A 57671-nucleotide genomic window follows, 5' to 3' on the forward strand; every position below is an offset into this window, starting at 1 on the left:
TGATGAGCGGTTCCCAGCGCGAACGGTTGGAGCGCATGAACGTGGCGTCCCGCGTGAGCCAGTAGTACTGGGCCAGTGCACGCAGCTTCCAGCCCGTAACCGCGTACTTGTGCTCCGGGATGGAATGGTCCAGCAGCGAGAGGAGCATGGGTTCCGACTCATTCGAAAAGCCGAACAGCATGAAGGCGCCAACCGTGCGGCTGCCCTCCGTGATGTATTCCGTGTGGTAAGCGTTACCGGCGCTGTAATTCACCGTATTGTCGGTGACAATCGCGAAATTCGCGGCCAGAACGGCGCGCCATGCGTTGTTAACGACAGTTTCAGGCACGTCGAGCGCCACGCCTTTGTTCAACAGGCGCTGCCATGCGGCCACGCATTGCCGCCGCTGGTTGCGGTATTCACGTCCGGAGAGAAACGATGTTGTGGAGGGCATTGGCGCCGCTGCGGTGAACACGGCCAGGACCGCCTCTTCGTTGGCCCTGATCGTGGCATCCAGCGCTTGTTTCGCGGGGTCCCACTGCCAGGTCGAGCCCGCCCATACGCTTACCTGCTGTTTGTCGTCACACAAGTGATGTCCGGCAAGCCGCAACGGCTCGGGCGGTTCCACCAGCGCCGAGACCTTTCCCTCTTCTCCGGCATCGAGCGTGAACCGCACAAACGCCACGGCATGAGCCGCCAGGGAAGGGTCGACGCTCACGAAGGTCTCTTGCCGGTATGTTGCATCCCCTTCGCGGTAGCTCATCTCGACGATGGGCAGGTAACCGCCGGCCAGCCGCGGCCCGTCAAGGTTGGCCAGGTTCCCGCCAAACGCAACCTCGCCCGAGCCCACGCGAAAACAGACCGGAACTCCCGCGTCGTTCCACGTTTGTGCGCCACCCTTCGCATTGATGGCGCTGCCATTACTCACCAGCCGGGCTTTGCATCCATTGCGGGGAGCCGCAAGAACGATGGGGTAGTGCCGGAACGCGGCGTTGACATAACGCAGCGGCGGCATTGCCTCAGCGAAGAACTCGTAGCTCGGCCCGCCGGCCTGGCGCATGGCGGCTTCGCCCAGGATGTCCGTTTTCGCCTCAATGATTTCATCGATGCCCGGTAAGTCACATCCTGTCCTGGTTTGAGCGGAGGCGGCCGGTTGGCATACAGCGGCGCAGGAGCCGAAAACCATCATCACTGCCAGAGGCGCCAAACCGAGTTTCAAAGCTCTACTCATCGCTCATGCCCTTCTCTTCTTCACGGGGCCGTTTGAACTCGACGGGTATCAGAATCCTGTCCCGCTCCAGAGGCTTGCCGTCAACCAGGTCTCTCAACATTGCGCCGATCATCGCGGCAACGTCTTCGACGGAGAGCCTGGGCTGAACGTGGGGGTAGGGCGAGTGTCTCACCCGGACGGTGGCATGGTCCCAGAAGGCGATCTCGACGTCCCGGGGAACAGTCAGGCCCATGCTGGAAACGGTCGCGGCGACAACATGAGCGAGCCGTTCAGAAACGAGGAGGAAGGCGGTGGGGCGTTCGGGCATCTGGAGCAATTCGCCGGCCAGCTCGGGGACCACGCCGATGTCAGGTGGCAGGGACCGGTGGATGAGCGCATTGTGCGGCAACTCCGCTGCCGTCAATGCTTCACTCACACCATCGAAAAAATCATTCGCGCCCGGCCCGCCCGTGGCCACCATGAACAACGCCATCCGCCGGTGCCCGCGGCTGACCAGGTACTCCGTCAGCAGTCTGCCCGCGCTGCGCCGATCCAGGTCCACCCAAGGATTCGAGCGGCCGCCGCCGTAAAATGAACCGAAGGCCACCAGAGGCAGGCCCGAACTGACCAGGCAACAGTTGACTTCACGAGGACAACCTATGGACACGATGCCGTCGACGCAGCCTGTTTCCTGAATGGCCGCTATCAACCGGCGGACGTAGTCAAGGCCGCCCTTGTCAGACACAAAGTTAAACTGGACATTCGCGCCCGGCACTTCTCGCCGAAGGCCCTCGAGCATCGGCTCGAAGGGAAAGTCGGACAGATTCCTCGCATTCTCAGACCGCAAGACACAGAATGTGCGGACCTTGACGGGATGCTCGACGGGGGCGCCAGGCCCGACGAAGGTGCCCGACCTGCGCCGCCGAACCAACACTTGACGGCCGGAGAGCAGCCGCAGCGCTCTATCCATGACCCCCTTGCCGACGCCGAACAGGTGTTGCGCTTCCTCGCATGTCAGATACCGGTCACCGGGCTCCATGCGGCGAAGACGAATGTCCTCGACAACTTTCTCAGCCAATTCACGGACGGCTGACGAGTAATTGCTCTCAGACCCCGGTACGTCCTCGCGCTCTTTCGAAACGGACCCATCCATTACCGCCCCTCTTGCCAAAGGCACACGCTGCGGCCATAGCGCGGAAATGGATGTGATTTTGTAGTTATTACTTGCATCCTACTCTTTCAAGGCCCTTAAGAGCTGCCGAACTGGTGCTTTTAGAAGATTATAACATGCTTGTGTTAAAGAACATCTATTGGTCTTGCGCGTTCTCTGTGTAATAGTGGAAATCATTATAGAGCGCTATTGTGCCGTCGTTACTCGAGGAAAATCAACTGTCTTGGAGATTCGTCATCGTTTGCGGTGGGATGATTCCGCGAAAGCAACCGGGAATCGGGGGCTTTCCCGAAGAGAATAGCGACCGGGATGTCCCCAATCGCGTGCACGCCATGGAATGACTGGGACGCCGCTTGTTTACCTTCACAGGCACGTGTTCTACTGGCTGCGGGGGCATTTCTGCGGCTCATGTTGTCGTGGCGGTTGACCTCTTTCCTTGAATCGTGCTCAAATGCCCGTCAACGACACACGACGCCTTGATCGGGTGCTCCGTCCGTCATTTCTGCATTCGCCAGACGCTGGCTCCGTGTGCAGCCAACGGGAGAACGCCGTGGAAAAGAAACTAGCCGCCACAGTCGGCACTGCTTTGTTCTTGGTTGTGCTGGCCGGTGTTGCCGCCGCATCGGAAGCATCGTTGGACGATATCCGTTCGGCCTTCGCGCAGCCGCCGGTGGACTGCAAACCCCACACGCGGTGGTGGTGGATGGGAAACGCCCTGCGCAAGGAAGACATCGCTTGGCAGCTCGACCAGATGCAGGCCCAGGGCATCGGCGGCGTTGAACAGATCACCATGGGAGCCGTCTATGAGAAGGGCAACCATGATTACCTTTCGCCGGAGTACTTTGAACTGCTCCGGTATGCCGTCGAACAGGCGCGCGACCGCGGCATGGAGTTCTCGGTCAACTTCGGCGGCCCGGGCTGGATTTGGGGCGGCGACTGGGTTCCGAAAGAGGACCAGAGCAAGGTCCTGCTGGCCAGCATGATTGCTCTTGACGGGCCCCGGACATACGCGGGACCGCTCCCGCTGGCGGCTGCGCCCAATCCAAACGACCTCCCGCGTTCTACGCCCGCCATCGCCCCCGAGGACCGGCTCCTCAAGGTAGTTGCCGCGCGTGTTGTGGACGGGCGCCTTGAAGCGGGTTCCGTGGTTGACATCTCTTCGCTGGCCCGAGGCAGAGACATAACCTGGGAGGTGCCGGACGGGCGGTGGCAGCTCATGGCGTTCTGGCTGACTCAGAGAGACAACGCCAACGCGGTCGACCATCTCAGCGAGGAGGCCATGGGCCGCTATTGCGAGGCGCTGGGCGCCCAGTACGCGGCGGCAATCGGTCGGCACTTCGGCAAGACCGTCGAGTCGTTCTTCGGCGACAGTTTCGAGGTGCCCATCTACCGCAACGGGATCTATTGGACCGATGGCCTATTCGACCGGTTCAAGGAAGAGAAGGGTTACGACCTCGTACCATGGCTTCCGGCCTTGTGGTGGGATGTGGACAACTTTTCTCCGAAGGTCCGTTACGACGTGAACGAGTTTCTTCACGAACAGGGCATGCGCGCCTTTTTTGGAACCTTTCTCGCATGGTGCGGGCGGCACAACGTGCGCGCCCGCATCCAGCCCTATGGGTTCGTCACGGACGTACTTGAAGGAGCCGGCGCCGCCGATATCCCGGAGGCCGAAATCACGGCCGGCGAGAAAGACGCGGTTCCCTGGTTTGATGCGCGGATTGGGCCCAGGGAGTACGTGGCTTCCGGCGCGCACCTCTATGGACGCCAGGTCGTCACGGCCGAAGCGTTCACGTATCTCCACTGGGAGCCCTATCGCGCCACCCTCGAGGAACTGAAGATTGCTTCCGACGGCTACTTCCGCGCGGGCGTCAATAAGCTGTATAATCACGGATATATCGCTTCGCCGGAGCGCGGCATCGTTCCCACGCGCGGCTTCTTCGCAGCCATCCGCATCAGCCACGAAAACATCTGGTGGCCCTACTATCACTGTCTGGCCGAGTACACCGCGCGGTGTTGCGTCCTGCTTCGCCAAGGCCAGTTCGCGGCCGATGTCGCGCTCTACTCTCCCCTGGCTAACCAGTGGACGAAAAGCGCGCTCAACGCGCGCAAGTGGACGCGCGAGTTCGACTGGGGCGGCATGGGCCAGTTGCTGATGGCCAACGGATACAGTTTCGATCTCGTCAATGACGACATGCTGCAACACGGGTATGCGGCGGAAGGCGCCCAACTCCGGCTGGGCCCGATGAGCTACGGCGTCCTCATCTTACCCGATGTCTCCGCGCTCCCGGTGGAGACGTACAGGAACATAGAGGCCTTCGTGCGGCAGGGCGGCAAGGTAATTGCTCTCGAGCAAGTCCCCGGCGCATCCACCGGTATGCGGGACTACGCGCAGAACGACGAGGAGGTGCGGCGAATCAGCGCGGACCTGTTTGAGAAATCCGCGGGCCGGAACGGCGTTGGCGCGAAGGACTGCGGGAAGGGACATACATGCTGCCTCCGGCTTGTGATGCATCGCGACGACCAACTCGATTGGCGCAGCGCTCCCCTCGACCCGTTCCTCAAGGTCTTGCGGCAGTATATCCTCCCCGGCCTGGACATTGATCTGGTGGCTGCGGGCCTGAGAAACAACGAAGGCCTGACCTTCACTCACCGCCGCGCTCAAGAAGCCGACATCTACTTTGTGGCAAACATACAGCCGGCGCCGATCAACCTGCGGACAGGTTTCCGCGTGACGGAGGGACAGCCCTGCTGGTGGAACGCTTACTCTGGCGAACGCCGGCCCATTCTCGAGTTCACACGCGATGGCGAGTACACGCGCATCCGCCTGGCAATGGACCCCTACGAGTCGCGCTTCATCGTGTTCGAGCGCGCGCCCGGCGCGTCTGAGCCCGCCCATGTAACTCAAAGCGATTTTGTGGAGATTCAGAGCGTTGAGGACGGAACGATTGTCGCCTTGGCCGCGCGCAATGGTTCCCACACCTATGAGATTGCCAAGGGTGACGCAGCCCGAAACGGCATCGAGGCGGTTGAGGGCCTGCCGGCCGTGTATGAGGTGAACGGTCCTTGGGAGGTCGCGTTCTCAGGCGAGGATGCGCCCTCCGAAGTCCAGATATGGCCGGCCCTCAAGTCGTGGACGGATGACGCCCGCCTGCGCCATTTCAGCGGCCGGGCACACTATACCGCCGCATTCGACCTGCCGTCCGGCTACGTCTCCGAAGATACGCGCCTCGAATTGTCGTTGGGTTGCGTAGGGGCCGTTGCCGAAATCAGCCTGAACGGCCAGAATCTGGGCGTCCACTGGATTCGCGGGCAGGATTTCGTCCTCGACGGCGCGGCCCAGCCCGGACGCAACATCCTTGAAGTTGACGTAACCAATACCCTTATCAACCGCGTATCAGGACTCAAATCGTTTCCCGAAGTCCCGATTGATCTGCAACCTACGTTTGGCAAGGCCATCCACGAGTCCACCCCGTCAGCGGACGCCCTGCTCGGGTTCGAACCGCTGCCGCCGTCGGGGTTGTTGGGACCGGTCCGCATCACACCGCTAAGGCGGGTAAGAATCAGTCTGGGTGAGGAAAAGTAACCGTCTCTAACGCCCCTTGTTTGAGCTGGGGCTCATAGCTTTCACCGGGAGTTCCGGCATGCGCCCGCTTGCCGTAACGCGAGGTCCGGAACACAAACCGGTCGGCGCCATGTGGACTTTCGGGAACAATAGCCACTATCATGTTGGGCATAATGAGCTTATACACGCTAGCCCTGATCTTGATGATGGCGCCGTTGGCCGCCGATGAGCCGGCGCCGCTCCGGCTCGGACAAGATGCCCAGGGGCCGTGGTGGATGCAGCAGACGGCCCTTACGCCCACCGGCGGGTTGCGCCTCGACGGCAAGCCGTGGTGGGAGAAGGCCGCCGCGATTGAGCCGGGGGATTCTTTTCTTATCGATGATGGCCGCGGCCTTGTGCGGCGCGAAACGTTCAAGGATCGCGGAGGACGTACCCAGGACGCCATTGTCTGGGTGATTGACGACGATGAAGACCAGAGTCTCGCGGCGGGCGGCGACCGGGATTCGGATTGTTACGTCGCGGATTACAACCGCGACGGGACGGTCGACCGCATCGTCGACTACATCGACAATGACGGCGATAACGACCCTGACGAGATGGACATCCGCTACTTCGTGGGCGGCGAACTTCGCTACTGCTGGTTCGGCATGGACCTCGATGACGACGACCTCATGTGGAGTCTGCGCGGCTACGAATACGGCGGCGAAAGCTTCTTCGAGAGTGACCCCCACGGCGACAACATGATCTTCATGAACAAACTGAACACGGTGTCTGGGGGCTGGTCGGCGATCTCCGAATGTCCTTTTGCGTTCTATGACACCGACGCCGACGGTTACAGCGAGATCGCGGTCCGGTGCAGCGCCGTCCCGCTCGATTACGACCCCAATGTGGACCCCGATTACGCGAACGATTACGGCCATTTTGGCGCTCCATGGGACGCTTCCCTCGCCCGCATCGGTATCGTGAACATCCGCTATAGTTTCGATGTTGACGGAGGGAGTTCGGCAGCCACGCCGCTCCACTATGATGTAGGCTTCAATCTTGTCGGCGCCGCGCCCTACGAGTATCCGGGAATGGAGCATTTCAACCCGAAGCGCCGCCCTCCTCAGGTCGCAATCGTCACGCCGTGGGAGGGTCTGCGTGCCATCTGCGATGCCTATGCCGCGCGCGAAACCGGCTTGAGCTGGCACGAACACAGCGACGACACCATCGCCATTGGCCATGGAGAAAACCGCGACGCGGATTTCCGGTGGGAAGGGGTGTTCTGGACCTGGGAACGGCGCTTCATGGAGAACACCGGCGGGCCGAATCAAAAGTGGAACGTGCGGCGCGAATTCAGCGCCACGCCCGCCGTGGAACGCGCACTCTACTACAGCGGCATCGACCGCCGCATCCATCTCAAGCACGCCAGAGAAGGGTGGTTGCAGGTGGGGCATTTCGCGGGCCTTGGAGCCATAGGCGAAATCCGTATGTTTGATACCGACGGCAACGGTTACTTTGACCGGTGGGAATACGACTTCGGCGACTGGCGCCGGGTGGCGAGCGTGTCCGACGAACGAGCCGAGAACTTGACTTGGAACTTCCAGGACCTGAGCAAGCGCTACATGGAAACTGTCCTGCCGGCGGCCACCGCCGCCAACCGGCTTCTCATGGATGCGATGTCCGCGGTACGGCCATTCGGGCCCGAGCCCAGACTCGCTGAGGCCGCAAGTGGAAATCCCGGCAACTTCCAGCGCTATTCCCAGGATGTGCTTCGGGAATTGCAGTACGCCGATTTCTACACCTACTGGTCAGGGATTGCTGCGCACGTTCTCACGAACCAGCCTGTGGATGACTTGCGTCAACTGGATGCTCAAACGCGCGCATCACAGCGCACCTCGCAGACGGCCTGGGAACTGCGCTGCCTGTTGTCGCGCATCGATGCGCTGTACTACCAGGGGGAATTGGAGGAGGCCGCCAAGCTCATCCAATCCTCCGAGGCGTCTTTCAGCATTTTCGCCGAGGAACGCGGGCAGGAACAGCAATCCAAGGCGTCTGATTAGATTCGATGGTGCGGGCTTGAGATGCCCGCCCAATGGTCATATCGTACGGCTCGTTGTCTGTGGCCATACCCAGTTGCAGCCAGGTTTGCCCCACTGAAGGAGTCTTTCCGATGAGAACGCTGACGGTGTTTGGCTCTTTCACAATGCTTTCGTTGACGCTGTGGACTGCGGCCCCGGTTGCCGAGCCAATGGCCGCGGCCGAACTGGAGAGCCTTGTCGGGCAGCCGGTCGATATCGCGCCGTGGACGTATGCGTGGCGCGCCAATCTGGCGGTCCAGGACAAGCCGGAAGCCTATTTCATCCCGCGGCGCTTAGAGCGCCTCGACAAAGTCTACCGAACGGCATTCACCGCGCTTCCGCGGGAAGAATTGAAGAGCATCTACTACGACATGCCGGATTTGTTGAGCCCGTTGCCCCCGCAGCCCAAGGGCCTGTTGCAGGCGGGGTTGCTTTGGACAGGAGGCGTGGTGGATTGCCGCGTGGAACTCCAATGGCCGGCCGGCGCAACGCGGATTCCGTCGCCCGAGGCCGTTGAGGTTCGCATTTATCCCACGTCGTACGGCTGGTTTGGATGGACCGTCGACAAGATTCTCAGCAATCCCGAAGTTTCCCAAGATGGGCGCACGTGGACCTACAAGGGTGATCCGGCGGCGAAGATGGACTGGGCCTACAGCACCCGGGTCGATGCCGCTACGGAAATGGTTGCCGTATTCTATGAAAAGGCCGAAACGGGGGACAGTGCTCCTTATCCCGTGCCCGATATCCGCGTAACCGGCCCGGGTATAGGGACCTGGAACCGGATGGATGTGGAAATCGAGTGGGGGTTCCAGCCGGGAGCCGAGAAGTGGGACTTTGACGGCTGGCTCGAGGCCTCGGTGGCAATAGTTGGTCCCGTCGCGCCCCTGCCGGAAGACAAAGGAGTGACCGTCACCGGCGGGTGCAGGTGGCAGTCGCGAGCGGGGGATGGCGCAGCACGGCGAGGCATTGTCGTGCCGGTGCTTTATGCCTCCGGCAACCGTCCGGGACTGGATAGCCGCGTCACGGTCTGGATGAGAACGACAGGCTTCACGTTTCGCGTGAGCGACCTGGAAAACGGCTCGATCCTGCTTCCCCGCCACGGCGTTTTTGTGACGCGAGCCGGCAGCGGGCAAACCGCCCGCCAGTTCTCCGCGGAGCTGGCCGCGAGAAACCTCAAGAGCGTCCGGCAGATGACCCGCGAACACCGCGAGGCCGCATCCTGGAACGAGCTGATGCAGGAGGTCAGATTGTGGACCTGCCCGGACGGCGCCGCCCTCATGCCGTTTCCTCCGGTCGAGGACCCGCCCATGCAGGTGCAATTGCCGGATCCCGGCTGGGCCGGCGCCTGGCGGGCCGCGGCCTTCCAGTTGAGAGGCGAGCACATGTGGGGCGGCCTGGCATTCGAGGTGGGCCGCGTCGCCCACGAGATGGACATGGTCGGTCTGCACGCCGAGGCCGACAAAGTCTATGAACACTTCTTGAAAGCCCCGGGTGCGAAGCCCGACGGCGATTATACGGATGGCGACGGCGCCCTGGAGTGGGCTACGTCCATGAGACATGACATGGGATACAGCCACGATGGCACGCATGCCTCGACAGGCAGACTTCTCTTCGCCATGGCGGAACGCTGTTTCCTCACAGGCGACAAGGAGTGGTTCCAGCGGAACCGTGCCCGGATGCAAGCAGCGGCGGATTGGATTATTCGCCAGCGGACCCTTTACATGGAGGATGTCCCCAACCGGGAGAAGTTGCAGGTTGCCGGGCTGATGCCGCCCTGCATGTTGGGCGATTATGCAATCCCCAGCTGCGACTGGCATTGGTACTACATCGACAACGTCTTGTCCCTGCAGGGGCTCCAGCGCTTTGCCGACGCCCTATCGGAGTTCGAGCCGGAAACCGGCCGCACCTACCGCGACCAGGCCGAGGCGTTTCGGGAAGACCTGCGCCGCGCGGTCGAGCGGGAAGCGGTCCTGGCGCCGGTGAGACTCGGGCGCGACGGCATGTTTCACAGTTACCTTCCGCGCATGGCGTACGCCCGAGGCCTCACGGGTCCGGAGTTGGGCGCTCCCCAGTTTCCGGAGTGCGACCGATTTATGGGGGCGCTGCCGCTGGCCGAACCGTTTGCCGCGCTGGATGCGACAGATCCCCGCATGGTTGATACCCTGGACCTGATGGAGGAGCTGGGGACATCGGCCAGCGCGGTGCAGGAAAAGGAAGAAGCGCGAAAGAGCAAGGGACTTCCAACTGAGGACGCCTGGTTCTGGAACTGTTTTGTCATTCTGCCCAAGGCCTCGTACAACGCCAACACCTACCTCCTGCAAGACGACGTGCCCAACTTCCTGCGGTTCTGGATGAACTCGTACGCGTCCGTGGTGGGCGCCGATGGAAAGCTCTGGGAACATTGGCATCTGGGCAACTACGACCCGTGCAGCGCCCCCGACAACGGCACTGCGGGCTGGTTCATGGAAAACTTCCGCAACCTGTTGGTGATGGAGGAAGGCCAGTCCCTGTGGGCGGCACGGGCAACGCCGCGGGTCTGGCTCGAGCAGGGCAAGAAGATTGCCGTTAAGAATGCCCCGACTTACTTCGGTCCGTTCGCTTACGAGATCGTCTCGGACGTCGACAACGGGAAGATTGCCGCCACAGTCGATATCCCCTCTCGCACCCCTCCGCAATCGGTGCTGCTGCGGCTTCGCCATCCGAAGACGACGCTTATCAAGAGCGTGACGGTCAACGGCCAACCTTGGACCGATTTTGACGCGGAAAAGGAATTGGTTTGCCTGCAAGGCCTCCAAGGCCCCGCCAAGGTGGAGACCTTCTACTGACATTCAGCCCCGGTGACGTTCCGCCAGCCGTGTGCGCCGGGCGGCCGCGTGTCCTCGGAGCTATAACCGCATAAGTTCATTCCTGTAAACTGTTCACGGGAGGAACAAAGAGTGGTGTCATGATTGCGATTGGAACGAGATTCTCGCGCGCCGCCTGGGTCGTGGTTGTCGTTCTCTGTCTCGGCAACGTCCATGCGGCGGAGACGGACCAGTACATGACCTGGGGGGTGATACTCAAAGACTCCTCAGAAGCCATCAACGCCCATGTGAACGCCGAGATCGAGAGCTTTCTCGCTGAGATGAACGCTGAGGAGAAGACGCCCTGCACGCCCGAAAACGTGACGCGGAAGATCTATCTGCACCTGTTCAAAGGGCTTCATGCGTCTCAATTCCGGAATTGGCTCCATCATTCCAGCGCGGTGGACCGCTACCCCGATTCCTCCGTTTCCCATTTTCGATATGAGCGAATGAGCATTTACCGGGCACGGTCGTTTCCCTACATGCTTCCCCTGTCGCGTACGGTTCGCCTCGGCGACGTATATTGCGGGACGGACAAATTCGGGCATTTCTTCGGGTTTGGGCGCCGCTACTACAACCAGTACCTGCGGCTGCGGACCTTCGGCAAGACCGAGAACGACGCCATGGAACAGATCATCCGCGACGGGCTGAGGCGCGAGCGCGTAACGGTCGGGGGACTTGTGGACGGCATCGTCTCCTATGCCGATATCGAAGCGGGTTTTCAGGGGTTCCTTATGGCGCGCGACTTGTGCGGCGGCGAAAAGCCGTTCCTGAAACTCGAGAATGGCAAGTGGACCATGGTTCGCCCGATTGACATGCGGCAATACGTGGTTCCGGATTTCGACGAATCGTTCAATCCGTCTCATTACCAAGCGCTTCGCAAACGGTTCGTGCTGCCTCTGTTAGAACGGGAATACCGCGACAAGATGGCGTTGCCGGAGGTGCAGGCACGTTTCGCCCAGTACAAACTCCGCGAACCCAGCTTCTGCCGCCAGACGATCCAGGCGTATCTCGGCGAAAGGAAAAAGAATCCTCAACGGGACCAGCACCTGCGAGCCTTCGGCGTCGAACCGGGATGCATGAGCTCCTGCGCCTCTCAGTAGGGGTCTTTTGGCGCCGGACTGATACCCGACGCCTGGCGCAAAGCCAGGTGCTGCGCTTCGCTGACATTGGCGGGGCATGTAAGCCCTCATGCGAAAGGGCGAGACTATTCCGGGGTGGCAATCGAAACTCACATGAGAAGACTCAGTGCCAGAAATGCTTTGCCCCATTCTTCTTGATCGAGGTCATAAAAGCGACCTGTTCGTCGCGGCTGAGGCGTTTCACGAGCTGGTTCGAGTAGTGATCCCAGGAAAACCGAAGGATGTCGGCTTCCCCGTCGGCCATCGCCGTGGCCGACCATTCTTTGCCTTTCTCCCCCTTGTTGGGGAAGATGCCGATGAGATCAGGTGCGCTGGTGGACTTTGCGCCGACGTCCTTGCGAATAAGCTTCAGCTTGCCCCGGACCAGCAAGTAGCCGAGGCTCTTGCAGGGCGCGCCCTGCGTGAACAGCGTATCAATCTCTTTCAGGCGAACACGCTCGGCGAAACAAGGGAAGGGAAGACATACGCGAAACCGCAACTCCTCAGGAAGATCCGCGAAAAGAGGCAGGTTCACAATCTCCTTGAACTCGAACCGTTCCCAGATCTGCCGCTCGACCGCATTGCGAAAGGCGCGGTGAGCGTCCTCCGGGAGCTCCTGCTCGGCCGCTCGATAGAGGTCCTCCCAGTAGAATTGCGCCGCTACCGCGCTACCCTGCGCACGCACCGTAGCTGACCGGATGTCAAACGTCTTGAACTGGGCCATTTCGCCGAGCAGGGCCGGCGCCGCAATGGTGATGGACTCCTTTTGGCCAGCCTCGACGACGACGCGGCCATCCACCAACACGTACCCCGTGTCAAAGGAAAGATAGCCTTGGTTGATGAGCGGTTCACCGTCGTCATATTGAAGGAGATCGGAAACATCAAGGAAGACCTCCGCTGCTTGATTTCGGGCCTCCTGTGGCAGTTTGCTGAGCAGTTCGAGTTCGGCTATGCGTTGTATAGCAACCGCTGTTTCCACGATGGCCTCCTCAGGCGGCGCAGCCATGCCGCTCATCCGGGTCCTGAAACGAAGCTCCGCCTTATCCCCGGATGCTATCTTGCCGATGCGTTTCCCGGTGTTATAATAATCCCGTCACCGCCACCGTTCAAAGGAGGTACGCTGATGGCCCCAGAACTCCTCTTCCAAGCGCGGCACGGTCGGAGTCCGCTTAATTTGCGGCGCATTTTGTCCTACGCCGTTAAACTGGGCGCGTCGGACGTCCATCTCAAGGTTTCACGGCCGCCCGTGTTGCGCGTCGATGGCGCCTGCCGGTTCGCCGGGGAAACGCCTATTACTCAAGAGAACATGCTCGGGTTCCTTGACGAACTCATGACCGAGACGGAGAAGCTGCGGTTTCTCGAAACGGGAGACGCCGACCTTGCCATGAATATGGACGACGTCGGACGGTTTCGGGTCAATGTACTCAAACAGCGCGGAACAATCGCCATTATCATGCGCCACGTAAAGGGGAAAATACCTAACTTCCGGGGGCTGAATCTGCCCGCGGACGCGGTCCAGAAGATTGCTGATTTCCGCCGGGGCCTCATTCTCGTGACGGGAACGACGGGCAGCGGCAAGTCCACCACGCTTGCGGCGATCATCGACATTATCAACCGGAGCCGCCCTGACCATATTGTGAGCCTTGAAGACCCCATCGAGTTCGTCCATGAGGACATAATGAGCACCATAACCCAGAGGGAAGTCGGCATCGACACCCGGGATTTCAAGACAGCCCTCCGGGCGCTTATGCGCGAGGACCCCGACGTGATCCTCATCGGCGAAATGCGTGATGTGGAGACCTTCGAGGCAGCCATACATGCCTCCGAGACGGGGCACCTTGTCTTCAGCACGGTTCACACCACGAATGTGATGCTGACCATCGACCGTATCATCGACCTGTTTCCGCCCGCGCAGCACCAGCAAGTCCGCGCCCAGTTGTCGCATCAATTGCGGGCGATCATGTGCCAGCGGCTTGTGCCGGCGGCGGACGGTTCGGGGCGCATCCCGGCCGTCGAGATCATGTTCAACAACCCCGGCATCAGCGCGCTTATCCGCGACAACAACATCAAGCAAATCCCGGGGGCGCTGGTCTCGGGAAGAGAAGACCATATGCAGACCTTCAACATGAGCCTTGTCGCGCTTACGAAACAGGGTCTTATCACCGAGCAGGACGCGAGCGCCGCATCCGACAACCAGGAAGAATTCAAGATGAACATGCAAGGCATCTATGCCAGCTCGGGAGGCGGCGGCATTCTGAAGAAGAAAGGGTGATAACCGCGGGCGCGCTCACCCGGTCTTCCGAGAGGCTTCTTTGTCGAGGGACAAGGACGCGCATCGCAGACGGCGTTTCTTGAGCCCGTGGCGCTTCGGCTTCGCTTATCCCCGGTTTCGGCAACGACCGCAAGAACAGGACCCTTAACCTGCCTTCCGGCCAAGGCAAGGGCAGAAATGCCCCGAAGCAATTCGTATCGCTGCGGCCTGTCCGTTTCGTGGACGACAATCAACACATGGCCGTCCATTACAATCAATGCGATCTTCTGACCGAACTGACTCCTCTCCCTGAAGGGGGCCACTGAGTCCAGAAGCGGGCAAGCATCCCCATTTGAAGTCCAGTGGGGTATTCTGGTCCACTCATGGAAAGGCCTCGTTCGATTGTCGACGCGGCGCCTTCTGCCCGCGGCCTTTGGAGAAAAACGAGAATGCGAATTATCTTGCGGTGTGTGCTTGTCAGCGCGGCGTTTGCGAGTCTGGCCTCCGCCTTCGCGGAACCGGCGGCCCTCGAGAACCGGCGCGGCAACATTGAGGGCCTGTGGCGGTTCCGTGCCGATCCTGAGAATACGGGAGAGCAGGAAGGATTTGCCCGCCTGGACTATGACGATTCCGCCTGGCGGTCCATGAATGTGCCGGGCGCATGGGAGACGCAAGCGGAAGCGGCAAACGAGCCTTCGATAGCGGCATACGACGGAGTCGCATGGTATCGCCTCCGGTTTGTCGTTCCGCTCGAATGGCGTGAAAAGGACCTCGAGCTCTTTCTGGGAACTGTAGACGACGAGGACCGCACATACCTGAACGGAACGGTTGTGGGCGAAACGGGACCAGGCGTCGAGCGGGCGGCGGTCAAGCTCCGGCGTTACACCATCCCCGCATCCTGTCCCCGGCCCGGCGAGCAAAATGTCCTGGCGATATGCGTACGAGATGTGGGCGGCCCGGGAGGGATCGTTGGTCCCGTCCTGTTCTTGCTGCCCAAGGACGAGGTGAATCAAATGATGCGACTGCCGCAATCCGACAGGCCCCTCGAGGAACGTTTCGAAAACCCGCCTGCCGACGCCCGGATTCTCAAGATCGTGCACGCTCTTCCGGATGCCCCTGATGACCAGGACCGTCTGTTCCTGTCGCTGATATCGCAAGGTTTTGGCGGGATTGTCACCAACGTAGCCTTCGACGAATATATGGCCAGCGATGCCAAATGGGAGGCATTCGTCCGGGGGGTCGACGCCGCGAAGAAGCTCGGAATGTCGTTGTGGCTTTATGACGAATGCGGGTATCCCTCTGGCGCAGCGGGCGGAATCACTCTGCGTGACCATCCCGAGTATGAAGCCAGCGGTCTCCACGTCGTTGATGCACCGGTCGACGGGGGAACATGTACCCTCGATGTGCCGAAGGGCGTCTTGTTCCGCGCGGTTGCTGTCCCGATGAAAGACGGCGTCGCATCCTCGCAAGGCGCTGTCGATATATCCTCGTTCGTGCACGACGGCAAGCTCGTCTGGGAAGCGCCCCCGGGCCCCTGGCATGCCTTTGTCTTCACGGAGGACGTGCTGTACGAAGGCACCCATGCAGCGGTGAGTCTGGCCTACAAGCTGCCGTATATCAACCTCGTTCCTCCGGAACCCACGGCTCGTTTCATCGAAGTCACGCACGCGGAATACGCGCGCAGGCTCGGAACAGACCTCGGACAGTACTTCGTGGCCACCTTCACGGACGAACCGTCGCTCATGAGCATGTTCATGACCAGGCAGGACCGCCGGGTGCTGCCTTGGGCCGATAACGCCGCCACCGAATTTCAGAGGCGGCGCGGCTATGCCCTCGAGCCCAATCTGCCGGCCCTTTTCGTCAATATGGGGCCGGAAGGAAGGCGCGTTCGCTACGACTACTGGAATACCATAGGCGAACTCGTGTCCGAGAGTTTTTTCGGACAGATACAGGCGTGGTGCCAGGGCCACAACATTCTGAGCGGCGGCCACCTGCTTTGCGAAGAGGCGTTCCTGGCCAGCATTCCCCTGTACGGGGATTCTTTCCGCTGCATGCGGCGTCTTGACGCGCCAAGCATCGACTGTCTGACAAGCATTCCCGACGATGTCCCGTGGTTCGTCGCCCGGCTCATCAGCAGTGCCGCCGAACTCGAGGGCCGCACCGTCACCATGTGCGAGACGTCCGACCACGCGCAGCGGTACCGGCCCAAGGGCGATACGCGTCCCGTGCGGGTAGTCACCGAGGAGGAGATACGCGGCACCTGCAACCGGCTCATCCTGAACGGCATTAACACCATCACCAGCTACTATTCCTTCAGCGGATTGACCGCCGGGCAGATGACACGGCTCAACGAGTGGGTGGGACGCTGCTGTACGATGGTGCGGGGCGGCCATCAAGTGACGGATATCGCGCTGCTGCATCCCATCGAGACCGCCTGGGTGCGGTTCACCCCCGCGCGCCACTGGGTCGCCGAATCGTCTGTTGAAGCCCACCGCGTCGAGAGGGTGTTTCACGATGCCGAAAACAATCTGTTCCGTTCCAGGCGCGATTTCACGCACGTGGATTCTCGTACTTTGACGGAGGCGAAAGCAGTCGATGGCGCGCTCGAATTCCGCGAACTTCGTTGGCGCATCGTCATTCTGCCGGACGCGGATACACTGCCGCTTGCGGCATGGGAGAACCTCGAACGATTCTACCAGTCCGGCGGCGTTGTTGTCGCATTGACGTCCATGCCAGCCAACAGCGAAACGGAATTCCCATCGCCTCGCGTTCTCCAGATTGCCGGGGCGATGTTCGGCGATAGCCCCAAACCCCACATCACCACGAACGGCGGTGGCGGAGCGGGAATCTTCCTCCCCCCCGGCGCGGAAGCGCTTCTGCCGCTGGTGCTCGATGCGCTGCTCGAACCCGATGTGCGAGTGTCCGCCGCGGACGCCCCTCTCCGTATAGCCCACCGGCGCATCGACGACAACGACGTCTATTTTGTCATCAACGACAGCGGCCAGCCGTGGGAAGGTGAACTCGATTTCTCCCCTACAGGCGGCGGCGCGCAGTGGGAGCCCGCTACGGGACGCATGACCGCAATAGAACCGGGCGCAGGAGTGCCCGTCCGCTTGGATTCCTACGGCGCAATGCTTTACACCTTCAAGAGCGCTGTCCCGCGGCCCCGCAAGGAGGTGCAAGCCGGGGACTTGCCCCAAGTGGCTGTAACTGCGCTGCCTGAAACGTCTCCTGTCCCATCACACGGCGAATTCGTGACGGCATCGATCGAGACTGCCCCGTCATTGGCCTCCGCAGACCAGACCGCGTGGCGTGTTTCGGGAACCATTACCAAAGGGAACGTGGACACCTTCGTTTTCGCCGCGTTCAACTATCCGGCGCCCGCCGGTCTGCACGAAGCTGCCTACATCGTTTTTGACGCGTGGCTCCCCGAAGCTCAGCAGGCTGCCGTGCCGCTTCTGGTCATCCTCCGTGACAATTCCGGAGTGGAATACATGGCGGACACGGGCATTCCCATGAATGCGCCGGGCCACCACGCGTGTTACGTGGCGTTGAACCGTTTCCGGCGGGCAGGATGGTGCCCCATAACGGACCGCCCGCTCGACCTGTCCAACATCTCGGCGATCAACATCGGTTGGGGGGGCTACTACGGTTCGGAGAACGAGAACGTGACATTCAGCCTGAGCCCGCCCCGGCTGGCTTCACACCCTTGACGCAGATGAGCAGGATCTTCAGGGCCGGCGCGTCAACCTTTCTGTTATCCAGCTGGAATTCCTCTAGCAGTTTCTTTTCCTCTTTTGGGAGCTATTCGCCCAAACTGAACAAAGCCGCCACGGCCGCGAAGGAGGGCGAGGCTGGAAATTCGTCCGGGTACCGGTTGAACTGCACATGACCGTCCATATAAAGCGTGTTTGCTCCGCCGGGGATATGGTTGAACTGGGCGCTCGCCGACGTGGTTGCAGACACGATATCCCACATGACCGGCATCATGCTTTGTGCCGTGGCCGACGAGGCAGGGTTGTTAATATCGGTGATCACGAACCGTTCAATCCCTTCCCTCAGCCTGTAGAGAGTTGTCCCGCCGCCATTTCCAAAAGGAACGCCCGGGGGCGTTGACATCGCTGAGAACATGCCATATACCGCTGCGTCGTCAAGATCCTTGTCCATCTGCGAATCGTTATCGGGATTCTTGTCGCCCAAGGCGCCACTGAATGTCGGCGGGTAATACGACAGGCACGCCATCAGGTACGCCATCTGTGTGGAAACCAGTGCAGAAGGCATGCCAAACGCACTCACATCAAAGCTGGGGTCCTTTTCCGAAACCTTGTCGAGCAGGAAACCGTAATAGAGATAGCTCGCATCGGACTTCGAAGGAAGACCCCTATACTCTGGGCATGTTTGACCCGGTGCGTCTTCAACGATACCCAAAGGGTCCGCGCTACTGGCCTGCGGGTCGGAAGGACACACCAGAACGTTGAGGTCAGACAAGTACTCCGGGAAAATGGCGCGCATCTGGGGAGCCAGGTTGGCGCGCGTGCTTCCGTTCTGGCAAGTTACAGGCAAGGCGCTGCCCCATGGCTGGTCACCGTGAACTCGCGGGAAGAGTTCCCTGGACTCGCCAGCGTACATTTTGAATACTAGCCCCATTTGCTTGAGGTTGTTCGCGCAACTGGCCCGTCTCGCTGCTTCACGGGCACGGGCCAGAGCGGGCAACAGGATGGCCGCCAGGATACCGATGATGGCAATTACGACCAGCAGTTCAATCAGCGTGAATCCATGTCTTTTCATGATTGCGTCTTTCATTTCGCGTTCCTTCTAATAGGCACACAACATGGGTGAATGATTTCTTGCCGGATTTCCTTGGATACGGGTTGCGGGCTGCGTTCGATGAAGGTCACCGTCTGTTCAAGGTTGCGCGAGTGAGCATCCAAGGTGTTCTTCCAACGTTGAAGGCAGTTCCAACCCTCTTCCGTCAACGCGTAAACGCGTTTAGCCGGGCTGCTGCCTTCCGTGTCCCAGTCCGACCTGAAATACCCCTCCTTCTCCATGGCCTTAAGAACCCGATCGAGGCCCATGGCATCAGGCGGGCTATCGCTAATAATGGCTGCGTCCCGAAGATGCTGGGAGATCACATACGCATGCAGCCCGGCAGGCGCGCGAGCCAAAACAGCCATAACCGCCGGCCGGAGAAAATGATCGAGCGTGGCGCCGGAACAGGGGCAGTGACTCTGTTTCATTCTATTGGACCCCATCGGCTATTCCACTTTGTTTAGTATATCCTGCCGGGCAGAGGGCTGCAAGGTTCTGACCCATGACGGCCATACTTGCCCCTCTGCATCTATGGTGACTGGGCTCATTTGCAGCGGCGTTGAACTCGACCCCATGGGGCTTCATGGGTGGTGAATCCCGGAAGACATGGGCTGGAGAGCAGCGATTGACCAGGGGCTCGCTATCAAGTGCAGTGAGGGACGGAACACGAGGTCCAAGAAGATGGCTGTAACGGCGCAGTTTCCGCGTCTCAAGGACGGCATTTCCCGCACTATAAACAGAGAAGTTGAATAGATTTCGCTTCCGCGCAGGCGCCATTTCCTCCGCGTCCTTTGTGTGGGTTTGTCCAATCGCCGTGTTACCCGGATTGGGGCCAAATCTCAATTGAACGGCACGAGAGTTTCGGATAAAGTTCAGTGTCGGCACAACGGAGGGGGTGATGCAGAACGAAAAGCGCAGGCCGCTGGGCAGGATGTTGGAAGTCCTCGGGCCCGGCCTGTTCCTGATCGGCTATAACATCGGCACCGGCAGCGTGACGACGATGGCTTCGGCGGGTTCGCGCTGGGGGATGTCGTTGACCTGGACGGTGGTACTATCCTGCGTGTTCACCTACGTTGGCATCCTCACGTTCGGCCGGTACACGCTCGTCACAGGAGACACGATCCTGTACGCCATCAAGCGAAGGCTTCCCTTTGGCAAGGGTATCAGCCTGTTTCTGCTTGCCGCCGTGACCATGGCCGAGTTCGCGGGCATCACAGGACTTATGGCCATCATCGTAGACCTTGTGCTTGAATGGATCCGGTTCGCGACCGGCTACTACAACGGCGCCATCAAATTTCTGGTTACTGGTATAGGCACCGGGCTGCTGTTCTGGGTGTTATGGCGAGGCGGCTACGCCTTTTTGGAAAAACTGCTGTCCATATTGGTCGCGGTGATGGGGGTGTCTTTCGTTCTCACGGCGCTTCTGCTTGTACCGTCCTGGCGAGACATTCTGGTGGGCCTCGTGCCGCGTGTTCCCCAAGAGCCCGGCGCGTCACTGCTTGTGGCCGGGATGGCGGGCACCACGTTCAGCTCGGCCATCCTCTACTGCAGAAGCATCACTTTGAAGCAGAAAGGATGGAAAGCGGATGACGAGAAACGCTCCCGGACGGACGCGATTGTGTCCGTAGGCACGATGTTTATCCTGAGTATTGCCGTCATGATATGTGCGGCCGGCACGCTATATATTGCCCGTCAACCCGTCGAAGCCGCTGTTGACATGGTCAGAACAATTGAACCGTTGGCGGGACGGTTCGCGATCACGCTCTTCGTGGTGGGAATTATCGGGGCGGGGGTCTCCAGTCTCATTCCGACCATTCTGATTGGCCCGTGGCTGATCTCCGACTACACCAATAAGCCCCTCAATCCCCGGTCGACTTCGAGCAGGGTTCTCGTGTCGATTGGCAGTTTGATCGCGTTAGGCGCTCCGTACTTTCCCCCGACCATCGCCAAACCGGTATTCCTCATGATACTTACGATGGCGCTTCTGGCGGTTATTCTGCCGTTTTCAACGATTGCCATAACCGTGCTTCTGAACCAGAAGAAGTATATGGGGGCGCGGGCCAACTCTGCCGTCATGAACGTAGCGTGCCTGGCCACCATCCTGTTTTCGATGGTGATGTCGTACTACGCCATCATCGGACTCTGGGAGTATGTCCAGACGAAGCTCCCCGCCTAGAGCGACGGCTGGAAAGAGACCAAACGTCTGGAAGCGCCGGGGCACGGTGATGTTGAAATCGCGTAGCCGTCAGGATTGGCATCAAAGCATTGCGTGTCCGTCGCTGGATACTTATCCGCTAGGGACTTACCAGCCGGGATCTTCAGTCAAGGGGCGCATAATCCGGATCCGTTATCCGCTGGTTATCTTGACCAAAAGCCATGGACTCTCTTCCGCCGAGCAACGCCTGGGACTTCAGGGACTAAACCCCGTCCGTGGTGTGTTCTTGGGGTAATACCTCGTTTCGTGTGTCGAGCAGGGCGAAACAGACCGTAAGGATAAGACTTCGGGCCCGGGCGGGTCGGGAATGTCCGAAGACGTTGGGAATCTGCAATGAACAGGGCGAAAGCCAGAGAACATCCCAAGATTGCTTTGACCATGATTGCCGCCGCCATCCTTGGCGTACAGTCTTTTGGCGCAGCGGACACATCAACGTCCTTGGCCGTGGATATTGGGCTTGGACCAAAGTCCGGCGGCGAAGATTGGCATCAAATGGCGATCTGGGTCCAGTGTCTGGCGCGATTACGCGGGCACCAAGACAGCCGTTCTACTTCTTACTGCAGCAACCAGCCTGTCATTGAGTCGTTTCCGGCATGTCAAGCTGTTGAAGCTGGCGCACAAATACGGTGGCTTCGTGCTTGTCGTGATAGCGTTGACGCGCGGAGTTCGCGCTTTGTTTTTCGCGGGAAATTGGGCCATGACACGCACGACAAGGAATGAAACGGAATTCCCCGATGTCCTCCCGACCCGGGGGCGTGTATTGGCGAAAGCCGCAGCCGTGTATGATTGGGTTCAACCATTCGTCACGCTGGGCCAGGAAACCAAGTTGAACCATTGGGTGGCGGACAGTCTCGCGCTCGATGGGGAAGAGTATGTACTGGATATAGGCTGCGGCACGGGTTTGTTGACGGTTGCGATTGCGGAACGGTATCCGCGCGCAACCGTGGTGGGCATTGATGCTTCAAAACCGATGATTCGCGTGGCCAACCGCAAGCGGAGGCGCGACAACTGCAACTACCGCCAGGCGCTGGCCGAGGAATTGCCCTATGATGCGGAGACCTTCGATGCGGTCACATCAGCCCTTTTCTTTCACCACGTGGACCGTGAACTCAAAGTGCGTTGTTTGTGTGAAGTGTTGCGCGTCTTGAAACCGGGCGGCAGGCTCATCGTGGCGGACATGGATCGGCCGTACACGGCGCTTGGGCGGGCGATGTCGGTGGTCGCGTGGCGCCTGTTTCGGCAACCAGAGATCAAAGAAAACATGGATGGAATAATGAGGTCGCTTATTCCCGAAGCAGGATTTGTGGACATGGTTGAATTGGCTCGGTTTTCGGGGTACATCAGCGTCCTGTCCGCAAGGAAACCTCAGGTATGAAAGACGCACTACGTACGCTTGCGGGTTGCCCTGTGTGGGCAGAGAGCCTTGAAATCCAGCAGGAGACCGTGCGGGCCTTTCATCGTCGATGTGCGAGTATCCTTGGCGGCTCATGTGGTTTGAGGCCGCTGGAAGAACGGCTGCTCCTTCCGGAGCGCAATCTTTTCTCAACGCTGTTTATAGCAGCGGCAAAGTCGTTGGGCTTGTCTGACGCCAAGGTCCGATTTTATGCGATGGTGAATCAGTGCATACGGGCGCTGGTAACCGGATGCGACAATCTGTTGGACGACGAATACAAGGAGGTCATTCCGTTCGATTTGCCAGGCGACGGAACCCGGTTTCGTTCCGTGCTTATGGTCATGACGGCTGACCGCGTGCTCTCGGAGCTGGCCGCCAAGATGATGCATGAAGGCCGGTTCTCGTTGGCTCAGGCGAATCGGCTCATGCGCACGGCAGTTCGGGTCTTAATGCCGAGCGGACTCGAGGAGCACGAGGAAGAATCAGGGGCGGCAAGGACCGTACCGACACCCGAAGCCATATGTGACGATGTGCATTATCGCAAGACCGGCCTGCTGTTTGAAGCGCCTTTGTCTCTCATTGAGGAAATGGGCGACGCATACGCAGGGCAGACACGATGCGCAAGAGAGGCATTGAGCGGTCTCGGGCTGGCCTGCCAGGCGCTGGACGACATCAAGGATATCGCGCGGGATCTGCAACGAGGGCAACATAACGCCGTGGTTTCGTATGCTTATTACGGCGGATCGGAGGCGGAACGGGGCCTTCTGCTATCGTTCCTGCGGCCGGGCGCAGGCGCCCTGCCGTCCCCCGAACACGTCGCGGCCGGGTTGATTACCGCGCGCTCCAGGACATTTGCGCATGCCGCGCAGCTCTTCGATGAGGTGGAAACGATGCTGTGCACCGCCATCCCAGGTTTCGAAAAGGAGCACGCTGTTGCGTTGACCGGCGCCATCAGGGGAACGTTGGGATTTGACCCCGATCCCGTATGGCGCCATGCCGCCAAACAGGAGATTCTCGTGTGATGTTCTGGTTGCGGTTCGCGTTTCGTTCGTGTGTGCGGCGGCGCAAGAGGACGGGTATCACCCTGCTTGGGGTTGCGTTCGCCGTAGGCACGCTGGTGGTGCTCGGAGCGATCATGGTGGGCGTGAACGACACGATGATCGAAAATGCCGTGGCCATGCACGCGGGGCATGTAGCGAGCGTTGCGGGGCCCATGCCGATGCACGACGCGCTGGACCGCGCCCGGACACCCGAAGACCCGGCAGGAGACTTGGAATTGGCCGGCACTCTGCGCCGTTGCCGGTTCAGCGCAATGCTCAAAAGCGACCATGGAACACTACCCGCGACGATTTGGGCGGTCGACCCGAAACGGGAAGCCCTGTTTACGCCCATTGAGCGCGCCATGGTGAACGGCCAGTATCTGGCAGCCCCCCTGGACCTTCTGATTGGAAAAGCGGCTGCAGAAGAGCTTTCCTTGAACGTAGGCGATTCGGTGCTCGTCACGACGCCGTCGGAGCAGTGGGAACGGCGTGTTGGCGGGATCTACAGTTCCGGCATTGGCGCCTTTGACCTCGGGGTCTCGTTCATGACGCTTGAGGCCGCATCCGAGTTGAATGAACCGCAGGTGTTCTTTGAAAAGGCGTACTTTCTGCTTCGGGGAGCCGACCCTGAAAATGTCCGCACCCGCCTGTCCGATGCTGCAGCAGCGGACGAGAAGTTGTCGACATGGCCGGAGCTCTTGCCGGAAGTGGCACAGTTAGTGGACCTGAACGCGTTTTCAATGAGCATCATGATTGCGCTTGTGGTGCTCATCTTGGGTTTTGGTGTTGCGAACGCGCTGCTGATCTCGGTAATGGATCGATACCGGCATTTCGCGGTCTTGAAGGCGATTGGAGTGCGTCCGAGCGAAGTGATTCGAATCGTCGTGTTCGAAGCGCTGCTGATGTGTCTGGCGGCCGGACTGCTCGGTACGGGGCTGGGCTGGGCGATTGGTACCGCATGGGGCCATGTGGGCCTCGATCTGTCGGCATACACTTCCTCCAATCCCCACTTCAGCGTGAATCCGATCGTCTACCCGCGTGTCACACCCTTCATGACCTTTGCTCCTCAGGCACTTGCGCTGTGCGCCGCGGCCGGCGCAGCTATCTGGCCTGCCATAGTGGCGGCGCGAAGGCCCGTGAGCCATGCGATGAGGGACATATGACGCCGAACGCAGCCATATCGCTCGAGAATGTGACACGCCGTTTCCTGACGGGGGGACAGCCTTTCGCCGCGATAGACAATGTCTGTCTGGACGTGCGGCCTGGGCAACGGCTTGCGTTGGTAGGCCCGAGCGGTTCCGGCAAGACGACGCTGTTGAACCTGATGGGAGCGTTGGATCGTCCGGATAGCGGCACGGTTCATTGCCTGGGCATCGAGTTGTCTGGCATCTCCGAAAGAAAAACAGCTGCATTTCGGCGCGCGCGCCTGGGATTCATTTTTCAGCAAGATGCGCTCATGCCGGAACTCACCGTCCGAGAGAACGTCGAGCTGCCCCTGGTGCTGTTAAGGAAAGAGCCGGCCGCCCGAAGATCCAAGGTCGGCCTCCTGCTTGAATCGCTTGGTCTTGCCGAAAAGGCGGCCGAGCTTCCCGCCGTGCTTTCGGCGGGTGAGAAACAGCGGGTGGCCGTTGCGCGAGCGGTAGTACATGACCCGGATGTCCTCCTGGCAGATGAACCGACGGCCAACCTCGACGGAGCGACGGCTGGACGGGTCCTCGACACCATCGAGGCATTGGCGGGCCAGAAGAGCTTGACCGTTGTCTTGGCAACGCACGACGCGCGGGTATTTGGCCGGTTCGAGGCGATTGCCCGGCTGGAAGACGGCCGGTTGGTGGAAGTGCGCACGGCGAAGGCAACAGAGGAGATCCGGGCCGTGGGCCATGCAGAGCTTTTTTGATGGGGGCATTATCCTGACACGCCGCCTCTGCTTCGCAGTCGGGGCGTGCGATGCTCTCCTCAACGTGTCGCCGGGAGCCCTGGGACTGAAGATCGCGGTCAGTCTGCAACAAGACTCCTCCGGCCGTGACCTGGACCTCGATGACAATGAAATACCCGTATCTGATGTATTCAGCATTGCACATGGTCATCAGGAGCTCATTGAAGCCGCCGGCGTTCACTTCGGAGCAGGCCGCGCCCAGCGTTGCGGCGGCAGGTGGCGGAAGTCAATATCGAGCGTGTCATTGCGTTGCGGCGCGCCCGGCGTGCTGCGCCCTTCGTCCACGTAAGACTCGAGCAGCACGGTCAGGCGCTGTACAATATCCGGGTGCTGGCTGCTCACGTCTTCTGTTTCGGCGATATCGTTCGCGAAATCATACAGCTCAAATTTGGGGTCGCCCTCCTTCTCGGAGAGAATGACCAGCTTCCAGGGACCTTGTCGAATCGCGAAGCCTCCTCGGACACTGTGGTGCACGAGGGCTTCACGCAACGGCCGCCTCGCTCGTCCGACAAACGCGGGCAACATGTTCACGCTGTCTTCGGCCGCGTTATCCGGCAGCTTTTCGCCGACAATCGCGGCGCACGTGGCCATCACGTCATTCAAGCTGATGAGCTGGCTGCACCGGGACCCGGCCTTCACCTTGCCCGGCCACCGGACGATGAAGGGCACTCGGTGGCCGCCTTCCCAGATTTCGCCTTTCCAACCGCGATAGGGGCCGCTGGGCCGATGACCGTGTTCTACCAGCAACTCCCAGCCGGTATAGTGCGAATGACCATTGTCCCCAGCGAATATCACGAGCGTGTTCTCCGCGACTCCGGCTTCACTCAACGCGTTTATGACTTGCCCCGCCGACCAGTCCGTCTCCATCAAGAAATCGGCGATTGGGGCGATGCCGCTCTTGCCCTTGAACTGCTCGGACGGCGAGATCGGTTCATGCGGCGACGTCATGGGGAAATAAAGAAAGAACGGCCTCTTGCTGGAGGCCTGCTCGTGAATGTAGCCCACCGCACGTTCGGTGAGGGCCGGTAAGATCCGATCGAAACGCCAGCCCGGGGCCATCGGCGCGTTGTCGAACCCGATATGAATCGCGGGGTCTGGCTTGTTCTTGCCAGTCGGCTGCACCGTTACCCGGTCGTTCTCGATGAAGGCGAACGGGGGAAAATTCGGTACGTCCGTGCCGAAGTAGTAATCGAAGCCTCGAGTGGTGGGCCCCGACCCGATCGGCACGGTGAAATCGGCTTTCTTTGCGCGACCTTCCCCGTCGCCGGCCCAGTCCCAGCCAAGGTGCCACTTGCCGATGCACGCCGTATGATAGCCGTGAGTCCGGAGAAGTTGCGGCAGGGTTAAGCGGTCGGGTGCGATGAGCGGCGGCTCGTAGGCGTCAAGCACCCATTCCTGCAGCCGCGTCCGCCAACAGTAACGCCCTGTCAGCAAACCGTAGCGGCTGGGCGAACATACCGCTGAAGCGCTGTGCGCGTCGGTGAAGACGACCCCCTCATGAACCAGACGATCAAGATTCGGCGTCGGGATTGGATTGCCGGGCGTAAGCGCCTGAATATCGCCCACCCCGAAGTCGTCCGCGATAATTACTACGATATTTGGAGGAGGGCGCCTTTCCGTAACTGTCGTGCGGGTTGTTGTGCACGCCGCCGCGAACAGTGCCGGCGCCGCCGCAACAAATTGCCGGCGATTGATGAGACCCGAATCGGGTTTTCCGTGATTGTTCATAGGCCACCCCCTCGGCACACCCATGCTGGCACGGGCTTGATTTCGATGTCAATGGCGATGGTTCGGAGTTATCCGTTTCCGTCACGACGGCCCGGAGCCCGGCCATGTCCTGGTTGTTTCGCGCGTCAGGCGGAATCGCATAATTAAATCGCCGGAACCGAGCCTCCGAATCCAGGAGCCGCTTGCACTGCTAACGAAAGGCTGTATCGTGCCTTACGAGGATGGATACACCCTTGCATACGGTCCAGACCGTGGCCCCTCGAATCCGGAAAATCCTGACAGGAGTCTTGACTTTTGGGCTCTTGACTTCGGGTCAATTCCCGCGAAACTGGTGGCCAAGTAGTCATAAACCCTTGTTGTTGAATCGTGATGTGTTCTCGAAGACCATACGCGATATGAGATTCGTGATTGACGTTTGGGCCTCCGATCGGCACCATAGTAAGCGTGTGGGTACAGATGAATGCTGGCCGGTTTATAGGGTAGACTTGCCGGAGTGATTTGAGGCGGTTCAGGGGAAGGGGTTTTATCCATGAGATCGCGATTGTTGTCCACAGCGTGTGTCGCCGTCTTGAGCGTTGTCTGCGCGGCGATTTTTGTGGGGTGTCCAGCCGGCCAGAATGCGTCCGTGGCCCTGATTGTCTCTCCAACGTCTCTGGATTTCGGCACTTCCGAAACGTCATTGACCTTCGAGGTGCGAAAGAATTACACCAGCGTTCCGCTGGGGCAGTTCCGGGTCTCGAGCGGCAATGCGTGGGTCGCCGTTTCTCCCGAGACCGGCACAAGTACCGGCCCCGACGATCCGGTCACCATCACGGTTACCCTTGACCGTAACCTCATGAATGTGGGCTCGAACACCGGCACAATCAATGTGACCGCCGAAGGGGTTTCCCGAGTGCAGGTGCTGGTCCAGGCCACGCGACAGCTAGGGGCATCCTTCTCCGTGAGCAGTAACACTGCTTTTACCGATGAGGAGCTGCAATTCACCGATCATTCGCAAGTTGTTGCTGACGCTCCGGCCATTGTCAGTTGGTTGTGGGAGTTCGGCGACGGCGCGTCCAGCACGGAGCAGAATCCCCGGCATGCATATGCATCCGAGGGCTCTTACGACGTCTCGCTTACCGTATCCAACGACAACGAGACTGCAATGCTGACAAGGCGCGGGTATGTCTTGGTGAGCGCCAAGCGCCCGCCGTCCGCCGAATTTGCTGCCGATCCGGTCAACACGTCTCCCGGCGTGAGCGTTCAGTTCACCAGTCTTTCGAGTCCGGGCACTAGTGCCATCACCTCTTACGCGTGGGATTTCGGCGACGGGGGGTCGAGCGCGGCCGAGAACCCCGTGCATGCTTACAGCAGTATCGGCACTTATAGTGTGTCTCTAACCGTTCAGACCGCACACGGCCAGGACACGGTGACCAAACAGAACTATATCACCGTTGAGCCGGTGGCCCCCGAAGCGGCGTTCTCCGCGGTGTCCCGCGAGCCGGTTCCGGGCCCTTCGGGTGCTGTTGTGGTTTTCCAAGACGAATCCATAGCGGGAACCTTCCCCATTGTCGAATGGTTCTGGGAGTTCGGCGACGGCTCGACGAGCACGGAAACCGACCCCCAGCACGCGTATCAGGAGCTGGGCGTCTTTACCGTATCCTTGACTGTCACGTCTGAAAACGGCCAGACGGACACGGAGACGAAAGAGAATTACATCACCGTTGTGCCGGTCCAGGTGCCTTCGGTGGAAGGTTTACCACAGGCGGCCGCGGAATCGGCGATCCGCGCGGCAGGCTTGGTGGTAGGCGCGGTGACACAGGCCCATAGCAGGACCGTGCCTCTGGGCAGTGTGATCAGTCAGGACCCGGCGGCGGGCACCCTGGTGCGTCCGGGCAGCGCTGTGGCCCTTGTGGTATCGGCCGGGGTTTCGCCCGCGGATTTCAGCGCGGTCCGAACGCTGGGCGAACCGCCTCTGACGGTTTCTTTCCAGACCCTTTCCGAAAACCCGGATACGCCCATAAGGTCGTGGTTGTGGAACTTCGGCGACGGCACGTCAGGCACAGACCAGTATCCTGTGCACGTGTACACCAGACCCGGTGGCTATACTGTGTCATTGACGGTCGCCACGGCGGCGGGCACATTCACGGCTGTGAGGGAGGGCTATGTTCAAGTGGCGAATGCCGACACCCCGGCTACGGGGGCGATAGACCTCACGAACGCCGTGTTGGCCTTGAACCCGGGACCGCTGCAGACAGCGGAAGACAAAGCCGCTGCAGCACTTGTGGAGGAGGTCCAGTCGCGGACGGGGCTGCTCTGGCCGGCTGTTGACACCTGGCCGGATTCGGGCACGGTCATTGCCCTGACGGCCCAACCGGAACACCCCGCGCTGTCTGCCGAGGGATATCACCTCTTTGTGGAGGCGCGCACAACGGGTCCTACGGTAGTCTGGGCCATTGGCGCGGACCCGCGCGGCGTGTTGTATGGCGTGGGTAAGCTGCTGCGCAGCCTGGATTGGACCACGGGCGCTGCCACGCTTCCGGCCGCGCCCAATATCACCACTGCGCCCGCATTCCCACTGCGGGGACATCAAATTGGGTACCGCAACACGGCCAACAGCTACGACGCATGGGATGTAGCGCGGTATGAGCAGTACATCCGCGAATTGGTGCTATTCGGGGCAAATGCCATCGAGAATATCCCGTTCGAGCCCGCGGACAACAGCGTCCATTTCTCCATTCCTCCCGCGGAGATGGCGGCTTCCCTGAGCCAGCTATGCCAGGACTACGACATCGAGTATTGGGTATGGACCCCGGCCGATTTTGACTTGCAGGACCCGGTGCAGCGCGCCGCGGGTTTGGCCGAGCAGGAGCAACTGTATAAGGACTGCGTGCGTATCGACGGCGTGTTTGTGCCGGGCGGCGATCCGGGCTCAAACTCCCCGGACTTGGTGATGGCCTTCTTGGAAGACCTGGCCGAACTGTTGCATGAAGGCCACCCGGATGCGGGCGTCTGGGTCTCGAACCAGGGGTTCGAGCATGCGCAGAATGACTGGTTCTTCAACTACCTCGATAGGGAGCGGCCCGATTGGCTTGCGGGAGTGGTGTTCGGCCCATGGACCAAACATTCGCTGGCTGAGCAGAGGATGCGCACGCCAGCCCAGTATCCCATCCGGCACTATCCCGACATCTGCCACAATGTCCGCTGTCAATACCCGGTGGACCAGTGGGACGAGGCGCTTGCACACACATTGAACCGCGAGGCGCCCAACCCGCGCCCGGCTGAATTTGCCCATGTCCACAACTGGACCGCACCCGATACGACGGGGTTCCTGAGCTATTCGGATGGGATAACCGACGATGTGAACAAGATTGTATGGACCATGCGAGGATGGGACCCGGCGATCTCCGTCGAGGAGATCCTGACCGATTATGCGCGGTTCTTCTTTGGTCCTGAGGCGGCGGATACCGCTGTTGACGGCATCTTGGGACTCGAGAACAACTGGGTCGGCACCCTGGCGGATAACACTGGGGTGGACGACACGTGGACACTTTGGAGCCAGCTCGAGTCCGCCCACCCGGAACTCGAGGAGAACTGGCGCTGGCAACTGCTGCTTCTCAGGGCATACTACGACCGGTATATCCGCGCACGGCTTACGAATGAAACCGCGCTTGAGGAGAACGCGTACGGGGCCTTGGCCACAGGCGGCAGCGTGGGCGCCAACGCGGCCATGGACAGCGCGGCAGCTTTCCTTGCCCAGCCGGACACCGCGCCGGTTCAGGCCGCTCTGCGCACCCGCATCGAAGACCTGTGTGAGGCTCTGTTCGAGTCGATCGGGCTACAGACAAGCGTTTCCTCCCCGTACGTTGCCGCGGGGCTGGAGCGGGGCGCCATACTGGACACCGTGGACTGGCCCGTGAACAACCGCTGGTGGCTTGAGAACCGTTTCGCCGCCATACGCGCCCTTGCTACGGAGCAAGAGAAACTGGCTGCAATAAACGTGATTCTGAACTGGGAGAATCCTGGAGCAGGCGGGTATTACGACGACTTGGGGAACGCGGCGAAGCAACCGCACCTGGTCCAGCAGCTTCCTTGGGCTGAGGACCCTGGCCGCGTCAGTTCCACCCAGAACGAGTTTGCGTGGCACGGCGGCGATTCGAGCGACCCGCAAAAGGGCGGCGGCAGGCTCTCCTGGCAATCCAGCGCAACCACGCTGTTTAACACGCCTCTCGAGGTGGAATACACAGGATTGGACACCAGCGCGGGATACATCCTGCGAGTGCTGTACGCGGGCCGGTTCCGGCCGTCAATGACGTTGACAGCCAACCAAGGCTATCTGGTTCACCCTGCCCTTGAGCAACCACCCCAGCCCACCGTGCTCGAATACGCGTTGCCCAAGGCGGTGACCGCAAGTGGCACACTGCGGCTCCGGTGGGACCTGGTGAGCGGGCGGGGCTGTCAGGTGGCGGAGCTCTGGCTTGTGAAGGAGTGACGATTCCGTGTGTCTTTGCAGGGAATTCCCACTTGGGGGCTGACAAGACGTAGGGAAGGTGGGATAGCGCGAAGACTTCGCCAATAACCGCGGCGAAAGCGGCTTTGGTCCGGCGCAGGGCCCCTTTCCCCTGGGATAGGCTTCCGGCGCAGCTGGGGGTATGCTCGGGCACAAGCTCATCGGCCGTGCTGGACACCTATTCTCTCCCCTCTCCTACCCGAAGAGAGCATCCATTAGCAGCTTTTTGACTGAAACTCCGTCTCGCGGACCTGGAGCGAAAAACGTTACTGCTTACCCGTTCGATAATTAAGTCACAAAAACTGAAGAAAATGATGGATATGAAAACGGTGAAATGTGTGATTAACAACGAAAACACCGATAAATGAGGATATTGACAATTTAGATGCCGTGTGATAGCTTGGCTTTCGGTATCGGGGGCTTTCAAAGAAACTCAAGCAAGTGTCGGGTTGGAGATACGGGAGGAAGGTTTTGTGTCGCCGGTCATGGAGACCGATTACCACAAGAGATGCGCACACACCGCGCTCCCTCCTGCACTCTCTTCGAAATCTCCATCCCGTCCCATCGAAAGGGGGTGATACGGAGGGCAAAGAACGGATTTCGCCTTGCGGCAGTTCCATGCGGGGTTCGAACAACAATTGCAGCTTAAAGACAAGGAATGTGGTTATGATGAACATTTCACGCGGTTCGAAGTGTTGGTCACGTTGCATTGTGTTCGTGGGAGTAATGCTGGCGGTTGCAGTGATGAGTCCGCCGGCCGGGGCGGTGAATTACAACTCAAGCACCGCGATCATGGTTTACATTCATGGCTTCGACAATGACGGTTGGACCTACACGACTGAATTTGGCAACGATTCGACCATTGACGACATCGCCGGGCCTGTCAGCCAGATCGCGGCGTTTACGGGCCGTCCCACCAACATCGCGAATCCAACCGCGCCCAATCAGGTGTGCGGCGCCACGTACTACGGAACGGTTCCTCCGCCCTGGTACACGGCCGATGACATCGCGGCGGATAACGCAGCCCCGCAGAGGGTGCCGAAGTACGCGTTGCGCATGGCCAAGTACATCAAGCACGTGATCACACGCTCGGGCGCTACGTCGGCAATCATCCTGTCGGGCAGTTTCGGCACGGAAATCACGCGCTACATGATCGAGCACAATCTGTGCAATCTGGCGAGCGATCAGCTTGTCTCCCGCTGGATGCCGATCGTGGGCGTATTGTGCGGCAACTGGGCGGCCAGCAGTCTCCCGTACAACGATTTGGCGTGGATCTTCGGTGAGAACCCCTCCCCCGACATCGACGATATGCAATATGACTGGGTGAGCGCCAACATCTCGGCCAACGAAACGATGAACTCGGCGTATTACGGGCCGATCATCATTAACCAGTTTGTGGCCACCGCGGACGGCGACGGCTATATCACGGCGCTGTGCAACCAACCCAACGACGGGACAAACAACGTCGATGACTGCAAGTTTCACGGGTACACAACGTCCGCGGCGCTGCATGCGGCCACCGACGGCACCCTGCAGATGCCGGGACTCGCGTACTACCCGACCGTTCACACGGGCATCGTTGATCATATGGGCATGTGGGCCGGCGTCGTGTCCGCCGCGGAAAACAACATCCGCGTCACGATTACGCTCACAAGCTTCTATGCTAAGGTGAATGGAGACCTGTTCGGCGACAGCGAATGGATTTTCTCGGCCCGCACGACTTCTCCCCGGGCAGCCACGTTGTGGGGGGTTACGGTTCCGATGTCCGATTTGAACGCGGATGACGGCGTGTCCATCAAGCTCGAGATGAAGAAGGGCAAGACGAAGTACCCGAATTGGACGGTGTTCGACATGATCATCCCGCCCGGCGAAACGCAGCTCAATTTCGCGTTCAATCCTTATGAAATCGACTTCTATAACAAGTTCTACGATGAGTACGAAATCGGCTCGACGAAGAACATGGGCCTTACCACGGCGACCCTTACTGGCAGCACTTCGACGTTTACGCTGAGCAACAGCAACTATACCGCTGTGTTCAGCGTGGCCATCAAGGCCGTCTACTGAGCCGCCGGAATCAGAAGACGCAAAGAGGCGAACCGTGCATTTCGGTGCATGGTTCGCTTCCTTTTTGTCACTGCTTGCCGCCGGCACATCGTTCAAACGGACGCGAGGACATGCGCATTTCACCTTCCGGGACATGGACGCCAAACACCCGTGTTTCCGGAAACCGCATCTGTGGTCTGGCATTCCCCGGCGCTCCCTGGCCCCAATGACGGGACGCACGACGGCAAGGCGGAGCCGTCGGGGGATGATCGTGTTTCGGGCGATTGGCAAAAGGCTTCTGTTGACAGCGCTTCGCGTGGTCAAGGGATGGATTCGACAGGCGTCAGGGTTGCCGCAAGTCCCTATGTCCCATCTTTGACAGCCACAGGTTCCAGAGCAAGCAAGACGGGCTCCATCGGCAATACAGTCAACGGGAACGTGACTTCCTCGCGGTTGATCAAATCGACTGCGCGTTGAATCGGCGTTTCCGCGACGAGCCGCACAGGCCTTGACTCCCGGGTCACGTTCAGCACGCTTACCAACAACCGGCCGCGATGCTCCGCCGCCCGCACATTCACTCCCCAGACCGGTTCGCCGTATGGACCCACGAGCCGAAGGGGCCGTGCCGCGCACGCGGCGTCGAGCAGGCGGTCAATAACGTCGCGGTACGCTTGCGGCGTCAAGGGATCGGGGTAGTCAACCAGCCTCCCGCTCCCGGACTGGACAAGTCCTTGGCTCCGGACCCGGCCGTACTCGTCGTGCGTGAAGCAGGGTCCGACGGTCATGACCACGCCGCCGGCTCCGATGTACTCCTGGAACGCACTCATGACTGCGTCGGGCGTATGCGCCGCCCGCGGCACGATCACGAGCTTGTACTGCGCCAGCGCACCGGCTTCGATTTGCCGTTCGGTGACGAAATCGCAAACCGCCCCAGTGAAATACGTCCCCTCGAAGGCGGCCCGGGCTTCTTCGACATAGTCCATGGACGGCAGGAGGGAAGAGTATGCGTACAGGACCGCGAGCGGCGCCTTGGCGCGGCTCAGCGCGTAGACCTCGGGTGCGAGCCGGTTCAGGTCGAGCGCCACCCGGCCGAGTGCGCGGACGCAGTTGGCCCGCGTGAGGATGTTTTCGGCGAAATCCCCGTCTTGCGCGCGTTCCCACACCCAGGTGGTGGTGGCGCCCTGCCCGTGGAGCGCCTCGTGCCAGTACACGGTGCGGATGTAGGATTCCGGCATGTAGCGCGCGTCCCCATCGGCGATCAGATGGTTCTCCGAGTTGAAGATGGGATTATCCGGCGCCGTACAGTGCTGGAGCGAGTAGTTCATGGCCATGTTGAGCCATTCGCATGCATATGGGCCCGGCTGCTCGCCGCGGAAGGCATACGTGCAATCGTTGCCGGCGATTCGGTCAATCTGGTTGAATCGTTCATAGTCGATGCCGACTTCGAACCGGCCAGGATCTTCGAAGGCATGCGACATGACCTTCGCATGCACCGGCAAGTCCGGAGCGTAGCGGTGAATGCGTTCGCGCAACATCTCATGAAACGCCAGGAACTGCTCCTGGTTGAAGCGGCAGGCGTCAAAGAACAGCCCGTACCCGCACGACGCGTCCTTGGGGAGCTCGACGTCTTCAAACTGGCGAAAACCGGTCCCATACGCATCGTTTGCCGCTTGGATGGGGCCCCATTTCTCCTTCAGCCAGGTCTGAAACAGGGCACGTTCATAGGCGCATTTGCCTTTGTATTGCGGCTCGTTGGAAAGGCAGATGCTGTGCAAAGCGGGATGTCCGGCTATCAGCGGCATCAACGCGTCCAGCCACTTTTCCATCACGGGGCGCGTATTCGGCGCCTCGATGCAGAACTTGAGGAACCCTTCGCCGCAGAGTCCGTGCGCCGGGTCCGCGTCTTTCGCCCATTGCGGGAAATAGTGCGGCGAGATCAGGAGGTTCACCGCCACGTTGTGTTCCGCCGCTCGGTCTAACCATCGCACGACGTTTTCCCGGATGGCGTTGACGTCGACCGTAGACGAGTCCGGGAGGCCATTACTCGGCCCCATCTCGATCTGGATGATATTGAGCCCGTACTCGTTGAGGATGGGGATGTCGTTGCGGACCTGTCCAAAGTGGCCGACGCCGGTGAAATAGACCGGCCGGCCGTGCTGCCAGAATGCCCCGTCCCTGATCGTGACCGGCGCGGTTTCGTACCGGGGCGCGGAAAGGCCCGGCGCGGCATCCGACACAAGCAGTTCCGCTTCCCGAATCGCGCCGGCGCACACGCGGTCAAGGTACGCGGCCGCCTTCAATCCACGGAGTTGGTGGGTGAAATTGCTCGCGGCCAGATCGTCACGCACGTATTGGAGAAAGCTCTCGACGACGCGCGCATCGGCGGCCGGATACGCCATGTCGCGGCCGGCCGCGCGGCCCTGGCTGAGCCGCTCTTTGAGCGCGGCAAGCTGCCGCGCCGTCTGACCAAGGCGCTCTTCGAGGCCGGCGCGATCGCTCAACAGGATGTCGCGGGCAGCGGCCACCGAAGCGAGAAACGCATCAGGATTGCATGCCTGGTAGGCGGTCATGTCAAGCGCATGTATCGCCTCCTGCACCAGGACGCGCCAATGCGCCGCTTCCGGCCCGGGCACGTAGGCAGCGTCCTGCACTGCCGCGTCAAGGTCTTTTACGAGCGCGCGCAGCGCGTCCACCATAGCCTCGCTGGCGCTGCAGACCAGATACGTCTCGTACAGCTTGCCGTAACCGGCCCGGTTAACCGCTTGCAGCGCGACCGTAATGGTCTCGCCGGGTTGCGCGTTCTCCGTCAGAACAAAATCGCCGTTCGCCCATTCGAACTCCTGCCGGAACACGCCGTTTACATAGGCCTTGGCGCCGTTGTCGACGCCCGCCTTCATTCGTATGACAGCGCCTTTGGCGGGAATCCCGTTGACCTGCTCCGGCACGGTCACACGCACACGAAACCATCCCGTGGAATCGTGCGGCCGCCATTCGAACCCCAAGCCGGCGGCCTGCCACTGCGAATCGTCAAAACCAGCTTGTTCCGCTCCCGGCGCATCGCCCAAATGCCAGCGCCAGCCGAGAATGCGCGAGTCCAGCAATTGATCCAACTGCTCGCGCGTCACTTCCGCCAGGCTCGTTGGAGCGATGCCCAAGAGCAGGACCGCCGCGCACAGACACATTCGCTTTCCCATTTCGAATCCCCTTACTTTCCGCCGGATTCTAATCCCATGGTCTTGAAAGCCGCAATCCGTCGCACTATGCACAGAGCGGGTGCAGCCGTGCCGCGGCGCGCCGCGATTCCGGCATACGGGCACATCTCGATATGGCCGAATCCTTGATCAAGCCAGCGAGTATACGACAAAATGGTGCCGTTTCTCCGTCTATTGGCGCAAGGCTGGCACCTGCCGGGGGAATCCTCGGGCAAAATTTCCGGAAAGGATTGGCAATGAGACACGGAATGAGCGTCTTGAATGGGCTTGTCATTCTCACAATCTGTTTGGTTTGTCCGGTCACATACGGTGCGCCGGCCCCCCCGAACCCGGTGATATCCCTCGACGGGGAATGGCTGTTGGCAACCGATCCCGGAAACGTCGGGCAGGCGGAGAAGTGGTGGTCGTCGCCCCGGGCCGACGCCAAACCAACCAAGGTGCCATGGATTATCCAGGACGCCTTTCCCGGCTACCACGGGGTGGCCTGGTACTGGAGGAGCTTCGAGGCGCCCGTCAACCCGCATCCCAACGGCCGGACCCTGCTCCGCTTCTGGCAGGTGGACTACAAGGCCGACGTGTGGCTGAACGACACTCCCGCTGGCTCGCACGAAGGCGGGGAATCGGTGTTCATATTCGATGTGACAGACATCGTCAAGCCGGGCGAAACAAACCGCCTGGCCGTGCGGGTGCTTAACCCCACGCACGAGCCGATCGATGGAATCGTGCTAAAAGAGACGGCGCACCGGAACAAGGCCCTCCCCTATTCGTCCGGCAGCGCCTGGGACCAGGGCGGCATCTGGGACTCGGTCGAACTGTTGCTCGTGCCCCAGGTCTGGATTGAGGACCTCTTCGTCCGGCCCGACTGGAAGACTGGCCAGATTCGGGTCCAGACCAATATACGTAACGCCGGGTCCGATACAGTCACGCCGCATCTTCAATTTGCGGTGGCGCCAGCCGCCAGCGGCGAAACGCTGGCCGTTGCCGGCCTCTCGCCCGAGGCGGCCGCCGGTGACACGCTCGTCGAGACCACCCTGCACGTGGACCATCCGCATCTTTGGAACCTGAACGACCCGTTTCTCTACCGCGTGACCGCCCGGGTGTCCACGGCCCAGCCGCCGGAAAAGAATCCGCAACTGGGCGTCCACGAGCACTCGGTCCGCTGCGGCTTTCGCGACTTCCGTCTTGAGGACGGCTACTTCCGGCTGAACGGCAAACGGCTCTACCTGCGATGCTCACACACGGGCAATTGTTGCCCCATTGGCCTCGAGATGCCGCACGACCCCGACTTTCTGCGGCGCGACCTGATCAATCAGAAGATGTTGGGGTACAACGCCATCCGGTTCATCTCGGGCGTGCCCAAACGATACCAGCTCGACATGGCCGACGAGATCGGCTTGATGGTTTATCCCGAGGCCTATGCGGCCTGGTGCCTGGCCGACTCGCCGAAGATGAAGGAGCGCTATAACGAATCGGTTTTCGGCATGGTCCGCCGGGACCGCAACCATCCCTGCATCACGATGTGGGGGCTGCTGAATGAGACGCCTGACGGGCCGGTCCTTCGCCACGCCGTCAGTGTCCTGCCGGAACTGCGAAAGCTGGACGACTCGCGCGTCGTGCTGCTTAACAGCGGCAGTTGGCATTCTCACGGGGGTACCACGGCAGGCATCAGGGTATGGTCCCCGAACGACCGGGACAACCCGTGCGTTACGCTCAACGGGACGGACCACGTCATCAAAGCGCTTGGCATCACGTGGCAGCCCGGACAAATGGCCTTCCATCCGGGCCGTGACGGAGAATATGCCGTGGTCCGCTGGACCGCCCCGGCCGATGATACGGTCGATTTCTCGGCCGTATACAAGACCATCGCAGAAAAGGCCACCACCAGCGTGCATGTCCTGCACAACGGCAAGCCCCTATTCGAAAGCCTGATCAACCTCGAAGACAAGGGGCCCGAGTGCAGCTACTCCGCCTCTCTCGAAGTCCGGGCGGGCGATACGATCGACTCTGCCTGCGGCTGGGGAAACGGGGACTACGGCGCGGACACCACGGCGTTAACGGTCACGATCACGTCCGCCTCGGGCAAAGCCTGGAACGCCGAGAAAGATTTCTCGATCGAGCACAATCCCAACGGCGCGTGGAGCTACGGCGTCCTCCAGCCGGCTGACAAGCCCGCCGCCGGGAGTTTCGCCCTGTTTCCGTTCGGCAAGACGGAGGAAAGCATTGGATCCATCAGCAACCCGAATTCGAATGTCTGGGAAGACATCCTGAGCGACCAACACCCCTATCAGCGGGTGCCGCATACGGCCTCCGTCATCCAGACCCTTCGCACGGTCAGCGGCAACGGCAAACCCGTGTTCATTTCGGAATGCGGCATCGGCAGCGCGATGGACCTGCTCAGAATCGTCCGAAAGTACGAGCAGGCGGGCAAGACCGAGGTCGAGGACGCGCAGCTCTACCGAAGCTGGCGCGACCAGTACATGGCCGATTGGGAGCGGTATCGCCTCGCCGAGGTCTTCGACCGGCCCGAGGACTTTTTCCAGCAGAGCCTCGCGCGGATGGCCGGACAACGGCTGCTCAGCGTCAACGCGGTGCGCGCGAACCCGAACTGCATCGGCCATAGCCTGACCGGCACGGTCGACCAGGGCATGACCGGCGAGGGCGTGTGGACGACGTTCCGCGAGCTCAAACCGGGCGCCACGGATGCCCTGTTCGACGCGTGGGCGCCGTTGCGGTGGTGCTTGTTCGTCGAGCCCGTGAACGTCTATCGCAACACGCCCGTCAAGTTGGAAGCTGTCTTGGCTAATGAAGACGCCCTGGCGCCGGGCGACTATCCCGTCCGTCTGCAGGTGGCCGGCCCGGACCTTGCCCGGGTCTTCGATAAGACGATCACCGTCACCATTGCCGATCCGGCCAGCAAGCCGGAGCCGCCGATGGTCATGCCGGTGTTCTCCGAGGATGTGGTCATCGACGGTCCTCCGGGGACCTATCGTTTCCTGGCCACGTTCGAGAAGGGCGCGGCCGCTTGCGGCGAGGAAGTCAAGTTCTTCGTCGACGTGGCGCCGGAGGATATGCCCAAGGTCGATACCGAAATCGTGCTGATGAGCCACGACAGCGAGCTGTCCGAGTGGCTCACACAGCGCGGCATCAAGAACCGTCCATACGCGCCGGGACAGCAGACCGCCCGCGAGGTGATCCTGGCATCGGGCGCGCCCACTGCCGAGCCCGGCGTCGTTTTCAAGGACCTCGCACAGCGGATCGCGCGCGGTTCGACCGTCATCTTCCTGACGACGGACACGTACGCCAAGGAAAACGAATCAACGGGCTGGCTGCCGCTCAGAACCAAGGGTAACGTGTCCGGCATCGCCCGGTGGCTCTATCACTCCGACGAGTGGTGCAAAAGCCACCCGATCTTCGAAGGCATGCAGGCGGGCGGTTTGATGGACTACAGCTATTACCGCGAACTGATCCCCGACGTGGTTTTCATGGGCATCGAGCCAGCCGCCGACCCGGTCGCTGGCGGGATCAATGCCTCGTGGGGCTACCAATCCGGCCTTATGGTTGCGGTATACAAGCTGGGCGCGGGCGAGTTCATCCTGAACTCGCTGCTCATTCGCGACAACTTGGGCCGGGTTCCGCAGGCTGAACGATTGCTCCGCAACATGCTCCGGTTCGCCGGTCGCGACGTGGCCCAGCCGCTGGCAGACCTGCCGGCTGGGTTCGACGAAGAGCTCAAAGCGATGGGCTACTGACGAAGAAAGCAGGCGATGGAGAATCCGAGCCACCCCGCGGCGGCGCGGCACTCGTGCCCCTCCGGGGCTGAGGAGGCGGTCATGGGCTACGGCCTGCCGCCCCTACGGGGCTCCGGAAGCCGCTTTCTTCACGCGCTGTTGTGGCGTGGTGTTCCTGGGAGCGCCGAGCGCCAGCTCTGCTCATTCCTACGACCAAAGCGTCCAAGAAACAATGATTCGCGGGCGAGTGCGCGCAACTTGTTCAATGGGCGGGCGGGAAAACCCGCCCTCCGTTGCGCCAGTCTTGTTGTGGCAGGGGCAGTCATCCCCTGGCCTCTCCCCGCGGCTGACCTGTGGGTCGTACCCAGATGACTCGAAAGTCCAGCGAGTTCAGTCTCTGCTGGATTACTCCCTCTGCGGTTACGCCGATGTCGCGTTCCGATATGACGTCCCATGCGGACAGCTCTCCCGATAGTTGGAGGTTCTCCAGATTCAAGCGCACCTGGACAACCCGGGGTTCTCGCGCAAGGTTCGCGATTACGGCGACCACGCCTTGGCTGCCGCGGCTGTACAGACTCACTTTGGTGCCGCCGGAATCGGTCGTCACGGCGTTCTCATTGTTCCAATAGGGCAGCCACGCGGCCTGATGCCGTCCAAATTCGTCCATGGCGTGCCAGAGTTTCGACTCAAGCTCGAGGCCTCCGTTCAGACTGCCTCGCACTAAGACGTCGTGGAGGAGCGAGAAGGACATGGCTTCCGAGTAGGTATAGGGCTGGCCGTAACACAGCAACTCCGCGGGAATGCCCCATTGATGCCCCATGAACTCGCATCGGAACGTTTCCAGCGGCAGCACATCGAGGGGCCACGGGCCTTGCTGGACGCCGCCAAGCTGTTCCCCGTCCCAGTAGCTGGTGGCAAACGCGAGAGTGGGTGTCGTCATGCAGGTAGACGAGTGCACGTTGACGATTCCGTCGGGCTTCCGGCTCTTTACGATGGTCCAGATGCGTTTCATGAGGTCGCGCGTCGAGAAGAAGGTGTATGTTGGGCCGACAGTCCCGTCCGGCCGCGCATAACCGCAACCGTGCTTTACGTTGCTGCACGGCCAGGGGTATTCGGTACCATCGAGGTACACGCCGTCGATGCCGTATTCGTCCATGGCCCGCGCGATGCCGTCCGCCAGGAAGTTCTGCCAAACGCTTCTATAACAGACGCTGTAGGCGTGTTGTTCCGGCATGCGGTGGTATTCGCCCGTTCTCGGGTAGACGAGGCATTCATCGCTGTAATCCGGCCACTCGGGCGCAATGTCGGACATCTGATAGCCGAAGTAGAGAACCATCCGGATACCTTTCTCATGACATGCCTGGACGAGGTTATGTAGTTCGGCTTCGTGCGTCGTGCTCGTGTAGTTCTGTATGTCCGTCCAGTGTTCGTGGAAGCAGACTGTCCGGACACCGAGTTCGGCCAACCGGTCCAGCACGGTTTTCGGACGGTCTTCGCCGCTTGCGCCGAACGATTCGCCGAACTTGCCGGGCTTGGCGACGGCGTCCGTGAGCCTGCCGGGAATGCCTTTTGCAGGGAGCGTGTTCTCGAGCGAAGCGGTCAATCCGTCGAGATGGTCCAGCAACAGAGTGTGTTCATCGGCTTCCGGCGGTTTCGTCAGATCGAAGGTTTGACGGGGGATATCGGAGATTCGCAGCTCATCCATGTCGAAATGCCCGATCAGGCTTTTAAGAATCATCTGAGCGTTATCGAGGGAGGCCGCGAGCGTACCCTTCCAGGGGCTCTCGGCAACCTTCTTGCCGTCATTCCACACGGCCATCGAGTCGCCCCATGTAAGCGCAACGTGATGCCATTCGCCTTTCTGCCAGTCGCATTTCGAGCACACAAGGAGCGGGAAGGTGTCCTTCTGTTTCAGGTAGGCCCGCATCCCGCGGTCGTCGATGTTCCAATAGAACCCGATGGTGCTGTCCGAGTCGGGAAGCGTCAGAGTAAAGAATTCGCGGTTGTATACCCCCCGGGTTGCCTGGTCCTTGATTTCGACGCCGGGGTCAAAGTTGACCTTCAGCCATGCTTCGAGCGTCCCCTGGTCCAGATTGAAGTTGCCCTGGGCGGGGTAGGCGATGCTCGCCGCCGGATTGTACGGGGCGTCCTGGATGCCGTAGCCGCCGTGGTGGCAGATGCGGAAGTCCCACACGTCCTGGGGATTGTCGCGGACGGGCGTTGCCTGAAATCCGAACGTGTAGTCGAGGGGTTTGTCGAACTCGATGGGCTGGGTCACGAGGTTGACGCGCAGCAACGTCTCGCCGTCGCCGGGGACAATTTGCGTCGCCTTGTTCGCGTCCGCGAGGAAGAAATTGCGGTCAGACTCGGAGTACCAGCCGAGACCCCTGGACTCGTCACCGAGCCAGACGTAGGGCAGGAAAGGCACATCGAGCGGTTCTGTCGGCGCGGGGCCGGCATTATTCACTTTCCCCCAGCCGCCGGGGAACGTGTAGAGATAGCGGGCATGCTCGCGCTTGACCGGCACCTCCAGGGCGAGTCTCTGAAGCGTGGTCTTCCCGTTCGGGACGAGTTGCCAGTCCGAACGGATCATGCCATCGAACTCCACGGCCACCGTGCCGTTCAGTTGCGTCTTGTCGGAGCCCGCCTCCGTGAACACCCGTACAACGCCGTCGTTGATCTTCCGGACCTCGGTCTTGCGGGGAGTCCAGGAGACCTCTTGCCCGCCGATGACTGCGACAAACCGGATGGGACCGGTCAAGAGGGAGGCTTCCGCGCTTGTCACTTCTACGGGAGCGGGCAGCCCATCGAAACGGTATCGCCGGCCCCAGGGCCGCACGACGGTGTCTTGGATTCCAACAGGTTCCCATCCCGGCAACAGGCCCTCGTTCACGCCCGCCTTTGAATCAAGCCAAACCGGCGGGGACGGCGTGCCTTGGGCGTCTGCGGCCGCCGCGAGCAGCTCATCCTCTGCCGCGCCCGCCTGATTTGCCGCGCATAGAATGCAGAGTGCCAAGACCACCCGACACAGCATCCGTTTCATGATCTCCTCCTGAAAGTCAGCGTTGAAACCAGGTTTGGCGCCTATTCGAGCCGCTGAAAGCGGCTGTTTGACAACCAACGGCGCCGACCTCGAGTACGGGATCAGCCCGACACGCCGGGGATACGCCGTGTTCTTGCTCGAGGTCACGCCGGCTCGCTGTAGTTGACCCATTCCATGCCGCCCAGCTTCTTGAGTGCGTAACCGGCCTCTCGCAGGTAGTCTCCATAGACCACCTGTGCATGAAATCCCTCGATGCGCTCGGTAATGCGCTTGACATCGCCGTCTATGGCAATATCCATCTGCGAGCGGCACATCGGCAGCGCGGGGGAATCAACAATCGTGCCGCGGAATCCGTGCCAGCGTGTGCAGTGCAGGTCCGGCTGGATCAACGTGACGGTCTGGCCCTTGGCATACTCGACCTTGCTGGCCACGCCATAGTCGGATTCGAAGTGCGTCATAAGGGTGACGGGTTCCAGGTTATGGCCGTCCATCTTCATGGGCGCGGCGCAATGGGCCACCGTGTAGATGCCGTGGTGTGGAAAGTGCGTGTTGCACACGAACGACGGCCTGGATGCAATCCAGCGGAGCAATACGCCGGGCATGGTGTGGCTGAGGTCGGTGTGGCAATAGGCCGTGTAGCCCGCATCGTTCGCCAGCGCCAGAATCAGGCATGGCGGCGTATCGAGCATGGCGATCACGTCATGGTTCATGCAGCGGTCGAACCCGAAATTGAATGCCTTCTTCTCCTCGAGTAACGATTGGCAGACTTTCCAGGCTGCGAAAGAATTGACCACGAATCTCCGCTCGGTTTGAAGCGAGATTTGTGGATTGGAGAGAAAGCGGTCTGTCTGTTCTTCGACCGATTTCATGAACTCAACGTCATCCCGTGCTCTTTGAAGCCTCTGCGCGAAATCCTCGCGGGGAACCACTTCAATTTCGTAACCCCAGAGGTCTTTGGCAACGCGCGGGCCGTTTTCCTGAGCGGGACCGCTGTATGCGGTCAAGCTGCCGATGGCAAGGACCTTCGTGCCTCGAGCATTCTTCAGCCCGTACAGAGCACGCAGCCGCCATTGGAGCTCGGCATAGTCGTCCACGACCACATCCCAAACATCGAAATTGGGCTCGGCCATGGCGTCCTCGTGATGTCGAAGCACCCGCCAATGGACAATCTCGTGGTAGAGATAGTAGGGTCCCGACTTGTGGCGCAGGAACATGATGTTCGGCTTCCCGCAATTGGCCAGTTTCCAGAACCACTCGACCGCGCCGCCCGCGGCATACGGCATCAGCACGTCCGCGTCGGATTCGGCGATGACCTTGTCTATGGCAGCCTCATTTTCGGCCAGAACCACCGGCCGGGGGGTAAGGGGGAACTCGGACGTCTCAGCCAACGCTTTCAACTCGGCTTCGATGCGCCGCGCTTCAGCGGCAGCCAGCTCCGCGGAGTGGATCGCGCCATAGGGGCGCCAGCTCGTCTTTTCCCCGCGTTGGGGCGTGTCGTAGCTCAGAATGGGCTGGACAACGATGGGTTTGCCCGGGGGCCAGTCCTCAGGCTGGACTTGTGAAGCCGGTTGAGAACCGGCGCCGGAAGCCAGCAACAGTCCGCCAACCGTTGCCGAGCCGCCCAGGAAACCCCGCCGTGTCATTGCGAAACTGGACCCAGGCTGTTGGTCTTGGTGCTTCATCGTGAACCCCTCTCGTATGTTTGCCCGCTCCCGTGATACGTAGTGAAATCCTACGTTCTCGCGCCGAAAGCTTCAATTTTCCCTGGCTGCGCGGGCTGTTCTCACTCTTCGAAGGTTCCATGTATGATGAGGACCGTGGGCGGTAGGATGCTGGCTGGCCGGTGTAGAATCGCCCGGAAAGGGTATTGGACATGCTCTGTGGAACACGTGTGCTGACACGCGGCAGGTTCGGCTTGCTCTTTGGCGCAATGGGTTTTGTTGCACTCGTGCGCGCCGCAGCGGCGGCTGAAACCCTCCCCTTTTACTACGCCCACGCGATTGTGGAAGACGGTTTGGGCGTGGCCGCACCTTGGTACAGTGGCCAGAATGGGCAGATAGATTATCGAATCCAGCGCGCGGCTGAGGTGCTGTTGAACTCCGGGTGGTCCGTCAGGAAGGTGGGCAATGGAACGTCCGTGACGACCCCCACGTGTTTCTGGGGCGAAGGCGACCTCGACCCGGGATGCGTCCAGCGCGCGGCGCGCGCCCTGTTCGCACTCGTTGAATACTATCACTATTCTGGCGACCCGGCCGCCCTCGGCCACGCGGAGAGCATCGCGAACACGGTTCTGGACCTCTGCCAGACGGCACCGGACCACCCGTGGCCCCAATTCCTCATGAGCGTCCCCTACGGCGGCATAGGGAAGGACGGGAAGGTTACTTCCGCGGCATACATCCAACTGGACATCGCGGCGGAGTTTGGGGTAGCGCTGCTTCGCGCTTACCAATTGCTTGGAAACGAGCGATGGCTCACGGCGGCCCAACATTGGGCCGAGGTGCTTGCCGAGAAGCGCGACCACGACCCGGGCGCCCGCCCGTGGCCCCGTTACGCCAATCCGGAGGTGGTGCCGTGGGCGAAAGACAATCCCGCCGGCAACCTCCAGACGGGAGGCGTCGTCTACCTGCTGGCGTTGTTCGATGAACTAATCAAGCTGGGGCATACAGGACGGGAGAATGGTCTCGTTTCCGCACGGGAGGCGGGCATGGCGTACCTCCGGGATGTTCTGCTTCCAGCCTGGGCCGTCAACGATACGTGGGGCCGCAACTACTGGGACTGGGAGAATCCGGTCCAAGCCCAGGTGACGACGGATTGGGCCGCCCGCTACCTCATGAACCACAAGGAGGAATTCCCGAATTGGAGGAATGACGTCCGCAACATCCTGTCGCTCTTCCTCAACCATTCCAGCGCCTCGCCTGAATCGCGGGGGAATGTCTATCACGGGGCTTGGCAGTTTCCCGAAGGGTGTGGATGCTGCGGGCGCTCGCTGGCGTGGGGTCCAATGGAGCTCGCCCTCGATTTCGCTCAGTATGGTGTGGAGGCGGATAGTGAATGGGCCCGGGAACTTGGACGGCGCATGGTGTTACTCGCGACCTATGACGTGGACGCATCAGGCGCCTACCAAGACAACATTGATGGCGGCGTCACGGTCGGGGATTTCCCGATCGTCCAGTACACGACCCTCAAGTGGGTGCACAGGACCATGTCGTGGTTGCCGGAGCTCCTTGGGCCGAGTCGCGAGAATCACATCATGCGCAGCACCGAAGTAGTCAATACCGTGCAATATGGGGCGGGCCGGGTTGCGTATAGCGTGTTCGCCGCGCCGGCAAACACCACGGACGTCTTGCGCCTGGCATTTGAGCCCGAACGTGTGACGGCGGACGGCGAACAGCTGCCGTCCCGCTCCGACCTGGCCGAGAACGGCTATGTCGCGAAGGCGCTTGCAGGCGGGGATTACCTGGTGACGATACGGCACGACGGCCGGCTGCGCGTCGAGGTGACCGGAAATGATCCACAGGCCGCGGTCGACGATGCCCAGCTGGCATATGAAGGCGAGTGGACGGCGCGCCCACAGGAACAAACCTTCGAAGAGGGAATCCACACCACCGCATCCCGAGGGGCAAGGGCAAGTTGTACGTTCGTTGGCAATCAGGTGCGGATTGTAGGCTCCGTGGGCCCCGAAGGCGGATTGGCTGATGTTTATATCGATGGGGAGAAACAGGCGTACGCGATCGATTTCTGGAACCCGCGCACGTTGCACCAGCAGCTCGTGTACCGGAAAAACGGCTTGACGAACACGCAACACACGGTCCAGCTCGTAGCGCGCGGAGAGAAGAACCCTTTGTCGGCTGGCGCCGTGGTTGCCGTAGACAGCGTCCAGTACTCTGCCGCCGGGCACGAGAACGATTTCGGCGAAGGGGGCGGCCCGACCACTGTGCAGCGAATGATCTTCGGCTACACGGGCCGTACGGATTACCGGGATACCCAAGGCAACTTGTGGCGTCCGGGCACCGAGTTTGCAGCGCTGACCGGGCATTTGACCGATACTGTCGCAAAGACATGGTGGACCACGAAGCAGGCCGTTGCCGTTGCAGGAACACCGGACGGCGAACTTTACAGCTACGGCGTTCACTGGCCTGAATTCGTCGTGAATGTCACGGTTGGCCCCGGGACCTACTATGTTCGCCTGAAGTTCGCGGAAACGCAGTATGCGCAAGCGGGACAACGCGGAATCACTGTCGAGATCAACAAACAGCCCGTAGTTGAGGATTTCGACGTGTTCGCCACGGCAGGCGGCGCCAACAAGGCTGTAGACCTTGTGTTCAACGGTATCGAACCCAGGAACGGCGTCATTGACATTCGGTTTAGAGGCAATGTGATTGAGAGTTGTCCGCGTGAAGCGATGGTTCAAGCAATAGAAGTTGGCCCCGGAGACGGCGGCCGGGGCGCTGTCCCGCAATGTTTGCCGGGAGGTTGACACGGAATCAGCGTCTGGCAGCGAAGTGGGCCAACGGGTTTCCGGGGCCAGTGGCGGAATCTTGTATTGGCGAGGAGGGCTGCGTATGTCCGGTTTTCTGTTCTCCGTAGCGATAGCTGCGCAGATGGTCACGGGTGCGGGAGAACCCCTCGCGGTGCTCGCCCTCTACAACCCCACGCAATGGGAGGGTCCCTGCCCCGTCGAAATCGCCACGGGCCGCATCGCGACGCCCGGTCTTATCGACTGGGGAAGCGTCGCGCTCCGATTGAACGGCGCAGACCTGCCCTTCGCTCTCCGGGAAGGGCGTGCCCATTGGAAGGCGGGGCTGGCCGCCCCCATTGAATCGCCAAAGGCAGAGGACTTGCTGGTGTTCTCGTGCAGCGTGCCGCCAGAGACGTGGGCGCGGGTCGAGATCGTGCCGGGGATGGCGGACGGCACGCCGGCCGTGTCGCGCGCAGACGGCCTCGTGACGGTTCGTTACGAGAGGCTCGAGGCCGTAATCGGGGAAGACACGAGCATCCTGGCGAAGCTCTCGCTGTTTGGCACGCCCGTGCTGGCCGGGCCGCTGGCCATCGCGCCGCGGGCGCTGCCGGACAACGCCTATACGTTCACGGGTCCCATCGGTCCGGGCCACGCCCGCGCGGAGATCAGCATCGCGGACGGGAAGCCCTTGCCGTACACGGCACGGCTCGTCTCGGTCTCCTCCTCGCCAGTCTTCACGGAACTGAATTTCGTACTGACCTGTGCCGACAGATTTTCCCTGGGCCTGACTTACCGGTTTCGGTCGTGCGGGGTCGCGGAGATATGGGCCGATGAACGGCCCGTCGAAGGACCAAGCCCCTGGCGCCATCATGCCGTAACGTACGCCCTCCTCTTGACGGGCGACTGGGAACCCCTCCCCTATCTCGAAGACCGGCTGGTTTTCTACGGCTTCAAAGACTTCGCGGCTGCAATCCAGCAGACCGCGCGTCATTACGGCCATTGTTTCGAGCTGGGCGAGGAATACGTCAACGGCCGCCGGTGGGTCCGGCGCCTGATTGGCATCCCGCCTGACAAACGCGACAAGGCGGATGCACTGCTCGAACTCATCGACAAGGGTTTCATTGTCGACGTGTCGCCGGTCACGGCCCCCGTGGCCGGCGGTCACGTGACGGGGCCTGAGGGTACCGCGACGATCGTGCGCGATCTCCAGGAAGTCCTCGGCGCATCTCCCGGTGACGCGACTCCTGTAAAGCTTGAGCTTAGCGAAGATGCCCGGCTCGAGGGCGACGGCTTCGCGATCAGCTCCAACGGTGCCGGGGGCATTCTGGTCCGGGCGCGTACCCGCCTCGGGCTCGGTTCGGCCGTCAGCGCGATTGCAGATTGCCGCGGACGCCATCCCGAGTGTGGTGTCCCGCTGATTGCGCGCAATCCCGTGGTCTCCCTGCGCGGGGGCGGGTTTGGCGGAGGCACGTTCGAGGTCGATTTCCCCTATGGGACGGATGAAGAGTGGGAGCAAACGTTCGACAAGCTTCTCGATTCGGGCATGAACATGTTCTGGTGCCTTGGCATGTGGGGCAACTGGAAACTGCCCGTCAGTTACAAATACATGCCTGAACTGCGCTCTGACGACCCCGAGGCCTATGACGAATCCTCGGGGACGCTGTTCCGCGAGTTCGCGCAACACCGCGACCACGGCCTGAAACTCATTCACTACCTGCGCGAGCGGGGCGCGGCGGTGGGTCTGTGGCTGCCCATCGGCTGTGTGCCCACGACTTTCGCCCAAAAATACCCCGAAGCGATGATGCCGGAGAGCTTCGAGCAGTTCTGGGGCCGGGCCAAGGGCATCCCCTGCTTTACCCATCCCAAGTACATTGAATACCTCGATGCATTCCTGCGCGAAGTGACCGAGACCTACCCACTCGACGCGATCATCATGGTCCGCGACGATAACGGCGGCTTGTGCACCTGCGACCGGTGCAAGCAGTTCGTAGCCCAGTCGCGCACCCAAAGCGGCGCATGGGAACAGTACCTGATCATCTATCAACGCCTGAAAGAGGCCGGTTTCGCCGGTAAAGTGGGCGTCTACCCGTATTTCGACGGGCTGACCCCTGAGATCGACGCGCTGCTGCCGGAGGATTTGTTCCTCGCCGGTCATGGCGCTTCGACGGCCGCCCTGACACGCAACCAGGAGCGGATCGGGCATATGGCCGACACCTGGCTCGACAATCTATACACGAACTTCCGCCTGCCGCCGTCGCCCCGCATGCGCCGGTTTCTCTCGGACCGATGCACATTCTGGATAGGCGGAGCGTACCGCGGCACCGAGTTGCCGTGGGAGTCCATAGGCTACTTTGGCTGGGAACCGACGGCTACGCCCAACAGCCTGCGTTACGAGTGGGGCGTGCGCACCTTTGGCCGGGAGAACGCCCTGACCTTCGCAGGCATGTCCGATGCTTACGAACATCTGTGGGAGATTAACGCGCGGCACATGCTGCCCAAAGTCTGGTTGGAGCTGCGCCCCGGCGAACGCCAAGCGGTCACCGCCGAAGCAGAGGCCGCACTTGCCCGCTACGAGGAACAACTTGCGCAGCTTGAGCAGCAGGCGGGCGGCGAGAGGCACAGCGCGTGGTTCAAAACGGTCCGGGTCTTCCCTGCGTTCATGCGCTATCACCTGCGCCGGCTGGATGCGTTCGCCAAGGTCTACAACACGGTCCGCGAGCATAGCGCGGCCATCGACGGCGGCGGCAATCTGCCTGAAGAAGTACGGCTGCAACTCCTGGCGGAGTACCAGTCGATGTATGCTTACGCCCGCAAATACGCGAACGCCCTCGAGCAGGCGCCGGGGGGGATGTTCGAGGCGACACGCAACATGACCATGCCGTACAAGGAATGGATGGCCGGATATGACGGCTGGCTGGACCCCTTGCTTGACAGGCCCCAGTTCGCGGGGACGCTTGATGCCGAGCCCGTGACCCTGACGCCCGGCCAGCCGTTCACGTTGCGGCTCGTTCTGCGCAACACGGGCATCTGCCCATGGATTGCGGAGGCCGGACAGCGCTTGACCATCGAAGGCGCCAGCCAGGCCGGACTGCCCGAGGCATGGGTATACGATGGGGAGCCGGCGGCGCCGGGCGACACGCGAACAATCGAGTTCGAGGGTCGCGCCCCCGATACGCCCGGCAAAAGCGAACTGACCATCGTCTTCTACAACCCGTATCGTGTGGCCGGGAAGATCGCCGAGAAGAAAGTGGTGCTGTCACAATGATTCACAGGACCCGCAATAGAGGTGCTGCGCGTTCCGGGCGGGTGCTGCCCACATGACCCGGTTCTCTTTTCTCTCGTGAACCTGTTAGAGTACGGCTGGTGCCGATACGCCTGCACAACGGTCTGGATAACAGGGATTTCGGGCAGGGCGCCGGTAGACATTTCAACACATGACAGGGGCTCGATTCCCGGGAGGTAACAGGCTCATGCGCAATACGCTGCAACTCATGTGGACAATGCCCATGGCGCTTGTGGTTAGTGCCGCCGCAATAGCCAGCGAAGCCGGTGGAGAGGCCAGCGGGACCGTGCAGGCCCAAGTCATCCTGACCGTTTCCGAAGGCAAACGGCTCATCGCCAAGGCCGTGGCACAGATGCCCGAGGTGAAGAAGGCGTTGCAGGACGGTATCGTCATTATCGGGAGGGGCACGACAAACACCTATGTGGCCGAGGAACTCACCGGCCAGAAGATTGCCCATGGTGCGTACGTCATCGGCTGGACCGGTCCGGCCCAAGGAACCAAAACCATGGATTCAGCAGAACGGATAGACGATATCGTGCTGGTGAAAGGCAAGGTGCAGCCGGGCTTGAGCATGGATGACGCTCTCAAGGAACTTAAAGCGGGCGATGTTGTGATCAAGGGAGCGAACGCGTTGAACCGTCAACGCAAGACGGCTGGAGTACTCATTGGCGGGGGGCCCAACAGCTCGTCCGGCACCACCGGCAAGTTCATGTCTGTCGTTGTGGGCCGGAAGGCGCACCTTATTATCCCCGTTGGTTTGGAGAAGCAAGTAGACGGCGACGTGGTCGATATTGCCAACAAGATGCGCGAACCGCTCGAAAGCCTGAACGACATTCCGTCGATGTTCCTGTTGAACGGCCAGATCCTGACTGAGATCGAAGCCCTGGAACTCCTGGCTGGCGTATCGGTCTTCCAGGCGGCCGCGGGCGGAGTCGGCGGCGCCGAGGGCGGGACTAGACTCATTTGCCGCGGAACGCGCGAGCAGGTGCAGCAGGCGCTTGCCATCGTCGAGTCTATCCAAGGCGAACCTATGTTCCTGGAATAATCGCCACAAGAAAAACCGGCCGAGACATACATGTCAATCCGGGACGGTCTGCGCGTGTTATCCTGAGACCTTTGACGGGCAGCGCGTAACCGGTCCGTGTCCCGCGCCGCCGCCCCCTGCTGCACTATCCCTTCGTGGACTAAGGAACCTTTGGGTATCTTCCCCATCATCCGTTGAAACCACCCGCAGAGCCCCTTTTCCGGCATCTAACCTTTCCGCGGCTCCCGGCATCAATTACAATGGAAATAGTGGGAGAAATGGACATGACAGAACGCGATGCTGATCAGGTGCGGCGGGCGCGGGCGGGGGACCGTGCCGCATACGGGGCATTGGTGGACGCCTACCAGGGCATGGTGTTCGCCACGGCCCTGAATATCACCGGCAACTACAGCGACGCCGAGGACGTGGTGCAGGACGCGTTCCTGCGCGCGTTCGAACGGTTGGGCACGCTGGTAGAGCCGATGAAGTTCCCCGCATGGCTTCGCACACTGGCGAGCCGGTCGGCGCTGCAACTTCTCCGGAAGAAACGCCACGTGGCGGCGTTCGACTTGGACGAATCGGCCGGCGAACAGACGGCATCCGGGGCCGAATCGCCCGCCGAGGCCTATGCGCGAGCGGAGTTCGCGCGGCTCTTGTGGCAAGAGGTGGGCGAACTCCCGCCCAAGACGCGGGAAGCGGTCCTTCTCTTCTACATGGAAGGCTATTCGGTCAGCCGCGCCGCAGCGTATTTGGACTGTTCCGAAGGGGCTTTGAAAACACGGCTGCACTTTGGACGCGAGAAGCTCCGGCAAGCTTTGCTGGAGAAGGTGGAGGCTGAGTTGCGCGATCACCGGCCCACGGAGAAGACGCGAAACGCCGTACTGGCGGCCCTGCCGCTATCCGTTGGCGGCTCAACCGCGTTGATGGCGCCGGGCAAGGGTGCGGCCTCCGCAATGCTCACTCTGACCCCTTTCACGGTGGGGGTCACGGCCTGCATTGTTCTGGTGATGGCTGGTCTGGCGGCATTGGCGCTCTGGCCGAAGATTCCGGCGCCCGATAGTGCGCCTGTGGAACCGCTGTCTGTCGCGGACAGGGCGGATGACGAGCACTTGGCCGCATCCGAGCCGCCCGAATCGGAGAAACCGTTCGAGGACACGCCGCAGGCGGCGGCCCACGAGAATGCTCCCGCGGAAGAAGCGCCCGAAGGGGCTTGCAGCATCGCAGGGCGCGTTTTCAACGCGCAAACCGGCGAGGGGTTGCCGGGAGTCGAGTTGAGCGCGCGAGGCGGCGATACGCGCGTCTCCGCGACGACAGACGCGGCGGGCGCGTTCCGGTTCGAAAGATTGCCCGCCCAGCGGTATCGGGTGTTCTGCGGGAAGGCCAAAGGCTACTACGAACTCGAGCACGGCGAACTCCAGGAAGTCGATCTCGGGGAGAACGAGCAATTCGAGGGCCTGGACTTTGCGCTGCAGCCCGGCGTATTCGCCTCCGTGTCGGGACACGTGCTACTACCGGGCGGTTCACCGGCTTCGGGGGCCAAAGTCGTGGCATTCACGGATTTTTCGGCTCCCGGACGGCCGCAATCGGTCGAGTGTACGGCCAAAGAGGACGGCACCTTCCTTGCCGAGGAACTGCAAGTGGGGGCGGTATTGCATGCCAAGGCCAGCGCGGAGGGCTTTCGCAGCAGACGGCAGGGTCCGTTTCATCTGCCCGAGGACGGAATCGAGGACGTCACGATTTGCCTGTATCCTGCCGGGAGCATCTCGGGAGTGGTTGTGGACAAATCGGGGCGGCCCATTTCCGATACGGACATCGGGGTAAAGGCGCAGTGGTGGGAGAAATACGAGGGATCGACCGCCATCCAGGAAGCACAGGCTAAGACAAACGCGGACGGCACGTTTGTGTTTGAGGAACTTGAAGCGGGCGGCTACCTGTTATGGGCCACGTCAGAATCGGAAATGTCAATGTCGTATGACGGGCTTTGGCTGGAACCCGCCCCGGAGGACCTGGTGCAGGTGGACGAAGGCCAGCACGTGACCGGCGTTACCGTGGTGTTCGACTACGCCAAATACAAGCAGAGCCGCGAAGCCGAAGCGCGGACTGCGCCGCCCGAACCCTCGGTGGACGTTACGCCGTCCGATAGACCGGTCTGGGGGCGCATCGAAGGCCAGGTCGTGCGGGCCGGCTCCGGCGAGCCGGTGACGTCGTTTCGGCTCTCCGCGCGCGGAGACGGACGATATGCCGAGGCGGTCAATGATCCGGAGGGGCGGTTTGAGGTCGAGGGCGGAGAAGAGGCGCGGACCACCTTGCACGTGAGCGCAGCAGGCTTCGCTTCCGCTCAGACGCTGGTCGAGAGGCCCGAGGGTTCGGCGGCCGCCGTCCAGGTGACCATACGCATGGAAGCCGCCTGCATTGTTGACGGAAAAGTCGTCGATTGGAACGGGAACCCGGTTGCAGGGGCCGTCATCTACCTCGACGGGCTCGGAAACCGGGAAGCCATCGACAATCGGGAAGACGCCCGCGTGAAAACCGGCGGCACGTTTCGCCTGGATGCCTTGGCGCCGGGCCTGCATCGCTTGTATGCGCTGCATCCGGACTTCGCGTTCGCCTGGGCGGATGTCGAGGCCAGAGCAGGCAGGCCCGCAAAGGTGACGATCCCTCTCGCCCGCGGCGGCAACATCGAAGGAGCGGTGACGCGCGAAGGAGAACCTGCCGCCGAGATATGGGTGCGGGCGCTGCCCGATACGCTCCTGGATTGGCCCAATCTGCAAGATGTGGCTAACGAACTCATGGCTAAGCAGGTTTCCCGTCTATACGCACGAACCGACGCCTCCGGCGCTTATGCCCTCACAAACATCCCGCCGGGACGTTACCTGGTAGCCGCCGACAGCGAGTTCGGCGCCATACAGGAGAAAGCGAACCGGGCGGGGGCGGAGGGTTTGGTGGAGGCAACCGTTGAACCAGATATGGTTACGCAAGTTGACATCGCGCTAAATTGAATTTATTGATTGCAACAGGCCTTGCCATTATGTTTGAATCAATAGTTTGTCAACTCTGAATAACTCTTAATGGAATTGCCGTTTCCTGCGGTACGCATGAAGCCTTACGCTGCTCGGCAGAGCAAGTTCACCCCAAAAGAATATAAACAAAAACCATAATATCAATTAGACCCTGCATCGTCACAAGTCTTGTATTTCTAAGGCTTTCCGCACATTCTCTTAGAAATGGCAGACAAAATTTCTTGTGGCCGTCCTGAAATGGCGGAGTTGGCAAGACACTTGCGTTCCCAAATGCAAATGTTCTTGTCGTGACCGAAACGGCGGGGGTTAGATTCCACCCACCCTGATTAGGAGGCATTAAGGGCCATGAGAAACCGGGCAAACTTTGGACAAGGAACAATAGTAGTGCTTCTGGCGCTGTGCGCGCACGCGGCAAGCGGCACGATGATCGATCTCACCACGGCGGGGGCCAGCGGCGTGATCAACGACGCGATTTTCCAGCAGATAGACCCTCGGGCAACGGGCACGGGAGTGATCGATTCCTTCGCTCAGATTGGCGCAGCCAACCAGGTGGAAGTGCAGGCTTACAATACTACCGTTAACAATGTTCTCAACAACGGTGCTCCCGACAACTTCAATCACTCTATTACTTTGGGGATCGTGCCCATTGTGAGCATCGAAACTGTCGATTATTACCAATTCTTGCTGGACATCAACGAGAACAACAATGCGGCACTGGACCAGTACCTGTCGCTCGACGAGGTTCAGATTTTCGTCGGCGACACGCCCAATCCCAGTTCCACGTCGTTTGACGCTGACGGCATCTTGCAGGGTGTCGGCACGTTAGTCTATGACATGGAGAGCAACCTCAGGAATTGGGTGGCCCTGGATTATTCACTGAACACGGGCAGCGGCTCCGGCGACATGTTCCTGTACGTGCCCGTTTCCAATTTTGGCGGCGCTGGCGATGACGCCATCGTTACACTGTATTCATATTTCGGGCGCCAGGGGCTGAATCCCGCGGAATATGGCGAAGGCAACTTCGGCAATTTCTACAACAGCGACGGGTTTGAGGAATGGGCCGTGCTTGTACAGGAAGACCCCATTGCTCCCGAGCCGGCTACGCTGTCATTGATCGGCCTTGGCATAGCGGGTCTCGTCGTGCGGCGTTTCACGCGCACGAGCTGACGCGATAGACGCTGACAGACCCCCCCCGGGGACGTGAAACTCCTCCTGACGAGTGACGTTCACGTCCCCGAACCTTTTCCCGCCGCCCTATTGCCTCATTGTCAGCCGAGCTTCCAGTCGCCGCGGTATTTGCGTGTCAGGAGGCCGTTGAGAGACGGTTCCTTGGAGAAGGTTTCGGTCTTGGGGTCCCAATGAAGTGTTGCGCCGAGTTCGCAGGCGATTTTCCCGAGATGGCCTATGGACGCCGAGCGATGGCCGGCATTGACCGGCGCGGCAGGATCCTGGCGCGACTTCACACAGTTCAGGAAATCGCGCATGTGGTTTCCTTCCGAGCGGAACCGGAAATCGCTGTCTTTAACCGTGAGCTTCAGCAGTTCCTCGTTGCTGGCCCTGAATTCGCCGCGGTCCACGTAGATCCATTCACCGTCTCGTGCGATGAATTGCGTGCCGAGCCTGTCGCCCGCGGCTTGCTTGAATTCGGGAGGCATGTCGCTCGTGTTGGCGACGGTCATAGTGACCCCGCCCTTGTATTCGCACTCAAAAAGGTATCGCGCCGGGGCGTCGTAAAGGTTGTTGCGCTCGTTGAGCATTTCCCAGCGCACCCCCTTGACCTCGAGCGGGCCGGTGTTGTCCCAGTCCATTGCCATATGGGCGATGTCGCCGTGATGGCCGATCCAGTCCATCATCTGACCGCCGCCGAAGGCCATCCACCAGCGCCAATCCCAGTCGGACCGTTTCGGATGAAATGGGGTCCAGGTGGCGGGGCCCACGTAGAATTCCCAATCGAGGTAATCCGGCGCCTTGGGGAATTCGTCGACCCACATGCATTTGTCATAGTCGGGCAGGCTCACGTTGATGTGCTTGATCTTGCCAAGGTAACCG

General features: G+C 60.8%; 29 protein-coding genes (1 of these 29 cut by a window edge). 19 read left to right on the top strand and 10 right to left on the bottom strand.

The window, feature by feature from the left end; all coding sequences use genetic code 11:
- Both PLJ71_01590 and PLJ71_01595 read right to left on the bottom strand, forming a co-directional pair.
- Positions 1-1210, bottom strand: a 1210-nt coding sequence (locus PLJ71_01590) for a hypothetical protein (GenBank protein HQM47345.1), incomplete at its 3' end; no start/stop codon positions are given.
- On the bottom strand, positions 1203-2342 hold the full coding sequence (locus tag PLJ71_01595; GenBank protein HQM47346.1) for a substrate-binding domain-containing protein: 1140 nt from the start codon (positions 2340-2342) through the stop codon (positions 1203-1205). The genes PLJ71_01590 and PLJ71_01595, both read right to left, overlap by 8 nt.
- Positions 2343-2910: 568 nt before the next feature.
- On the opposite strand from PLJ71_01595, the gene PLJ71_01600 reads away from it, so the two are divergent.
- From PLJ71_01600 to PLJ71_01615, 4 genes are all read left to right on the top strand, one after another.
- Positions 2911-5946 carry a glycosyl hydrolase gene (locus PLJ71_01600; GenBank protein HQM47347.1) on the top strand — a complete coding sequence of 1012 codons (3036 nt, stop codon included), beginning with the start codon at positions 2911-2913 and terminating at the stop codon, positions 5944-5946.
- 140 nt (positions 5947-6086) lie between these two features.
- Positions 6087-7967: a hypothetical protein gene (locus PLJ71_01605; protein ID HQM47348.1), complete on the top strand. Its 1881-nt coding sequence runs from the start codon at positions 6087-6089 to the stop codon at positions 7965-7967.
- 110 nt (positions 7968-8077) lie between these two features.
- Positions 8078-10810: a hypothetical protein gene (locus tag PLJ71_01610; GenBank protein ID HQM47349.1), complete on the top strand. Its 2733-nt coding sequence runs from the start codon at positions 8078-8080 to the stop codon at positions 10808-10810.
- Positions 10811-10929: 119 nt separating this feature from the next.
- Positions 10930-11931, top strand: coding sequence for a hypothetical protein (locus PLJ71_01615; protein ID HQM47350.1), 1002 nt, complete (start codon positions 10930-10932; stop codon positions 11929-11931).
- Between the two features lie 142 nt (positions 11932-12073).
- On the opposite strand, the gene PLJ71_01620 is transcribed toward PLJ71_01615, so the two are convergent.
- Entirely contained in the window at positions 12074-12928 is an 855-nt protein-coding gene (locus tag PLJ71_01620; protein HQM47351.1) for a cyclic nucleotide-binding domain-containing protein, read from the bottom strand.
- 144 nt (positions 12929-13072) lie between these two features.
- Between PLJ71_01620 and PLJ71_01625 the strand changes: the two genes are divergently transcribed.
- Both PLJ71_01625 and PLJ71_01630 read left to right on the top strand, forming a co-directional pair.
- A complete protein-coding gene (locus PLJ71_01625) occupies positions 13073-14221 on the top strand; it encodes a PilT/PilU family type 4a pilus ATPase (protein HQM47352.1) in 1149 nt (382 codons plus the stop codon).
- A gap of 428 nt (positions 14222-14649) precedes the next feature.
- Complete coding sequence (locus PLJ71_01630) at positions 14650-17913, top strand: glycosyl hydrolase (protein ID HQM47353.1); 3264 nt, start codon at positions 14650-14652, stop codon at positions 17911-17913.
- A 91-nt stretch (positions 17914-18004) separates the two neighbouring features.
- Here the strand turns inward: PLJ71_01630 and PLJ71_01635 are convergent, their stop codons facing one another.
- Both PLJ71_01635 and PLJ71_01640 read right to left on the bottom strand, forming a co-directional pair.
- Positions 18005-19003 (bottom strand): DUF1559 domain-containing protein, encoded by a 999-nt coding sequence (locus tag PLJ71_01635; protein ID HQM47354.1) that lies wholly within the window; start codon positions 19001-19003, stop codon positions 18005-18007.
- Entirely contained in the window at positions 19000-19437 is a 438-nt protein-coding gene (locus tag PLJ71_01640; GenBank protein HQM47355.1) for a PadR family transcriptional regulator, read from the bottom strand. Before PLJ71_01640 ends, PLJ71_01635 begins: the two co-directional genes overlap by 4 nt.
- A gap of 470 nt (positions 19438-19907) precedes the next feature.
- Here PLJ71_01640 and PLJ71_01645 point away from each other — a divergent pair, with 470 nt between their 5' ends.
- The 5 genes from PLJ71_01645 to PLJ71_01665 all read left to right on the top strand — a co-directional run bounded on the left by PLJ71_01645 (position 19908) and on the right by PLJ71_01665 (position 25554).
- Entirely contained in the window at positions 19908-21185 is a 1278-nt protein-coding gene (locus PLJ71_01645; GenBank protein ID HQM47356.1) for an Nramp family divalent metal transporter, read from the top strand.
- Positions 21186-21921: 736 nt separating this feature from the next.
- A complete protein-coding gene (locus PLJ71_01650; protein HQM47357.1) occupies positions 21922-22599 on the top strand; it encodes a class I SAM-dependent methyltransferase in 678 nt (225 codons plus the stop codon).
- Positions 22596-23639, top strand: a complete 1044-nt coding sequence (locus tag PLJ71_01655) for a class 1 isoprenoid biosynthesis enzyme (protein HQM47358.1) — start codon at positions 22596-22598, stop codon at positions 23637-23639. Before PLJ71_01650 ends, PLJ71_01655 begins: the two co-directional genes overlap by 4 nt.
- On the top strand, positions 23639-24820 hold the full coding sequence (locus PLJ71_01660; protein HQM47359.1) for an FtsX-like permease family protein: 1182 nt from the start codon (positions 23639-23641) through the stop codon (positions 24818-24820). The genes PLJ71_01655 and PLJ71_01660 overlap by 1 nt, the downstream gene beginning before the upstream one ends.
- Positions 24817-25554, top strand: coding sequence for an ABC transporter ATP-binding protein (locus tag PLJ71_01665; GenBank protein ID HQM47360.1), 738 nt, complete (start codon positions 24817-24819; stop codon positions 25552-25554). The genes PLJ71_01660 and PLJ71_01665 overlap by 4 nt, the downstream gene beginning before the upstream one ends.
- Positions 25555-25770: 216 nt before the next feature.
- On the opposite strand, the gene PLJ71_01670 is transcribed toward PLJ71_01665, so the two are convergent.
- A complete protein-coding gene (locus PLJ71_01670) occupies positions 25771-27321 on the bottom strand; it encodes an arylsulfatase (protein ID HQM47361.1) in 1551 nt (516 codons plus the stop codon).
- A gap of 529 nt (positions 27322-27850) precedes the next feature.
- Between PLJ71_01670 and PLJ71_01675 the strand changes: the two genes are divergently transcribed.
- Both PLJ71_01675 and PLJ71_01680 read left to right on the top strand, forming a co-directional pair.
- On the top strand, positions 27851-31792 hold the full coding sequence (locus tag PLJ71_01675) for a PKD domain-containing protein (protein ID HQM47362.1): 3942 nt from the start codon (positions 27851-27853) through the stop codon (positions 31790-31792).
- Positions 31793-32476: 684 nt separating this feature from the next.
- Positions 32477-33874, top strand: a complete 1398-nt coding sequence (locus PLJ71_01680) for a hypothetical protein (GenBank protein HQM47363.1) — start codon at positions 32477-32479, stop codon at positions 33872-33874.
- A 341-nt stretch (positions 33875-34215) separates the two neighbouring features.
- On the opposite strand, the gene PLJ71_01685 is transcribed toward PLJ71_01680, so the two are convergent.
- Positions 34216-37047, bottom strand: coding sequence for a beta-galactosidase (locus PLJ71_01685; protein HQM47364.1), 2832 nt, complete (start codon positions 37045-37047; stop codon positions 34216-34218).
- Between the two features lie 254 nt (positions 37048-37301).
- Here PLJ71_01685 and PLJ71_01690 point away from each other — a divergent pair, with 254 nt between their 5' ends.
- Positions 37302-40814, top strand: coding sequence for a glycoside hydrolase family 2 TIM barrel-domain containing protein (locus PLJ71_01690; GenBank protein ID HQM47365.1), 3513 nt, complete (start codon positions 37302-37304; stop codon positions 40812-40814).
- Positions 40815-41115: 301 nt separating this feature from the next.
- Here the strand turns inward: PLJ71_01690 and PLJ71_01695 are convergent, their stop codons facing one another.
- The gene (locus PLJ71_01695) at positions 41116-43836 is read right to left on the bottom strand and encodes a DUF6067 family protein (protein HQM47366.1); all 2721 of its coding nucleotides are present in this window, start codon (positions 43834-43836) and stop codon (positions 41116-41118) included.
- Between the two features lie 143 nt (positions 43837-43979).
- Complete coding sequence (locus PLJ71_01700; GenBank protein HQM47367.1) at positions 43980-45518, bottom strand: twin-arginine translocation signal domain-containing protein; 1539 nt, start codon at positions 45516-45518, stop codon at positions 43980-43982.
- Positions 45519-45709: 191 nt separating this feature from the next.
- Here PLJ71_01700 and PLJ71_01705 point away from each other — a divergent pair, with 191 nt between their 5' ends.
- The 5 genes from PLJ71_01705 (at position 45710) to PLJ71_01725 (ending at position 56789) form a co-directional block, all read left to right on the top strand.
- Complete coding sequence (locus PLJ71_01705; GenBank protein ID HQM47368.1) at positions 45710-48313, top strand: malectin domain-containing carbohydrate-binding protein; 2604 nt, start codon at positions 45710-45712, stop codon at positions 48311-48313.
- A gap of 85 nt (positions 48314-48398) precedes the next feature.
- Positions 48399-51560: a hypothetical protein gene (locus tag PLJ71_01710; protein HQM47369.1), complete on the top strand. Its 3162-nt coding sequence runs from the start codon at positions 48399-48401 to the stop codon at positions 51558-51560.
- Positions 51561-51765: 205 nt separating this feature from the next.
- A complete protein-coding gene (locus PLJ71_01715; GenBank protein ID HQM47370.1) occupies positions 51766-52623 on the top strand; it encodes a hypothetical protein in 858 nt (285 codons plus the stop codon).
- A gap of 263 nt (positions 52624-52886) precedes the next feature.
- Positions 52887-55601: a sigma-70 family RNA polymerase sigma factor gene (locus PLJ71_01720; GenBank protein ID HQM47371.1), complete on the top strand. Its 2715-nt coding sequence runs from the start codon at positions 52887-52889 to the stop codon at positions 55599-55601.
- Between the two features lie 366 nt (positions 55602-55967).
- On the top strand, positions 55968-56789 hold the full coding sequence (locus PLJ71_01725; GenBank protein HQM47372.1) for a PEP-CTERM sorting domain-containing protein: 822 nt from the start codon (positions 55968-55970) through the stop codon (positions 56787-56789).
- A gap of 101 nt (positions 56790-56890) precedes the next feature.
- On the opposite strand, the gene PLJ71_01730 is transcribed toward PLJ71_01725, so the two are convergent.
- Positions 56891-57671: the 3' portion of a Gfo/Idh/MocA family oxidoreductase gene (locus PLJ71_01730; protein ID HQM47373.1), read on the bottom strand. 560 nt of this gene lie beyond the right edge of the window; 781 of the gene's 1341 nt are visible here — the last part of the coding sequence; its start codon lies off the right edge, out of view; it ends in the stop codon at positions 56891-56893.

This window comes from Candidatus Hydrogenedentota bacterium (assembly GCA_035416745.1).
Classification (GTDB): Bacteria; Hydrogenedentota; Hydrogenedentia; order Hydrogenedentales; family SLHB01; genus UBA2224.

Excerpts from the sequence above, each read along its gene's own strand:
- PLJ71_01595 (HQM47346.1), bottom strand. The coding sequence starts at position 2,342 with ATGGATGGGTCCGTTTCGAAAGAGCGCGAGGACGTACCGGGGTCTGAG.
- PLJ71_01610 (HQM47349.1), top strand. The coding sequence starts at position 8,078 with ATGAGAACGCTGACGGTGTTTGGCTCTTTCACAATGCTTTCGTTGACG.
- PLJ71_01690 (HQM47365.1), top strand. The coding sequence starts at position 37,302 with ATGAGACACGGAATGAGCGTCTTGAATGGGCTTGTCATTCTCACAATC.
- PLJ71_01700 (HQM47367.1), bottom strand. The coding sequence starts at position 45,518 with ATGAAGCACCAAGACCAACAGCCTGGGTCCAGTTTCGCAATGACACGG.
- PLJ71_01685 (HQM47364.1), bottom strand. The coding sequence starts at position 37,047 with ATGGGAAAGCGAATGTGTCTGTGCGCGGCGGTCCTGCTCTTGGGCATC.
- PLJ71_01615 (HQM47350.1), top strand. The coding sequence starts at position 10,930 with ATGATTGCGATTGGAACGAGATTCTCGCGCGCCGCCTGGGTCGTGGTT.
- PLJ71_01605 (HQM47348.1), top strand. The coding sequence starts at position 6,087 with ATGTTGGGCATAATGAGCTTATACACGCTAGCCCTGATCTTGATGATG.
- PLJ71_01710 (HQM47369.1), top strand. The coding sequence starts at position 48,399 with ATGTCCGGTTTTCTGTTCTCCGTAGCGATAGCTGCGCAGATGGTCACG.
- PLJ71_01675 (HQM47362.1), top strand. The coding sequence starts at position 27,851 with ATGAGATCGCGATTGTTGTCCACAGCGTGTGTCGCCGTCTTGAGCGTT.
- PLJ71_01680 (HQM47363.1), top strand. The coding sequence starts at position 32,477 with ATGATGAACATTTCACGCGGTTCGAAGTGTTGGTCACGTTGCATTGTG.
- PLJ71_01645 (HQM47356.1), top strand. The coding sequence starts at position 19,908 with ATGCAGAACGAAAAGCGCAGGCCGCTGGGCAGGATGTTGGAAGTCCTC.
- PLJ71_01705 (HQM47368.1), top strand. The coding sequence starts at position 45,710 with ATGCTCTGTGGAACACGTGTGCTGACACGCGGCAGGTTCGGCTTGCTC.
- PLJ71_01720 (HQM47371.1), top strand. The coding sequence starts at position 52,887 with ATGACAGAACGCGATGCTGATCAGGTGCGGCGGGCGCGGGCGGGGGAC.
- PLJ71_01670 (HQM47361.1), bottom strand. The coding sequence starts at position 27,321 with ATGAACAATCACGGAAAACCCGATTCGGGTCTCATCAATCGCCGGCAA.
- PLJ71_01630 (HQM47353.1), top strand. The coding sequence starts at position 14,650 with ATGCGAATTATCTTGCGGTGTGTGCTTGTCAGCGCGGCGTTTGCGAGT.
- PLJ71_01715 (HQM47370.1), top strand. The coding sequence starts at position 51,766 with ATGCGCAATACGCTGCAACTCATGTGGACAATGCCCATGGCGCTTGTG.
- PLJ71_01650 (HQM47357.1), top strand. The coding sequence starts at position 21,922 with ATGACACGCACGACAAGGAATGAAACGGAATTCCCCGATGTCCTCCCG.
- PLJ71_01725 (HQM47372.1), top strand. The coding sequence starts at position 55,968 with ATGAGAAACCGGGCAAACTTTGGACAAGGAACAATAGTAGTGCTTCTG.
- PLJ71_01635 (HQM47354.1), bottom strand. The coding sequence starts at position 19,003 with ATGAAAGACGCAATCATGAAAAGACATGGATTCACGCTGATTGAACTG.
- PLJ71_01665 (HQM47360.1), top strand. The coding sequence starts at position 24,817 with ATGACGCCGAACGCAGCCATATCGCTCGAGAATGTGACACGCCGTTTC.
- PLJ71_01655 (HQM47358.1), top strand. The coding sequence starts at position 22,596 with ATGAAAGACGCACTACGTACGCTTGCGGGTTGCCCTGTGTGGGCAGAG.
- PLJ71_01625 (HQM47352.1), top strand. The coding sequence starts at position 13,073 with ATGGCCCCAGAACTCCTCTTCCAAGCGCGGCACGGTCGGAGTCCGCTT.
- PLJ71_01660 (HQM47359.1), top strand. The coding sequence starts at position 23,639 with ATGTTCTGGTTGCGGTTCGCGTTTCGTTCGTGTGTGCGGCGGCGCAAG.
- PLJ71_01640 (HQM47355.1), bottom strand. The coding sequence starts at position 19,437 with ATGAAACAGAGTCACTGCCCCTGTTCCGGCGCCACGCTCGATCATTTT.
- PLJ71_01695 (HQM47366.1), bottom strand. The coding sequence starts at position 43,836 with ATGAAACGGATGCTGTGTCGGGTGGTCTTGGCACTCTGCATTCTATGC.